51 protein-coding genes (2 of these 51 only partly in view) are annotated in these 56,606 nt (G+C 70.3%); 32 read left to right on the top strand and 19 right to left on the bottom strand.

Annotated elements, in window-relative coordinates:
- On the top strand, positions 1-20 hold the 3' end of the coding sequence (locus HNQ70_RS03940; RefSeq protein WP_183964495.1) for a 3-hydroxyacyl-CoA dehydrogenase. The gene continues 745 nt to the left of window position 1, outside the view; 20 of the gene's 765 nt are visible here — the last part of the coding sequence; the start codon falls outside the window, past its left edge; it ends in the stop codon at positions 18-20.
- Positions 21-77: 57 nt separating this feature from the next.
- Here HNQ70_RS03940 and HNQ70_RS03935 read toward each other — a convergent pair whose 3' ends face one another.
- Positions 78-1,403, bottom strand: coding sequence for an amidase (locus tag HNQ70_RS03935; protein WP_183964493.1), 1,326 nt, complete (start codon positions 1,401-1,403; stop codon positions 78-80).
- A 76-nt stretch (positions 1,404-1,479) separates the two neighbouring features.
- Between HNQ70_RS03935 and HNQ70_RS03930 the strand changes: the two genes are divergently transcribed.
- Positions 1,480-1,758: a KTSC domain-containing protein gene (locus HNQ70_RS03930; protein WP_183964491.1), complete on the top strand. Its 279-nt coding sequence runs from the start codon at positions 1,480-1,482 to the stop codon at positions 1,756-1,758.
- 60 nt (positions 1,759-1,818) lie between these two features.
- Here HNQ70_RS03930 and HNQ70_RS03925 read toward each other — a convergent pair whose 3' ends face one another.
- Positions 1,819-2,772, bottom strand: a complete 954-nt coding sequence (locus HNQ70_RS03925; protein WP_183964489.1) for a Bug family tripartite tricarboxylate transporter substrate binding protein — start codon at positions 2,770-2,772, stop codon at positions 1,819-1,821.
- Positions 2,773-2,813: 41 nt separating this feature from the next.
- Positions 2,814-3,860 carry a zinc-binding alcohol dehydrogenase family protein gene (locus HNQ70_RS03920; protein ID WP_183964487.1) on the bottom strand — a complete coding sequence of 349 codons (1,047 nt, stop codon included), beginning with the start codon at positions 3,858-3,860 and terminating at the stop codon, positions 2,814-2,816.
- A 220-nt stretch (positions 3,861-4,080) separates the two neighbouring features.
- Between HNQ70_RS03920 and earP the strand changes: the two genes are divergently transcribed.
- Positions 4,081-5,367: an elongation factor P maturation arginine rhamnosyltransferase EarP gene (gene earP, locus HNQ70_RS03915; protein ID WP_221302638.1), complete on the top strand. Its 1,287-nt coding sequence runs from the start codon at positions 4,081-4,083 to the stop codon at positions 5,365-5,367.
- A gap of 113 nt (positions 5,368-5,480) precedes the next feature.
- Positions 5,481-6,044 (top strand): elongation factor P, encoded by a 564-nt coding sequence (gene efp, locus HNQ70_RS03910; RefSeq protein ID WP_183964483.1) that lies wholly within the window; start codon positions 5,481-5,483, stop codon positions 6,042-6,044.
- Between the two features lie 176 nt (positions 6,045-6,220).
- Here the strand turns inward: efp and HNQ70_RS03905 are convergent, their stop codons facing one another.
- The gene (locus tag HNQ70_RS03905; protein WP_183964481.1) at positions 6,221-7,087 is read right to left on the bottom strand and encodes a response regulator; all 867 of its coding nucleotides are present in this window, start codon (positions 7,085-7,087) and stop codon (positions 6,221-6,223) included.
- Between the two features lie 362 nt (positions 7,088-7,449).
- Between HNQ70_RS03905 and HNQ70_RS03900 the strand changes: the two genes are divergently transcribed.
- The 5 genes from HNQ70_RS03900 to HNQ70_RS03880 are packed head-to-tail and all read left to right on the top strand — an operon-like array spanning position 7,450 to position 12,051.
- Positions 7,450-8,646 (top strand): aspartate aminotransferase family protein, encoded by a 1,197-nt coding sequence (locus HNQ70_RS03900; RefSeq protein WP_183964479.1) that lies wholly within the window; start codon positions 7,450-7,452, stop codon positions 8,644-8,646.
- 20 nt (positions 8,647-8,666) lie between these two features.
- Complete coding sequence (gene argF, locus HNQ70_RS03895; RefSeq protein WP_183964477.1) at positions 8,667-9,587, top strand: ornithine carbamoyltransferase; 921 nt, start codon at positions 8,667-8,669, stop codon at positions 9,585-9,587.
- A 28-nt stretch (positions 9,588-9,615) separates the two neighbouring features.
- Entirely contained in the window at positions 9,616-10,587 is a 972-nt protein-coding gene (locus tag HNQ70_RS03890) for a CBASS cGAMP-activated phospholipase (protein ID WP_183964475.1), read from the top strand.
- A 16-nt stretch (positions 10,588-10,603) separates the two neighbouring features.
- Positions 10,604-11,251: an HAD-IA family hydrolase gene (locus tag HNQ70_RS03885; protein WP_183964473.1), complete on the top strand. Its 648-nt coding sequence runs from the start codon at positions 10,604-10,606 to the stop codon at positions 11,249-11,251.
- 20 nt (positions 11,252-11,271) lie between these two features.
- The gene (locus HNQ70_RS03880) at positions 11,272-12,051 is read left to right on the top strand and encodes an HPP family protein (RefSeq protein WP_183964471.1); all 780 of its coding nucleotides are present in this window, start codon (positions 11,272-11,274) and stop codon (positions 12,049-12,051) included.
- Here HNQ70_RS03880 and HNQ70_RS03875 read toward each other — a convergent pair.
- From HNQ70_RS03875 to HNQ70_RS03860, 4 genes are all read right to left on the bottom strand, one after another.
- Complete coding sequence (locus tag HNQ70_RS03875) at positions 12,048-12,728, bottom strand: ATP-binding cassette domain-containing protein (RefSeq protein WP_183964469.1); 681 nt, start codon at positions 12,726-12,728, stop codon at positions 12,048-12,050. The two genes, HNQ70_RS03880 and HNQ70_RS03875, sit on opposite strands and share 4 nt — an antisense overlap.
- Before the next feature lie 2 nt (positions 12,729-12,730).
- Positions 12,731-13,951, bottom strand: a complete 1,221-nt coding sequence (locus HNQ70_RS03870; protein ID WP_183964467.1) for an ABC transporter permease — start codon at positions 13,949-13,951, stop codon at positions 12,731-12,733.
- A 22-nt stretch (positions 13,952-13,973) separates the two neighbouring features.
- Positions 13,974-15,215 (bottom strand): efflux RND transporter periplasmic adaptor subunit, encoded by a 1,242-nt coding sequence (locus HNQ70_RS03865; protein WP_221302637.1) that lies wholly within the window; start codon positions 15,213-15,215, stop codon positions 13,974-13,976.
- 132 nt (positions 15,216-15,347) lie between these two features.
- Positions 15,348-15,941 carry a sigma-70 family RNA polymerase sigma factor gene (locus HNQ70_RS03860; RefSeq protein WP_183964465.1) on the bottom strand — a complete coding sequence of 198 codons (594 nt, stop codon included), beginning with the start codon at positions 15,939-15,941 and terminating at the stop codon, positions 15,348-15,350.
- A gap of 183 nt (positions 15,942-16,124) precedes the next feature.
- Between HNQ70_RS03860 and HNQ70_RS03855 the strand changes: the two genes are divergently transcribed.
- The 8 genes from HNQ70_RS03855 to HNQ70_RS03820 all read left to right on the top strand — a co-directional run bounded on the left by HNQ70_RS03855 (position 16,125) and on the right by HNQ70_RS03820 (position 25,596).
- Entirely contained in the window at positions 16,125-16,841 is a 717-nt protein-coding gene (locus HNQ70_RS03855) for a response regulator transcription factor (protein WP_183964463.1), read from the top strand.
- Positions 16,838-18,301, top strand: a complete 1,464-nt coding sequence (locus HNQ70_RS03850; protein WP_183964461.1) for a sensor histidine kinase — start codon at positions 16,838-16,840, stop codon at positions 18,299-18,301. The genes HNQ70_RS03855 and HNQ70_RS03850 overlap by 4 nt, the downstream gene beginning before the upstream one ends.
- The gene (gene dinB / locus HNQ70_RS03845; protein ID WP_343060627.1) at positions 18,298-19,467 is read left to right on the top strand and encodes a DNA polymerase IV; all 1,170 of its coding nucleotides are present in this window, start codon (positions 18,298-18,300) and stop codon (positions 19,465-19,467) included. The genes HNQ70_RS03850 and dinB overlap by 4 nt, the downstream gene beginning before the upstream one ends.
- A 771-nt stretch (positions 19,468-20,238) precedes the next feature.
- Positions 20,239-21,537 (top strand): argininosuccinate synthase, encoded by a 1,299-nt coding sequence (locus tag HNQ70_RS03840; RefSeq protein ID WP_183964459.1) that lies wholly within the window; start codon positions 20,239-20,241, stop codon positions 21,535-21,537.
- Between the two features lie 22 nt (positions 21,538-21,559).
- Complete coding sequence (locus HNQ70_RS03835; protein ID WP_183964458.1) at positions 21,560-23,509, top strand: ATP-binding cassette domain-containing protein; 1,950 nt, start codon at positions 21,560-21,562, stop codon at positions 23,507-23,509.
- Between the two features lie 128 nt (positions 23,510-23,637).
- Positions 23,638-24,030 (top strand): PA2779 family protein, encoded by a 393-nt coding sequence (locus HNQ70_RS03830; RefSeq protein WP_183964457.1) that lies wholly within the window; start codon positions 23,638-23,640, stop codon positions 24,028-24,030.
- Between the two features lie 80 nt (positions 24,031-24,110).
- Positions 24,111-25,049, top strand: coding sequence for a PA2778 family cysteine peptidase (locus tag HNQ70_RS03825; protein WP_183964456.1), 939 nt, complete (start codon positions 24,111-24,113; stop codon positions 25,047-25,049).
- Between the two features lie 61 nt (positions 25,050-25,110).
- On the top strand, positions 25,111-25,596 hold the full coding sequence (locus HNQ70_RS03820; RefSeq protein WP_183964455.1) for a YajQ family cyclic di-GMP-binding protein: 486 nt from the start codon (positions 25,111-25,113) through the stop codon (positions 25,594-25,596).
- Between the two features lie 739 nt (positions 25,597-26,335).
- Here HNQ70_RS03820 and HNQ70_RS03815 read toward each other — a convergent pair.
- The 4 genes from HNQ70_RS03815 to HNQ70_RS03800 all read right to left on the bottom strand — a co-directional run bounded on the left by HNQ70_RS03815 (position 26,336) and on the right by HNQ70_RS03800 (position 30,083).
- Positions 26,336-26,806: a MaoC family dehydratase gene (locus HNQ70_RS03815; protein WP_183964454.1), complete on the bottom strand. Its 471-nt coding sequence runs from the start codon at positions 26,804-26,806 to the stop codon at positions 26,336-26,338.
- A gap of 131 nt (positions 26,807-26,937) precedes the next feature.
- Positions 26,938-28,869 (bottom strand): 1-deoxy-D-xylulose-5-phosphate synthase, encoded by a 1,932-nt coding sequence (gene dxs, locus HNQ70_RS03810; protein ID WP_183964453.1) that lies wholly within the window; start codon positions 28,867-28,869, stop codon positions 26,938-26,940.
- 1 nt (position 28,870) lies between these two features.
- Positions 28,871-29,815 carry a polyprenyl synthetase family protein gene (locus HNQ70_RS03805; RefSeq protein WP_183965442.1) on the bottom strand — a complete coding sequence of 315 codons (945 nt, stop codon included), beginning with the start codon at positions 29,813-29,815 and terminating at the stop codon, positions 28,871-28,873.
- Positions 29,805-30,083, bottom strand: coding sequence for an exodeoxyribonuclease VII small subunit (locus tag HNQ70_RS03800; RefSeq protein WP_183964452.1), 279 nt, complete (start codon positions 30,081-30,083; stop codon positions 29,805-29,807). The genes HNQ70_RS03805 and HNQ70_RS03800 overlap by 11 nt, the downstream gene beginning before the upstream one ends.
- A 252-nt stretch (positions 30,084-30,335) precedes the next feature.
- On the opposite strand from HNQ70_RS03800, the gene HNQ70_RS03795 reads away from it, so the two are divergent.
- Genes HNQ70_RS03795 through HNQ70_RS03785 form a run of 3 tightly spaced genes read left to right on the top strand, consistent with a single transcriptional unit; the run spans position 30,336 to position 33,263 of the window.
- Positions 30,336-31,463 (top strand): aromatic ring-hydroxylating oxygenase subunit alpha, encoded by a 1,128-nt coding sequence (locus HNQ70_RS03795; RefSeq protein ID WP_183964450.1) that lies wholly within the window; start codon positions 30,336-30,338, stop codon positions 31,461-31,463.
- 23 nt (positions 31,464-31,486) lie between these two features.
- Positions 31,487-32,383 carry a DMT family transporter gene (locus HNQ70_RS03790; protein WP_183964449.1) on the top strand — a complete coding sequence of 299 codons (897 nt, stop codon included), beginning with the start codon at positions 31,487-31,489 and terminating at the stop codon, positions 32,381-32,383.
- 31 nt (positions 32,384-32,414) lie between these two features.
- Entirely contained in the window at positions 32,415-33,263 is an 849-nt protein-coding gene (locus HNQ70_RS03785; RefSeq protein ID WP_183964448.1) for a sulfurtransferase, read from the top strand.
- A gap of 109 nt (positions 33,264-33,372) precedes the next feature.
- On the opposite strand, the gene HNQ70_RS03780 is transcribed toward HNQ70_RS03785, so the two are convergent.
- Entirely contained in the window at positions 33,373-35,583 is a 2,211-nt protein-coding gene (locus tag HNQ70_RS03780) for a copper-transporting P-type ATPase (protein WP_183964447.1), read from the bottom strand.
- 246 nt (positions 35,584-35,829) lie between these two features.
- Between HNQ70_RS03780 and HNQ70_RS03775 the strand changes: the two genes are divergently transcribed.
- The 9 genes from HNQ70_RS03775 (at position 35,830) to HNQ70_RS03735 (ending at position 45,432) form a co-directional block, all read left to right on the top strand.
- Entirely contained in the window at positions 35,830-36,510 is a 681-nt protein-coding gene (locus HNQ70_RS03775) for a heavy metal response regulator transcription factor (protein ID WP_183964446.1), read from the top strand.
- Positions 36,507-37,886, top strand: coding sequence for a heavy metal sensor histidine kinase (locus tag HNQ70_RS03770; protein WP_183964445.1), 1,380 nt, complete (start codon positions 36,507-36,509; stop codon positions 37,884-37,886). The genes HNQ70_RS03775 and HNQ70_RS03770 overlap by 4 nt, the downstream gene beginning before the upstream one ends.
- Before the next feature lie 156 nt (positions 37,887-38,042).
- Positions 38,043-38,291, top strand: a complete 249-nt coding sequence (locus HNQ70_RS03765) for an SHOCT domain-containing protein (RefSeq protein ID WP_183964444.1) — start codon at positions 38,043-38,045, stop codon at positions 38,289-38,291.
- Between the two features lie 109 nt (positions 38,292-38,400).
- On the top strand, positions 38,401-38,910 hold the full coding sequence (locus tag HNQ70_RS03760; protein ID WP_183964442.1) for a cupredoxin domain-containing protein: 510 nt from the start codon (positions 38,401-38,403) through the stop codon (positions 38,908-38,910).
- Between the two features lie 35 nt (positions 38,911-38,945).
- Entirely contained in the window at positions 38,946-40,130 is a 1,185-nt protein-coding gene (locus tag HNQ70_RS03755) for a TolC family protein (protein WP_246434687.1), read from the top strand.
- Positions 40,127-40,705 carry a hypothetical protein gene (locus HNQ70_RS03750; protein ID WP_183964440.1) on the top strand — a complete coding sequence of 193 codons (579 nt, stop codon included), beginning with the start codon at positions 40,127-40,129 and terminating at the stop codon, positions 40,703-40,705. The genes HNQ70_RS03755 and HNQ70_RS03750 overlap by 4 nt, the downstream gene beginning before the upstream one ends.
- The gene (locus HNQ70_RS03745) at positions 40,702-41,808 is read left to right on the top strand and encodes an efflux RND transporter periplasmic adaptor subunit (protein ID WP_183964438.1); all 1,107 of its coding nucleotides are present in this window, start codon (positions 40,702-40,704) and stop codon (positions 41,806-41,808) included. Before HNQ70_RS03750 ends, HNQ70_RS03745 begins: the two co-directional genes overlap by 4 nt.
- Before the next feature lie 19 nt (positions 41,809-41,827).
- A complete protein-coding gene (locus tag HNQ70_RS03740; RefSeq protein ID WP_183964436.1) occupies positions 41,828-44,962 on the top strand; it encodes an efflux RND transporter permease subunit in 3,135 nt (1,044 codons plus the stop codon).
- Positions 44,963-45,060: 98 nt separating this feature from the next.
- Entirely contained in the window at positions 45,061-45,432 is a 372-nt protein-coding gene (locus HNQ70_RS03735) for a hypothetical protein (protein ID WP_183964434.1), read from the top strand.
- Positions 45,433-45,437: 5 nt separating this feature from the next.
- Here HNQ70_RS03735 and HNQ70_RS03730 read toward each other — a convergent pair whose 3' ends face one another.
- Positions 45,438-46,220 (bottom strand): ZIP family metal transporter, encoded by a 783-nt coding sequence (locus tag HNQ70_RS03730; RefSeq protein WP_343060625.1) that lies wholly within the window; start codon positions 46,218-46,220, stop codon positions 45,438-45,440.
- Positions 46,221-46,281: 61 nt separating this feature from the next.
- Complete coding sequence (polA, locus tag HNQ70_RS03725) at positions 46,282-49,104, bottom strand: DNA polymerase I (protein WP_183964432.1); 2,823 nt, start codon at positions 49,102-49,104, stop codon at positions 46,282-46,284.
- Between polA and HNQ70_RS20075 the strand changes: the two genes are divergently transcribed.
- The 3 genes from HNQ70_RS20075 to HNQ70_RS03710 all read left to right on the top strand — a co-directional run bounded on the left by HNQ70_RS20075 (position 49,103) and on the right by HNQ70_RS03710 (position 51,800).
- A complete protein-coding gene (locus HNQ70_RS20075) occupies positions 49,103-49,837 on the top strand; it encodes an LOG family protein (protein WP_183964430.1) in 735 nt (244 codons plus the stop codon). The genes polA and HNQ70_RS20075 overlap by 2 nt on opposite strands.
- Positions 49,838-49,952: 115 nt before the next feature.
- Positions 49,953-50,906: a homoserine kinase gene (locus tag HNQ70_RS03715; protein WP_183964428.1), complete on the top strand. Its 954-nt coding sequence runs from the start codon at positions 49,953-49,955 to the stop codon at positions 50,904-50,906.
- Positions 50,907-50,918: 12 nt separating this feature from the next.
- Positions 50,919-51,800: a BPSS1780 family membrane protein gene (locus HNQ70_RS03710; protein ID WP_183964426.1), complete on the top strand. Its 882-nt coding sequence runs from the start codon at positions 50,919-50,921 to the stop codon at positions 51,798-51,800.
- Between the two features lie 24 nt (positions 51,801-51,824).
- On the opposite strand, the gene HNQ70_RS03705 is transcribed toward HNQ70_RS03710, so the two are convergent.
- The 4 genes from HNQ70_RS03705 to HNQ70_RS03690 all read right to left on the bottom strand — a co-directional run.
- Complete coding sequence (locus HNQ70_RS03705; protein ID WP_183964424.1) at positions 51,825-54,281, bottom strand: UvrD-helicase domain-containing protein; 2,457 nt, start codon at positions 54,279-54,281, stop codon at positions 51,825-51,827.
- 46 nt (positions 54,282-54,327) lie between these two features.
- Positions 54,328-55,170 (bottom strand): sulfite exporter TauE/SafE family protein, encoded by an 843-nt coding sequence (locus tag HNQ70_RS03700; protein ID WP_183964422.1) that lies wholly within the window; start codon positions 55,168-55,170, stop codon positions 54,328-54,330.
- Positions 55,171-55,322: 152 nt separating this feature from the next.
- Positions 55,323-56,126 (bottom strand): IclR family transcriptional regulator, encoded by an 804-nt coding sequence (locus HNQ70_RS03695; RefSeq protein WP_183964420.1) that lies wholly within the window; start codon positions 56,124-56,126, stop codon positions 55,323-55,325.
- Positions 56,127-56,269: 143 nt separating this feature from the next.
- Positions 56,270-56,606 carry the 3' portion of an NAD(P)H-dependent flavin oxidoreductase gene (locus tag HNQ70_RS03690; protein WP_183964418.1) on the bottom strand. Its footprint extends 611 nt past the window's final position, so the window shows 337 of its 948 coding nt (coding positions 612-948); the start codon falls outside the window, past its right edge — the gene reads right to left on this strand; the stop codon is at positions 56,270-56,272.

Raw genomic sequence — 56,606 nt, 5'->3', positions numbered from 1 at the left:
TCCGCATGGCGCCGAAGTGATGCGCGACCGGCACTGAGCGAGGCAGCACCCGAAGGGCCGCGATGCGGCCCTTCTCGTCACCCGAGCAGCCGCTCCACCCAGCGTCCCAGCGCCAGCAGCCGCGCATCCGCGTCGCGCGCGCCCACCAGCTGCAACGACGCCGGCAGGCCCTCGGCCTCGCCCATCGGCAGGCTCAGCGCCGGCAGGCCCACCAGGCTGAACGGCAGCGTCTGCCCGAGCACCGCCTCGCGCGCGCTCATCGTCGCGCCGGCGGCCACTTCCACCTCGAGCTGGCCGCGCAGCGGCGGGGGCACCGGCGAGGTTGGCAGCACCAGCGCGTCGAAGCCCGCCAGGGCCCGGTCCAGGCCAGTGCGCACCTGCTCGCGCACCCGCATCGCCTCGAAGTAGTCGACCGCGGCGATGCCCGCGCCGTCCCGCAGCGGCGCCAGCACCATCTCCGAGAAGCCCTCACCGCCTGCCGCCAGCGCAGCGCGATGCACATAGGCCGCCTCCGCGCGCACGATCGGCGTGTAGCAGGTCCAGGCGAGCGGCAGCGGCGGAATCGTCACGGTCTCGATCTGCGCGCCGCTGGCCCGCAGCCGCGCCAGCATCTCCTCGAAGCGCGCCGCCACCGACGGCGCCATCCGCGGCGCCAGCCAGCCGGCCGGAACGGCCAGCCGCGGCGTGCGCGGCACCATGCCGTGGTCGGTGCGCCGCGCAGCCATCGCCTCGAAAAGCAGCGCGCAGTCGTCGACGCTGCGCGCCAGCGGGCCGGCGTGGTCGCAGGTCCACGACAGCGGCAGCGCGCCTGTCAGGGGGATCGCGCCGAAGCTGGGCTTGAACCCTGCGACGCCGCAGAACGCCGCCGGGATGCGCACCGAGCCGCCGGTGTCGCTGCCCACCGCGCCCATGCCGATGCCGGTGGCCACTGCCACTGCGGCGCCGCTGGAGGAGCCGCCGGCCTGCCGGGCCGGGTCGCGCGGATTGCGCACGTCGCCAGTCCAGCGGTTCTCGCCGGTGGCCCCGAGCGCAATCTCATGCATGTTGGTCTTGGCGAACACCAGCGCCCCGGCCGCGCGCAGGCGCGCGACGAGTTCCGCTTCGGCCGCGCCGAGGCCGGGCAGCGCGGCGCGCGTTCCGGCCCGCATGGGCATCCCGCGCACGCTGAACAGATCCTTCACCGACACCGGGATGCCGTGCAGCGGGCCGCGCAGCCGCCCCGCGCGCGCCTCGACGTCGAGCGCGTGCGCGGCCTGCGCGCTGGCGTCCCAGTCCACCCAGGCCAGCGCGTTGAGCGACGCGTGCGCTTCGGCGGCCAGCCGCGCCGATTCCAGCAGCTGCCCGCATGAAACCGAGCCGGCGGCGACTGCCGCCACGGTGTCACGGATGGATGCGCTGGTCATTTCGCGTTCCTCGCTCGAAGCCCTCGTCGCTACGCTACCATGCCTCGCAGGCCGCATTGGGGGAGACGCCATGGGCATGGAACACAGGGCACTGCGGGGCGGCCGGCTGAAGGCCGGCGCGTATGACGAGCACAGCCAGCGGCTGGAGCTGTGCTTCGTCGATGGCAGCGTCCGCGTCTACAAGTCGGTGCCGGCGGAGGTGTGGCGCAGGCTGCTGGCGGCGCCGAATCCGGCCAGTTATCTCGAGGACCGGATCGCCGAGGAGTACCCGCTGGAGCGCGGCAGCGCCGCCGCCGACCCGGAGGCGAAGGCGCGCCTCGACGCGCTGTTCGGGACGCCGCCGGCGAAGGACTGATCGCCGCCGGCGAAGGACTGATTGCCGGCGACGAAGAACCGGTGGTTGCCGGCGCGTGCGTCAGTCGGGCTCCATCCCGGTGGCGCGCATCATCGCGCGGTACTCGTCGTTCTGCTCCTTCGTGAAGACGGCGAGCCGCTCGGGCGTCGAGCCCACGAAGACGAACGCCTGCTTCTCGAGCGTGGCCTGCACTTCCGGGCGCTGCGCCGCAGCGAGGAACTCCTGGTTGATCCGATCGACGATCGCGCGCGGCATCTTCGCCGGTCCGTAGAGCGCGGCCCAAGAGGTGATCGAGAAGGCAGGCATGCCGGCCTCGGCGAGCGTCGGCACCTCCGGCAGCACCGGGCTGCGCTTCGTCGTGATCACCGCGAGCGCGCGCAGCTTCCCGTCGCGGATATGCGGCACCGAGGTTCCGGCGGACACCACCATGACCTGCACGCGTCCGGCGATCAGGTCGACCAGCGCCTGCGGCTCGCCCTTGTACGGGACGTGGACCATCCGGATGCCGCCCAGATGCATGAACTGCGCGGTGGACATGATGCCGGTGGTGTTGCCGGTCGCGTAGTTCAGGGTGCCGGGGTTGGCCTTGGCGTACTGGAGCAGTTCGGCGACGGTCTTCACCGGCACGCTCGGATGGACGACGACGAAGAAGGTGTAGCGGCCGATGTCGGCGATCGGCGTGAAATCGCGGATGGGATCGTACGGCGGGTTCTTGCGCATCGCCGGCGCGACTGCCATCGGGCTGTTGGTCGCGAAGAACAGCGTGTAACCGTCGGAGGGAGCGCGCATCACCTCGGTGCCGGAGATCGCGCCGTCGGCCCCTGCCTTGTTCTCGACCACCACCGGCTGGCCGAGCGACTGCGAGACCGCGCCGCCGAACGCGCGCGCGATCGTGTCGGTGGCAGAACCGGGCGGGAATGGCACCACCAGCCTGATCGGCTTGGTTGGCCAGGACTGGGCGGAAGCCGCCATCGCGGCGACCCCCAGCAAGAGCGCGGTCAGCAGTTTCTTCATTTCCCTCGTCCCCTCTCGATGTGGCCCGCCTGCGCGACGCGTCAGAAGCCCGCGAGCGTGAACTTGCCTGTTGTATGACCCGATTCGACCATCCGGTGCGCCTCCCGCAGGGTCGCTGCGTCGATGCGCCCGAGCGTGCGCGCGTGCGTGCCGACGACCAGCCCGGCGTCGACCAGCCCCGCCACCTCGTTCAGCAGGCGGCCCTGCTCGGCCATGTCCGGCGTCTCGAAGCTGGAGCGGGTGAACATCGCCTCCCAGTGCAGCGATGCGCAGCGTCCCTTGAGCAGGCGCGCGTCGAGCGGCGCCTCGGGATCGTCGATCACGCAGATCCGGCCCTGCGGAGCGACTGCCTTTGCAAGCTCCGGGAAGTGCAGGTGCGTGTGCGAGATGCTGAAGATCCGCTCGGCCCAGCGGATTCCGGCTGCCCGCAGCCCCTCCGAGAGCGGCTCCCGGTGGTCGATCACCAGATGCGCCCCGAGCCGCAGCGCCTGCTCGCGCGACTCCGGCCGCGAGGCGGTGGCGACGACGCGCGCGCCGCTCAGGCGCCGCGCCAGCTGGATCGCGATCGAGCCCACGCCGCCGCCGCCGGCAGTGATCAGCAGCGTGCCCTGGTCGTGCGGCTTGCCCAGCCGCAGCTGCAGCCGGTCGAAGAGCGCCTCCCAGGCGGTGATCGCGGTCAGGGGCATCGCTGCCGCCTGTGCGAAATCGAGCGAGCGCGGCTTGCGGCCGACGATGCGCTCGTCGACCAGGTGGAGCTCGGCGTTCGTCCCGGGGCGCATGCGCGAGCCGGCGTACCAGACTTCGTCGCCGGGCGCGAACAGCGTGACCTCCGGACCGACCGCCTCGACGACGCCAGCCGCGTCGTAGCCGAGCACGCGCTGGCCGCCCGCGCCCTGCCCGACGCCGCGCTCCGGGCCGTCGCCCGGCGGCACGTTGCGGCGCACTTTCGTGTCGACCGGATTGACCGACACCGCGAGCACCCGCACCAGCAGGTCGCGTCCGGTGGCGACCGGGTCGGGCAGCTCGACATCGACGAGGCAGCCCGGATCGGTAACGGGAAGGCAGGCGCGCTGCACGACGGCTTTCAAGGCGACCCTCTCATTGGCTTCGAGACCGGTCACGACTGACCGCGGGCGGGCTCGTCCGCAGGTCCGGAACCCCGGCGCGCAGGACGCCATCGGCAGCCTGCGTCCCATGCAATCTACCAGAGCGGGCTGGCGCGTCATCCCGGGGAAACCCCCCGTGCGACGGCGCGCGCGCTTGCCGCGGGACGCCCGGCGTGCGCACAATCGCGGCCTCACGATGGGCATGCCGTCGTCCCTCCACAACCGCGGCTTCGAGATGAGCATGCCATCCACCCTTCCCGATCGCCGACCCGACTCGGTGCCGCTGCGCCTGGCGATCTTCTGCCGTGTCGTCGACAACTACGGCGATGCGGGCGTGTGCTGGCGGCTCGCCCGCCAGCTCGCCATGGAGCACCGGATGCCGGTCGACCTCTGGATCGACCGGCCGCAGATCCTGGCGGCGATCGCCCCGGTCCGCGGGCCCGGCCCGGCCGAAGGCGTGACCGTTCGCGCCTGGCACGACGCGGCAGGCCTCGACGGCGGCGAGCAGGTCGTGGTGTCGGCCTTCGGCTGCGAGCTGCCCCCGCCAGTACGGCGCCGGCTCGCCGCGCCCGGCGCGCCGCTGTGGGTGAACCTCGAGTACCTGAGCGCTGAAGACTGGGTCGACGGCTGCCACGGCCTTGCGTCGACCCGGCCGGCCGACGGCGCCATCGAGCACTTCTTCTACCCGGGCTTCGGCGAGGCCACCGGCGGGCTGCTGCGCGAAGCTGGCCTGCTCGCTGACCGCGACCGTTTCCTGGCGCAGGGCGGCCCGCAGCGCTGGCTCGAAGATCGCGGCCTCGCGCCGACGCCCGGCCCGCGCACCGCCTCGCTGTTCTGCTACCCGGACGCACCGGTCGAGGCGTGGCTCGGACTGCTCGCTGCGGGATCGGCGCCCTGGCAGGTGCTCGTGCCGGAAGGCACCGCCGACGCCGCGGTGAGCGCCTTCCTCGGCGGCCCGCTCGCAGCCGGCGGCACCGCGCGGCGCGGCGCGCTCACGCTGCACCGGTTCGAGCTGCTCCCCCAGGAGGAGTACGACCGCCTGCTCTGGAGCTGCGACCTGAATTTCGTGCGCGGCGAAGACTCCTGGGTGCGCGCGCACTGGGCCGGACGGCCCTTCGTCTGGCAGCCCTATCCGCAGGATGCGCAGACCCGGCGCACCAAGCTCGACGCCTTCCTGGCGCGCTTCGCACAGCAGGCCGGAACGATCGACGAGGCCGCGGAGCTGATGCGCGCATGGGGACCCGTCAGCACTGATGACCTGGAGGCCCCGCAGGAGAGGGCACCGTCGGAGGGGGCTCCGTCGAGGGAGGCTCCGTGTCGGAAGGCCCAGCCGGCGCCGGCGCCCGGCCTGCCAGTCGCCCGTGCCTGGCCGCGCTTCGAGGCCGCGCTGCCGCGCATGGAGGGCGCCTACCGGCGCTGGACAGGCCATCTCGCCGCGCAGGACGATCTCGCAACGCGGCTACTCGCCTTCTGCCGGGACAGGCTATAATTTACGGTTTAGCCAGCGCGGCCGCATCTGGGCGAACCCCTCGCCCTCCCCACCAAATCACCAAATGGCGGGTGAACGGCGGGTCCGCCAGCCAGGCAACGAGGAAATCCCAGATGAAGATCGCCCAGGAACTGCGCACCGGCAACGTCGTGATGATCGGCAAGGATCCGATGGTCGTGCAGAAGGCAGAGTTCAACAAGTCCGGCCGCAACTCTGCGGTCGTGAAGATGAAACTGAAGAACCTGCTGAACGGCTCGGCCACCGAGTCTGTCTACAAGGCCGACGAGAAGTTCGACGTGCTGATGCTGGACAAGCGGGAAGTCACCTACTCGTACTTCGCAGACCCGATGTACGTGTTCATGGATGCCGAGTACAACCAGTTCGAGATCGAGGGCGAGAGCATGGGGGACGTGCTCAATTACCTCGACGAGGGCATGCCCTGCGAGGTCACCTTCTATGAAGGCCGCGCCATCTCGGTCGAGATGGCCAACAGCGTGGTCCGCGAGGTCGAGTACACCGAGCCCGCCGTCAAGGGCGACACCTCCGGCAAGGTGCTCAAGCCGGCCCGCATCAAGCCCACCGGCTTCAGCATCCAGGTGCCCGCTTTCGTCAACATCGGCGACAAGATCGAGATCGACACCCGCACCGCCGAGTACAAGAACCGCGTGAAGGGCTGAGGCTTCGCCGGGGCGTCCGCGGACGCCCGCTCGCTCGACGGGGCGCCTTCGGGCGCCCCGCTGCATTTCGGGACCGCGCAGTCAGCGCCCTGCACGGCGCCGGCCCTGGGCTTCGGCTCCTGCACGCCGCCGGCGACGCCTCACCTGACCCCCGAACCGGCCCCTGACCTGTCCCGTCAGGCCGGACGCAACCCTGCCCGATCCAGCGCGATCCGCGCGTTCAGCCGCAGATGCCGCGCAACCGTGTCGCGCAGCGACTGCAGCGTGACGGGCTTGACCAGATAGGTATTGGCGCCCGCGAGCGCGCCGCGGGCGAGGTCCAGCGGCGAGGATCTGCTGGTGAGGATGATCACCGGCATGGCCCGCAGCGTGGGATGGCGCTTGAGTTCGCGGGTGAAACGGAAGCCGTCGAGGTCCGGCATCACGACATCGACGAAAGCGAGGTCGAAGCGGCGGGTCTCGAGTGCGGCGCGCGCCTCGGCCGCACTGGCCGCGCCTTCGCTCTCGACACCCATCCGCTGCAGGGCCATCGAGAGCTGGCGGCGCACCGTGGGGCTGTCGTCGACGATCAGGGCACGAGGCCGGCGCGAGCCCTCGCCGTCGCGGACCAGCGCAGCGGACGGGATCTCGTCCTGAGCGGCGGGCCGGCCCAGCAGCACCTCCTCGACGACGCGGTTCAGCGTCCCGAGCAGCTCCAGCGTGAAGCCCGACTGGAGCAGGTCGTCCTGGCCGCGGACCGCGTCGCAGCGCCGGCCCACGCGCACCACCGGACGCGCCTGCCGCAGGTCGCGCGCGACCTCGGGGCCGCCGCTGACGGTCATGTCGACCATGGCAATGTCGAACTCGTTCGGTCCGGCCGCTGGCGCAAGCACGTACCGATAGCGATTGTGGCGGGCATGCCTGAGGATGATCTCCGCGAGGCGCTGGAACTTGCGGCCGAGCCCGAAGGCGGCAACCCTGAAGGTCGGACGCTCGTCCGCGGCCGGGCGGAAAGGCGCATCGGCGGGCGGACGCTCGGGTTCCATCGGACTGGTGTGGGACATCGTTTCCTCTCCTGCGGCCAGGGGCGCAGTCTCCCGCGGGGTGGCCGCCGCAGCCGCATTGTGCGCGGGTTCCTGTTCCGGATGCGTGGACTTTTGCCCGATTCTAGCCTCGGGACTGCGGCTCATGGCAAGTATTCGTTTGGATATTTCTTTACGGCACAGAGACTTAGCTTCGACATCTAACCGAAGTTCGCAGACTCCGGAGCGCCCTGCCCCTGCGAACCTGCACCCGCTCCGGCAGCAGCCCCCGAGGGGGTACACGGAATTCCCGTACCGTCGCCTTTCAACTACAATCCCTCGCTTGCGACGGCGGCCCGGGCCGCCGTTGTCGTTTGCCGGACCCTCTCACCGGAGTCAATCGGATGGCCGCCACTTCCCACCTGATGCCCACCTACGGCCCGCAACCGCTGACGGTCAGCCACGGCGACGGCGTATGGCTGTTCGACGATGCGGGCCGCCGCTACCTGGACGGCCTCTCGGGCATCGCAGTCAACACGCTCGGCCACAATCACCCGAAGCTGGTCGAAGCGCTGCGCGAGCAGGTGGCCCGCGTCATCCATTGCTCCAACCTGCACGCCCACCCGCTGCGCGAGCAGCTGGCGCAGATGCTGGTCGAGCGCAGCGGGATGACCAACGTCTTCTTCTGCAACTCCGGCCTCGAGGCCAACGAGGCGGCGATCAAGATCGCCCGCAAGTACGGCCACGAGCGCGGCATCGACCGCCCCGAGATCATCGTCTACGAGAAGGCCTTCCACGGCCGCTCACTGGCCACGCTGTCGGCCACCGGAAACGCCAAGGTCCAGAAGGGCTTCGAGCCGCTGGTGGAGGGCTTCGTCAGGGTCGGCCTGAACGACATCGAAGAGATGCGCCGCATTGCCGCCGAACGGCCGAAGGTCAGCGCGGTCTTCCTCGAGGCGATCCAGGGCGAGGGCGGCATCCGCCCGGCGCACCTCGAGTACCTGCGCCAGGTCCGGCAGCTCTGCGACGAGCGCGGCTGGCTGCTGATGATCGACGAAGTCCAGTGCGGCACCGGACGCACCGGCAAGTGGTTCGCCCACCAGTGGGCCGGCATCGTCCCCGACGTGATGCCGCTGGCCAAGGGCCTGGGCTCCGGCGTGCCGATCGGCGCGGTGGTCGCGCACGGCGCGGCGGCGCAGGTCTTCCAGGCCGGCAACCACGGCACCACCTTCGGCGGCAACCCGCTGGCGATGCGCGCCGGCGTCACCACCATCGAGGTGATGGAGGCCGACGGCCTGATGGCGAACGCCGCCGAGGTCGGCGATCACCTGATGGAATCGCTGCGCCGCGAACTCGCCGGCCCCGGGCTGGTCGAGGTGCGCGGCCGCGGTCTGATGATCGGCGTGGAGCTCGACCGCCCCTGCGGCGAGCTGGTCGGCCAGTGCCTGGAGAAGGGGCTGGTCCTCAACGTCACCGCCGACTCTGTGATCCGGCTGCTGCCGGCCCTGGTCTTCTCGCGCGAGCACGCCGACCGGCTCGTCGAGACGCTGGTGCCGCTGGTGCGCACGCTGCTGTCGCGCGAGCGGCCGGCCTCCGCCTGAACCCCATCCCGGGCATCGACATGGACCTCCGGCACTACCTTCAGTTCAAGGACCTCGACCGTTCCGACATCGAGTACGTCTTCGAGCGCGCGCGCATCATCAAGGACCGCTTCAAGCGCTACGAGGCCTACCACCCGCTCGCGGACCGCACGCTGGTGATGATCTTCGAGAAGGCCAGCACGCGCACCCGGCTGTCCTTCGAAGCGGGAATGCACCAGCTGGGCGGCGCAGCCATCTACCTGAACACCCGCGACTCCCAGCTGGGCCGCGGCGAGCCGGTCGAGGACGCCGCCCAGGTCATCTCCCGGATGTGCGACATCGTGATGATCCGCACCTACGAGCAGGAGATCATCGAGCGCTTCGCCGCGCACTCGCGGGTTCCGGTGATCAACGGTCTCACCAACGAGTACCACCCCTGCCAGATCCTGGCGGACATCTTCACCTACATCGAGCAGCGCGGCTGCATCCAGGGCCGCACCGTGAGCTGGGTCGGCGACAGCAACAACATGTGCCACACCTGGCTGCAGGCGGCCGAGGTGCTCGACTTCAACGTCCACGTCTCGACGCCCCCGGGCTACGAGGTGGAGCCGGAACGGGCGGGCCTGTACGGGACCGACCACTTCGAGTCCTTCGCCGATCCGCTCGAGGCCTGCCGCGGCGCGGACCTGGTCACCACCGACGTCTGGACCTCGATGGGCTTCGAGGCCGAGAACGAGGAGCGCAAGAAGGCGTTCGCCGACTGGTGCGTGGACGCCGAGATGATGGCCGTCGCCGACCCGAAGGCGGTCTTCATGCACTGCCTGCCGGCGCACCGCGGCGAAGAGGTCACCGCCGAAGTGATCGACGGCCCCCAGTCGGTGGTCTGGGACGAGGCAGAGAACCGCCTGCACGTTCAGAAGGCGCTGATGGAATTCCTGCTGCTCGGCCGCGTCGCCGGCTGACGCACGCGACGCAGGACGCATTCCGCAGGTGGTCTCCCAGGAATCCAGGCCCGCCCCGGGCCGGCGCCGCTTCCGCATCCTGTCGCTGTCGGGCGGCGGCTTCCTGGGCCTGTACACCGCCCGCGTGCTTGCCGAACTCGAGCAGCGGGCGGGCGAGCCGCTGGGTCGGCGCTTCGACCTGATCGCCGGCACTTCGATCGGCGGCATCCTCGCGCTCGCGCTCGCCTTCGAAGTGCCGATGCGCGAGGTGCTCGACGTCTTCACCAGACGCGGCACCGACATCTTCTCGCCGCGCGCGCTTCCGGGCGGCGCGGTGACCCGCCTGCTGGACCTGTCGCGCTCGGTGCTGGGCCCCAAGTACACCGGGGTCGCGCTGCGCGATGCGATCGGCGAGCACCTCGGACAGCGGCGGATGCGCGACGCCAGGCATGCGGTCGTGGTGCCCGCAGTGAACGTCACGCAGAGCACCACCAAGATCTTCAAGACGCCGCACGCCCCACTGTCGCGGGGCGACGAAGCGGTACGCGCGATCGACGTTGCGATGGCGACCAGCGCGGCGCCCGCCTACTTTCCCTCGGTGCAGATCGGCAGGGCGCTGTACGCCGACGGCGGACTGTTCGCGGTGGCGCCCGACCAGGTGGCGCTGCACGAGGCGCGCCACTTCATGGGCGTCGACCCCGCCGGCGTGCAGATGCTCTCGGTGGGCACGGGCATCGCCGGCTACCAGCCCAGCGGCGGGGTGCATGCCGAAGAGGGCGCGGTGGGCTGGCTGTCGGACGGCCGTCTCATCCTGACGCTGCTTTCGGTGCAGCAGCAGCACGTGCAGGCGATGATGGAAGACCTGCTCGGCGAGCGCTACCTGCGCATCGACGCCCCATGGCCTGCCGAGGCCGGCCTGGGCCTCGACGTGGCCACCGAGGCCGCGGTGCGCACCCTCACCGAGCTGGCGGAGTGGACGATCAGCGAGCTCGAGCCCGAACGGCTCGAGCGCTTCCTGTAAACAGAATGGAGAACAGATGAACCCTATCGAAGCAGTGCTCTGGGATTTCGGCGGCGTGGTGACCACCAGCCCCTTCGAGGCCTTCCGCCGCTATGAACAGGCCCGCGGCCTCCCGCAGGACTTCATTCGCAGCGTCAACGCCACCAACATCCACTCCAACGCCTGGGCGCGGATGGAGCGCGGCGAAATCGGCCCGGCCGAGTTCGACACGCTGTTCCGCGACGAATCCACCGCGCTGGGCCACACGGTCGACGGCCGCGACGTGCTGCCGCTGCTCTCCGGCGACGTCCGCCCGAAGGTCGTCGCCGCGATCCGCCAGATCCGCACCCGCTACCGGGTCGCCTGCCTGACCAACAACATGTCGGCCGGCCACGGCCCCGCGATGGCGCAGACGCCGGAGCGCGCCGGCGCCATCGCCGAGGTGATGGAGCTGTTCGAGGTGGTCGTCGAGAGCAGCAAGACCGGCCTGCGCAAGCCGGAACCCGCCTTCTACCTGAAGGCCTGCGAACTGCTGGGCATCGAGCCGGCCAACGCGGTGTTCCTGGACGACCTCGGCGTGAACCTCAAGCCCGCCGCCGCGCTTGGAATGCGCACGATCAAGGTGGTCGACGCCGAGACCGCGCTCGCGGAGCTGGGCGAGATCATCGGCATGCAGCTCCAGTGACCGGGCGGGACCTGGCGCGCATGGCACGCCTGCCGCGCCGGCTGCCCGCCTGGTTCGCGGCACGGCTGCCGGGGCGCGCCCCTGCCTGGCTCCTGCCGCCGCCGCTGGCGATGGACCGGCGCGAGCGTGCGCGCGCGGCGGCCGGGGCGTTCGTGGGCATCGCCATGACCGCCTGGCTGGCCTCGCTGTGGTCGCCTGGCGACGGCGCCGTACCGATGCTGATCGCGCCGATGGGCGCCAGCGCCGTGCTGCTGTTCGCGGTACCCGCCAGCCCGCTGGCGCAGCCCTGGCCTGTGCTTTGTGGCAACCTGGTCGCCGCCCTGGTCGGCATTTCGGCGGCGAAGCTGCTCGGCCCGACCATGCTCGGCGCAGCGGCGGCGGTTGGCGTGACGGTGGCGCTGACCTCGCTGCTGCGCAGTCTCCACCCGCCGGCTGGCGCGGTCGCGCTGACTGCAGTGCTCGGCGGGCCGGAAGTGGCAGAGGCGGGCTACCGCTTCGTCGCGACTCCAGTGATGCTGGACTCGATCCTGATCGTCGTCGCTGCGATCCTCTACAACCACCTGACCGGCCGGTCGTATCCGCACGTCGCCCATGCGACGGCCCATCCGCATGCGCCGCCTGCCCAGTTCCAGCTGAGCCGCGAGGAACTCGACGAGGTGCTGGCCGACTACGGCGAGGCGCTCGACATCGACCGCGACGACCTGGAAGCGCTGGTGCGCGAGCTCGCCGGTCGTGCGTCACAGGCGCAGCGGATGCCGCCCACGCCGGTCACTGCGCCTGCCCCCGGCCGCGCACCCTAGTTCGCGACCCGCCCGTCCACGATCTCGATGCGCCGCTGGCAACGCGCGGCGAGCGACGGGTCATGGGTGACAACCAGGCAGGCGGCGCCGGTGTCGCGGTTGAATTCGAGCAGCAGCTCGAAGATCTCGTTGGCGCTGCGGGTGTCCAGGTTGCCGGTCGGCTCGTCAGCCAGGATCAGGCGCGGCGAAAGCGCCAGCGCGCGGGCAACGGCCACGCGCTGCTGCATGCCGCCCGACAGCTGCGACGGGCGCTTGTGTTCCGCCTCGGCCAGGCCGACGCGCGCCAGCAGCTCGCGGGCGCGGCGCAGGTCGTCCGGGCCGGCCACGCCGCGTTCGATGATGGCCGGCATCAGCACGTTCTCGAGCGCGCTGAAGCCGGGCAGCAGGTGATGGAACTGGAAGACGAAACCGATCGAGCGGCCGCGCAGTCCGGTCAACTCGGCCTCGTCCAGGGTGGTGGTGTCGCGGCCGCCGATATGCAGAGTTCCGGAGGTCGGACGCTCCAGCAGGCCGATCAGGTTCAGCAGCGTGCTCTTGCCGGAGCCGGACGGCCCCACCAGCGCCACGAATTCGCCCGGTTCCAGGCGCAGGTCGATGCCGTGCAGCACCTCCGCCTCCACCGCCGTGCCCACTCCGTAGGACTTGCGCACTCCCGACAGCTCGACGATCGCTTCCACGCTCACATCCTGATCGCCTGCACCGGGTCCATCTTCGCGGCCCTGCGCGCAGGCAGCGCGGCTGCCATCAGGCCCACCAGCACCGCCAGTCCACAGACCTGGGCCACCATCGCGGGCGCCACGTCCGCAGCGAACAGCGAGCTGCCGTCGGCGTTCCTGAACACGGTCGAGAAAAACTCCAGCAGCCCGATTCCCAGCGCGACGCCGAGCAGCGATCCGACCAGCCCGTGGATCGCGCCCTGCAGCAGGAAGACCAGCATGATCCTGCCGGGGCTGGTGCCCATCGCGCGCAGGATGCCGATCTCGCGCTGCTTCTGCACCACGGAGACCACCAGCACGCTGGCGATGCCCACCGCGACGATCGCCACCACGAAGCCGCGGATCAGCGAGTTCGACATGCTCTGGTTGCGCAGCGCCGCCAGCAATTGCGCATTGGTCTGCATCCAGCTCTCGGCGTTGAGCCCGGTCTGCGCGCGCAGCCGCGCAGCGACCGCCTCGGCGGCGAAGATGTCGTCGACCGTCAGGTCGACGCTGGAGACCCCGCCGGCCAGGTCGAGCAGCGACTGCGCCAGCCTGAGCGGCACGAACACCCAGCGCCGGTTGAGGTCGCGATTGCCGATGTCGAACAGGCCCACCACCGTCAGCAGATCGTCGCGATCCTCCGCGCTCACCACGCGGATTTTGTCGCCGACGCTCACCCCGAGGTCGCGTGCGAGCTCGGTGCCGATCACCGCTTCGGCCCCGCCCACGTCGAAGCGGCCGCGGACCAGGTAGCGGTCGATGCGCACGATGCGCCGGTAGCTGTCGGGCTCCACGCCCATCAGCGCGATGGCCCGGCTGGCGTTGCCGCGCAGCGCGAAGCCGGCGCCGGACACCAGCGGCGAGACCGCCACCACGCCCTGGGTGCCCGCGGCCAGCCGCATCACCGACTCCCACTGGTCGACCGAGCGCAGGCGCTGCGCGCGCGGCTGGACGATCGCCGCGGTTTCCTGCGCGGGCAGCGAGCGCAGGTTGACCTCCTCGGGCGGCCGGATCACCACGTGCGGTTGGCTGCCCAGCGTGCGCTCGATGATCGAGACCTGCAGCTGGTCGATCAGCGTCGACAGGAAAATGATCACCGCAACGCCGGCGGTCACTCCGGTGAGGATCAGCGCGGTCTGCAGCCGACCCTCGCGCAGGTAGCGCAGGGCGACCAGCCACTCGAAGGGAAGTCTGGGCGTCATCCGCGGAGCACGCTGCGGCGGCTCATCCGGTCATCCCGGCCGGCACCTGCGCACCGCCCCGGGGCGCCGCGGGCGCGCGCACTCGCACCCGATCGCCCCCCACCGCCGGCGAAGACGGCAGGATCACCGGCTCCCCCGCCTGCAGACCGTCGAGCACTTCGACGACCCCGACGCCGCGCAGCCCCAGCGTGACCGGCTGGTGCACCGCCCGCCCGTCACGCGCGACGAGCACATGCGGCTGCGCGTCGTCGATGTTGCGCACCGCGTCCGTGACAAGCCTGAGGGTGTCCTCGCGGCGCCCGACCACCAGTTCCACCGAGACGGTCATGTCGGGCCTGAGGAAGGACGGCGGCTGCGGCACGAGCAGCCTCACCTCGACCGTGCCGCGCTGCGCGTCGATCGAGGGCGCGACATAGGAGACGCGGGCGCCGAAGGGCTGGCCCGGAAAGGCGTCGGCAACCGCGCTGGCGTCCAGCCCGGTGCGCACGTGCTTCAGGTTCTTCTCGTCGACGCTGGCGACGATGCGGGTTTCGCCGGTCTCGGACAGCGTGAGCAGCATCCGGCCGGCCTGCGCCGTGTCGCCGGGCTCGGCGCTTCGGGTCAGAACGGTGGCCGCGGCGGGCGCGCGCAGCACGAGCAGTTCGAGCCTGGCCCTGGCCGCGTCGAGATTGGCCTCGGCCTGCCGCAGCCGGGTCGCAGCCAGCTCCACCTCGACGCCGCCGTCCCGGCTTGCCACCGCCTGGGCCTGTGCCGCGCCCTCGGCGGCGCGCGCAGCGGCAAGGGCACGCGCGGCTTCGTCGACCCGGGCCTGCGAGACATAGCCGCGTTCGACGAGTTCGCGCGCGCGGCGATCCTCGGCCTCGGCGAGCCGGCGCGCGGCCTGCGCCTGCAGGAGCTGCTGGTCCGCGACCGGGCGCTGCACCTGCGAGAGCTGCCGCACGCGCGCCCGCGCCTCGGCCAGCGCAGCAGTGGCGGCGGCCAGGCCCGCCTGCGCCTCCTCGCTGCGCAGTTCGACCAGCAGGTCGCCGGCGGCGACCGCGTCGCCCTCACGGACGGCGATCCGTTCGATCCGCGCTGCAAGCTGGCTGGAGATGCCGATGCGGCCCGGGGAATCGACCCGGCCGGTGGCGACCACGGACTGCAAGAGCGGGCCGCGGGTCGCTGCGACCGCCTCCACCGCGCGGCTGCGCGGGAACAGATAGATGGCGAGGCCAACTGCGACCAACAGGGCCAGGAAGACCCATGGCCAGCGACGCTTGAGCACCGAACCCCTCCGGGGAGCCACGAAAGAGCGCCACCTTAACAGAGCGCCGCCGCGGGAATGAGCTCCCGCGGCGGCGCGTCTGCTGCGTTTCGAACGGCGTCCACCGCGAGGCGGACGCAGGGGTCCGGGGGGTCAGTCCAGGTGCTCGCGCATCCGCTCCGAAAGCCGCTTGCGCGCCCGGTGCAGCCGCACCCAGCAGTTGGCCTCGGTGATGCCGAGCCGCTCGCACACTTCCGAGGTGGGCAGCCCTTCGATGACCTGCAGCACGAACACCTCGCGCAGCGTCGGCGGCAGCGCGTCGATCTCGCGGGCGAGCTCCTCGCGCATCCGCCGCTGGCCAACCTCATGCATCGGATCCGGAGACTCCAGCGCGAGCGTCGCCGCCCGCGCAGCCGGAGTGGGGTCGTCCGCGGCGAGCACGTCCGGGTCCATCCCATCCCCGGACGGGCGCACGTAGCGCGACTCGCGCCGGAACACGTCCTGGATCTTGTGGTTCAGGATGCCGATCAGCCAGGTGCGCAGCGCGGAGCGCCCCTCGAAGCTCTGCCTGCTCGTGAGCGCAGCCACCAGGGCGTCCTGCACGGCGTCCTCGGCGAGCGCCTCGTCGCGGATGCGCCGCCGCGCGAAGCGCAGCATGGCGCCCCGGTGAGAGGCGAAGTCGATGGCGCTGGCCGTGACCAGCGCAGTGGCTGCCATTGCAGCGGGGGCGAAGTCCGCAGGGGTCATCCTTGATCCTCCGAAGGGCGGTGGGTACGAGGTGCAGTCTGACCACCCCGTCTCGCAGGGCCATCACGGCAAGATCACGAATTGATAACAAATGTATCCGGCGCCCCGCGCAGCGCTGCCGCCATCGACAGCCCTTTGCTATGCTCGGCGCGCCCTCCCCCGCAGCCCTCCGGATCCCCCGCCTTGGAACGCCGCATCCTCGTCGTCGAAGACCAGAAGGACATCGCTGACCTGATCGCGATGCACCTGCGCGACCTGGGCCATGGCGTCGACGTGGTGCACGACGGCGGCAAGGGTTACCAGGCGGCGCGCACCGGTCGCTACGACCTGATCGTGCTCGATCTGATGCTGCCGGTGCTCGACGGGCTCGACGTGCTGCGCTCCCTGCGCACCGAGCGGGTCGACACGCCGGTGCTGATGCTCACCGCCCGCTCCACCGAGATCGACCGGGTGCTGGGCCTGGAACTGGGCGCCGACGACTACCTGACCAAGCCCTTCTCCATCCTTGAACTGCAGGCGCGCGTCAAGGCGATCCTGCGGCGCATCGACCGGCAGGCCGCCGCCGCGAGCGCCGCCGACCCGGACCGGATCGTGATCGGCGAAATCGAGATCGACGCAGCCTCGCGCGAGGCGCGGGTCTGTGGGCACGCGGTGTCGCTGACCGCCAAGGAATTCGACCTGCTGCTGCACTTCGCGCGCAACCCCGGACGGGCGTTCACCCGGATGCAGCTGCTCGACGCAGTCTGGGGCACCAGCTTCGAGGGCTACGAGCACAACGTCAACACCCACATCAACCGGCTCCGCTCGAAGATCGAGATCGATCCGGCCAATCCGAGCTACGTGCTGACGGTGCGCGGCGTGGGCTACCGCTTCGCGGATCCGCGCACCGACCTGCGATGAAGTCGCTGCGCTTCCGGGTGCTGGCGGTGGTGGCGGGGTTCAGCATCGTCACCGCAGTGCTGCTGGCAGCGATCATGTTCTCGTCGGTGCGCGGCTACTACGCGGACATGACCCACGAGAAGGCCAACAGCTTCGTCGACCGGGTGCTCGAGATGCACCCCGACCTGTGGGCGGCCTACCAGGCGAGCCCCGAGAGCTTCGGCGCGCGCCTGCGCGAGCTGATCCTCTACTCGCCCAACACCGGCCTGTACCTGCTGGACAACCGGGGCACCGTGCTCGCGTCGGCCAGCGAGGGCAGTCCGGCGAGCATCGACATGGCGCCGCTGATGCAGTCGCTCGCCGAGGATCCCGACGCGCCGATCCTCGCCGAGGACCCGGAGCGCGAAGGCCGCACGACGCTGGTCTCGGCGCGCCCGGTGCTCTCCGAGGGCGAGCCGGTCGGCTGGCTGTACGTGATCTCGCGCGCCTCCGAGCTCACCGGCAACACGCCGGAGCTGCTGCGCAGCTACGCGGTGCGCACCGCGGTCACCGTCGGCCTGATGACCCTGACCATCGGCGTGCTGCTGACCATCACGATGATCGCGGTGCTGACGCGGCCGCTGATCGAACTCACCCGAGCCGTGGAGCGCGTCCGCAACGCGGGCTTCTCGGAGGATGTGGCCGGCGCGATGATGCCCGGCTGGGCGCGCGACGACGAGATCGGCCGGCTCAGCCGCACCTTCCACGAGACGCTGGAGCGGCTGCGCACCGAGATGCAGCGGGTGCGGCTCACCGACGCCCACCGCCGCGAGATGGTGGCCAGCGTGTCGCACGACCTGCGCACGCCGCTGACCGCGCTGATCGGCCAGCTCGAAACCATCCGCATGAAGCGCGCCGTGCTGCCGCCCGAGGAGGTGTCCGAGCTGTTCACGCGCGCGCAGCAGAACGCACAGCACCTGCAGCGGCTCACCGACGCGCTCGCAGAACTCGCCAGGCTGGACAGCCCGGAGTTCCGCATCCACCCCGAGCCGATCGCGATCGGCGAGCTCGCCGACGACGTCGTCCAGCGCTTTGCGGCGCGCGCCGGCGACGCCGGACTCTCGCTCACGCTCGACTACCCGGACGGCCTGCCGCTGGCGCGGGTGGACGCCGCGCTGGTCGAGCGCGCGCTGGCCAACCTGATCGACAACGCGCTGCGCATCACGCCGCGCGGCGGACGGGTGGAGGTGCGCGTGGTTCCGGAAGCGGGCAAGGCGCGCATCGAGGTCTCGGACACCGGGCCAGGCGTGGCCCCCGAGGACCAGCCGCGGGTGTTCGAGCGCTTCTACCAGGCCGCCCGCCACCGCGACCTGCGCGGCAGCGCGGGGCTGGGCCTGGCCATCGTGCGCCGCGTCGCCGACCTGCACGGCGGCCAGGCGGGGTTGCGCAGCCGTCCCGGCGCCGGCGCCACCTTCTTCATCGAGCTGCCGCTAGGGCTGTGAACGCTCCGGACCGGCGCATCGCGCACCTCGACATGGACGCCTTCTACGCGTCCGTGGAACTGCTGCGCCACCCGGAGCTGCGCGGCCTGCCGGTTGCGATCGGCGGCACCGGCGACGGCTCGCGCCGCGGCGTGGTGACCACCGCCAACTACGAGGCGCGCGCGTTCGGCGTGCGCTCGGCAATGCCGATGCGGCGCGCCGCCGAGCTCTGCCCGAAGTGCGTGTTCCTGCCGGTGGACTTCGACGAGTACAAGCGACTGTCGCGGATGTTCAAGCGCGCGATCGCCACGGTGGCGGACTGCATCGAGGACCGCGGCATCGACGAGGTCTACATCGACCTGGCCGGGGTGCCAGGCGTCGAGCGCGAGCGCGGCCTCGCGCTGGCCCGCGAGATCAAGCGCCGCGTGCTCGATGCCACCGGCCTGACCTGCTCGATCGGCCTGGCGCCCAACAAGCTGCTGGCCAAGATCGCATCCGATCTCGACAAGCCCGACGGCCTCACGCTGATCGAAGACGCCGACATCCCGGCCCGGATCTGGCCGCTGCCGGCGCGCCGCATCAACGGCATCGGGCCGAAGTCGGATGCCAGGCTCGAAGCGCTCGGCATCCGGACCATCGGCGAGCTCGCGGCTGCGGACCCCGCACTGCTGGTGGCGCACTTCGGCGCGCACACCGGAGGCTGGATGCACGAGGCCGCGCACGGCCGAGACGCGCGCCCGGTGGTCACCCACAGCGAGCCGGTGTCGCGCAGCCGGGAGACCACCTTCGAGCGCGACCTGCATCCGCAGCGCGACTGGCACGAGCTCGCCGGAACCCTGGCACGGCTCTGCCGGCAAGTGGCGGCCGACCTGAAAGCGCGCGGCTACGCGGGACGCACGATCGGCGTGAAGCTGCGCTTCGACGACTTCCGGATCGTCACGCGGGACATTTCGCTCGACCGGCCCACCAACGACGAAGGTGCGATCCGCAGGGCAGCCTTCGAGTGCCTGGCCCGGCAGCAGGCGACCCGGCGCATCCGGCTGGTGGGGGTGCGGGTCGGCAACCTGGCGATGCCAGGGTCCCCGGCGCAGGATGGCGTCCCCTTGCCCCGTGACCCCGCCCGCACCGCGGATTCCGCCGAGCCGCCGGCGGGTGAAACCCTGCCGCTGTTCGGACCATCGTCCTGAGTTCCGGGCGGTGCGCCGGCGCGGCGCGGCAGGCGCCCCTTCGGCGAAGGATGGCTGTGGCGGTCGGCCCTGCGTGCCGACTTCCCTGCGCTGCTCGCCTTGGGCTGGCGCGGCGGAACTTCCTGCGCGCCCTGCGGGCGCTCCGGTCGGACAACCGCCGCGAGTCAGATGAACGAGGCGCGCTGAAGCGCGCCCAGCCCAAGGCTGCGCTGCTCGGCGCCGCAGACATCCTTCGCCGAAGGGACGCCTGCCGCGCCTCGGTACGGGGTGCCGGTCGGGGCGATGACGGGCGGGTCGCCCTGGCGGTGATCGGCGCAGACCGGTGCCCTGCGTGTCGGCGTGTCGGCGTGCCGCCGACTGAGCGACTCAGGGAGCCAGCGCGTCAGCGATCTGGCGATCTGGCGACCGCAGGCCTGCCCTCCTCCGCAGTCCATCACCGTCCCAGCGAAGGCGCGCGGGGCGGCCGGTTGGCGCGTGCGTGTGCGCAGCCGAGGAGCGCAGGGTTGCCGGCCTGCGCGCGAAGCGCGCCTCGTTTTTCTGACTCGCGGCGCCTGTCCGACCGGAGCGCTCGAAAGGGCGCGCAGGGAGTTGCGCCGCGCAGGCCGGCAACCCGAGCACCACAGGGAACCCCTGCGCAGCAGGGGCCAGCACCTGCACGCGCCAACCGGCCGCCCCGCACGCCTTCGCCCGCAGCAAGATCGCAGGACCCACCGACGAAGCCTATAATTAAGGGTTTAACCTCCTTCCAACCGCGCCCGCGCGGGCATCCCGATGAGCCAGATCAAGAAAGTGGTCCTCGCCTATTCCGGCGGACTCGACACCTCGGTCATCCTGAAGTGGCTTCAGGATGAGTACAAGTGCGAGGTCGTCACCTTCACCGCCGACATCGGCCAAGGCGAAGAGCTCGAACCGGCCCGCGCCAAGGCCAAGGCGGCAGGCGTCAAGAGCATCTACATCGACGACCTGCGCGAAGAATTCGTGCGCGACTTCGTCTTTCCGATGTTCCGCGCGAACACCGTCTACGAGGGCGAGTACCTGCTTGGCACCTCGATCGCGCGGCCGCTGATCGCCAAGCGCCTGGTCGAGATCGCCCGGGCCGAGAAGGCCGACGCCATCTCGCACGGCGCCACCGGCAAGGGCAACGACCAGGTGCGCTTCGAGCTCGGCGCCTACGCGCTGATGCCCAACGTGAAGATCATCGCGCCCTGGCGCGAGTGGGACCTCACCTCGCGCGAGAAGCTGCTCGCGTATGCGGACACGCACGGCATCCCGGTCGACTTCAAGAAGCGCAAGGGCGAGTCGCCCTTCTCGATGGACGCCAACCTGCTGCACATCTCCTACGAGGGCGGCATTCTCGAGGATCCGGCCGCCGCGCCGCCCGAGAAGGGCATGTGGCGCCTGACGGTGTCGCCCGAGAAGGCCCCGAGCAAGCCCGAGCTGGTCGAGCTGCAGTTCGAACGCGGCGACCTGGTCGCGATCAACGGCCAGCGCATGAAGGCGCACGAGCTGCTGGCCGAGCTCAACCGCCTGGGCGGCAAGCATGGCGTGGGCCGGCTGGACCTGGTCGAGAACCGCTACGTTGGAATGAAGAGTCGCGGCTGCTACGAAACCCCCGGCGGCACCATCCTGCTGCGCGCGCACCGCGCGATCGAGTCGCTGACCCTCGACCGCGAAGTGGCGCACCTGAAGGACGAGCTGATGCCCCGCTACGCCAGCCTGGTCTACAACGGCTACTGGTGGTCGCCGGAGCGCACTGCGCTGCAGGTGCTGATCGACCACACGCAGGAGCGGGTCAACGGCACGGTCACGCTCAAGCTGTTCAAGGGCAACGTGATCATCACCGGCCGCAGCTCGGCGGATTCGCTGTTCGACGCCAAGATCGTCACCTTCGAGGAGGACGAGGGCGCCTACGACCAGGCGGATGCGGGCGGCTTCATCAAGCTCAACGCGCTGCGCATGCGCATCGCCGCGAGCAAGGCGCAGGCCGAGCGTCCGCGCCGGGCCGCAGCGAAGAAGGCCGCCCCCGCGAAGCCGGCAGCCAAACCGGCCGCCCGCAAACCGACGGCCTGAGCCCCCAGGAGATCGCCACCCGATGCCCATCCTCACCGTCAGCGGCGCGCAGCTGGCCTACGGCCACGTCGCGCTGCTCGACGGCGTCGACCTCTCGATCGAGCCAGGCGAGCGCGTCGCGCTGATCGGCCGCAACGGCACTGGCAAGTCCTCGCTGATCAAGGGGATCGCCGGCGAAATTTCCTTCGACGACGGCCTGGTGGTACTGCAGTCCGGCGCCACGCTGGCCTGGGTTCCGCAGGAGCCGCAGTTCGACGCCGAGCACGACGTCTTCGACGCGGTGGCTGGCGGGCTGGCGGCCGATGCGGGACGCATCGCCGAGTATCACCACGTCACGGCCCGGCTGGCGCACGCCGAGGGCGACCATGAAGCGCTGCTGCACCGGCTTTCCGAGCTGCAGTCCGAGCTCGACGCCAGCGGCGCCTGGGCGCTGACGCACCGGATCGAGCGCGTCCTGTCCCAGCTCGGGCTCGACGGCGAGCGCAAGGTTTCCGAGCTCTCCGGCGGCAACCGCAAGCGGGTCGCGCTGGCCCGCGCGCTGGTACGCGAGCCCGACCTGCTGCTGCTCGACGAACCGACCAACCATCTCGACATCGAATCGATCGCCTGGCTGGAGAACCTGCTGCTGGGCTTCAACGGAGCGGTGCTGCTGATCACCCACGACCGGCGCTTCCTCGATCGGGTCGCCACCCGCATCGTCGAACTGGATCGCGGCCGGCTGCGCTCCTACCCCGGTTCCTTCTCCGCCTACCGGCAGCGCAAGGTCGAAGAGCTGGCCGCCGAGCAGACCGCCGAGGCACGCTTCGACAAGCTGCTCGCGCAGGAGGAGGTCTGGATCCGCAAGGGCGTCGAGGCCCGCCGCACTCGCGACGAGGGACGCGTGCGCCGGCTTGAGGCGCTGCGCCGCGAGCGCGCCGCACGCCGCGACCGTCTCGGCCGCGTCGAGCTGAACGTGGACGCGGGCGAGCGATCCGGCAAGCTGGTCGCCGAACTGGTCGAAGTCTCCAAGTCCTTCGACGGCCGGCCGGTGGTGCGCGAGCTCAACGCGATCATCCAGCGCGGCGACCGCGTCGGCCTGATCGGCCCCAACGGCGCCGGCAAGACGACGCTGCTCAAGCTGATCCTGGGCGAGCTCGCCCCGGACAGCGGGCAGGTGCGGCTGGGCACCAACCGCAACCTCGCCTACTTCGACCAGATGCGCGAGCAGCTCGACGAAGAGGCCTCGCTGGCCGAAACCATCAGCCCCGGCTCGGAATGGGTCGAGATCGGCGGACAGCGGGTGCATGCGATGAGCTACCTCGGGCGCTTCCTGTTCGCGCCGGAGCGGGCGCGATCGCCGGTGAAGTCGCTGTCGGGCGGCGAGCGCAACCGGCTGCTGCTGGCGCGGCTGTTCGCACGGCCGGCCAACCTGCTGGTGCTCGACGAGCCCACCAACGACCTGGACATCGAGACCCTGGAGCTCCTCGAGGAGCTGCTGGCCGAGTATCCGGGCACGGTGCTGGTGGTCAGCCACGACCGCGAATTCCTGGACAACGTGGTGACCCAGTCCATCGTCTCCCTGGGAGAGGGGCGCTGGCAGGAGTGTGCCGGCGGCTACTCCGAGGTGGAGGCAGTGCGCGCACGGATCGCGCAGGCGGCCCAGGCAGCGAAGCCGGCGACGACGCGCGAGCGTGCCCCGGATGCCGCCGGCGCGCAGGCTGCCGGCGCGGCCTCCGGGACGACCAGGCCCGCGCGCGCCAAACTCTCCTACAAGGATCAGCGCGAGCTCGACGCGCTGCCGGCCAGGATCGCCGCGCTCGAAGCCGAGCAGACCGATCTCGCAGCGCGGCTGGCGGACCCCGCCACCTACCAGGCCCAGGCCGGCGAGGATTCGGCCGCGCTCAAGGCGCTGAACGAGCGCGCCGAGGCCATCGAAACCGAGTTGTTGGAGTGCCTGGAGCGCTGGGAGACGCTGGAGGCCCGCGCCTCCTGAACCGGCGCATGCGCGCGTTGGCGCCAGGTCTCGAAGTCCAAGCCCGCCAGGACTTCCTCCGTTGGCCCAACAGGCCGCTACAATCGATCAAGGCGGCCGCCCGGCCGCCGGGAACGGAGGAGAACGACATGAAAATTCTCAAACGGAGCGTCGCCAGCCTGCTGGTGGCATCGGTTGCATACACCGGGTTCGTGCAGACGGCCCAGGCAACGCTGATCGGCACCGAGCAGGTCGCCCAGGCCTCCGCAGGCCGCATCGACGATCGCGCGCGGATCGACGCCGCGCTCGCTCGTGCCGACATCCGCGAGCAACTGCAGAAATTCGGGGTCGACCCGCAACAGGCCGCCGAGCGCGTTGGTTCGCTCACCGACGAGGAGGCAGCACGCCTGGCCAGTTCCCTCGACAGCGCCCCCGCGGGCGGCAACATCGTCGGCGTGATCGTGTTCATCTTCGTGCTGCTGCTGGTCACCGACATCCTCGGCCTGACCAAGGTGTATCCGTTCACCCGTTCGGTACGCTGAACTTCGTGCGAGCAGCAAGCGGGGCCGGTCTTCGCGCCCGGCCCCGCGCTTCGGCGCGGCGCTCCGGCGCTGGCGCACTCATGCTGGCGATGTTCCTGGTCGCCACGCTCCTGTCCGGGTGCGCCACCCAGACCCGCGCACTGCTCGAGGCGCCGCCGCCGGACCTGGCGCAGCGCGTCGAGCTGGCGCAGACGCCCTTCTTCGAGCAGGCCGACTACCAGTGCGGACCCGCGTCGCTGTCGATGGCGCTCGGCGCAGCCGGCATCGAGACCCGTCCCGAGGACCTGATCGGCCGGGTCTTCGTCCCGGGCCGAAAGGGAAGCCTGCAGATCGAGATGATTGCCGCGGCGCGCGGCCGCGGCGCAGTGGCGGTGCGGATCCCCGGGCGCATGGACGCATTGCTGAGGGAGCTTGCCGCCGGGAATCCGGTGATCGTGCTGCAGAACCTGTCGCTGCCGATCGATCCGATCTGGCACTACGCGGTGGCGATCGGCTACGACCTGGAGCGCGAGGAACTGCTGCTGCGCTCCGGTCCGATGCGCCGCCAGCGGCTGGCGCTGTCCACCTTCGAGCACACCTGGGCGCGCAGCGGCCATTGGGCCTTCGTCGCGCTGGCGCCGGGCGCGCTGCCTGCCACCGCCACCGAGGCCGAGCTCATCGCGGCGCTGGTGGCCTTCGAGCGCGGCGCGCCGGCCGGCGAGGCCCGCCGGGCCTACGCTGCCGCCGCGGCCCGCTGGCCAGACAGCCGCGTGCTGGCGATCGGGCTGGGCAATGCTGCCTACGCGGCCGGAGATCGCGTCGCCGCTGCCGACGCCTTCCGTGCCGCAGCGCTGCGGCACGGCGACGGAGCGGCATGGCACAACCTCGCCGTCGTTTTGCGCGAGCTGGGCCGGCTCGACGAGGCCGAGCAGGCCGCCCGCCAGGCAATCGACGCTGATGGGCCCTGGAGCGCGCAGGCACGCACCGAGCTCGACCGGATCCGAGCGCAGCGCAGCGGGCAGCCAGCCGCGCCTCGGTAGAATCGAGGATTCATTCCCGGGACGGCCAGCCTGGCCGCCCGCGCATTCTCCGGAGAACCTCATGCCGACATTCGACGTCGTTTCCGAAGCCGACCTCGTCGAGGTGCGCAACGCGCTCGACCAGGCCAACAAGGAAATCGCCACCCGCTTCGACTTCAAGGGCTCCGACGCCCGGATCGAGCAGAAGGAGCGCGAGCTCACCGCCTACGCGGACGACGACTTCAAGCTCGCTCAGGTCCGTGACGTGCTGATCAACAAGTTCGCCAAGCGCGGGGTCGACGTGCGCTTCCTGGACTATGGCGATCCGCAGAAGATCGGCGGCGACAAGATGAAACAGGTGATCACCATCCGCCACGGCGTTTCGGGCGACCTCGCCAAGAAGATCGTGCGGCTGGTGAAGGACAGCAAGATCAAGGTACAGGCGAGCATCCAGGGCGACACGGTGCGGGTGCAGGGCGCCAAGCGCGACGACCTGCAGTCGGTGATCACGCTGCTGAAGAAGGACATCACGGACGTGCCGCTGGCGTTCCAGAACTTCCGGGACTGAAGCGGGTCGGGCGGCCTGCCTTCGTCGGGGCGGGCGAAGGCGCGGCGTGCGGGGCCGGGGCGCGTGCGGGTGCTTGCCCCTGCTGCGCAGGGGTTCCCTGCGGTGCTCGGGTTTCCGGCCTGCGCGGCGAACTCACTACGCGCGCGTTGCGCGCTCCGTTCAGACAGGCGCCGCGAGTCAGAGGAACGAAGCGCGCTGCGCGCGCAGGCCGGCAACCCTGCGCTCCTTGGCTGCGCACACGCACGCGCCCCGGCCCCGCACGCCGCGCCTCCGCCGAAGCTGAGGTGTACTGCGACGCGAAGCGTTCCACCCCGGCCGCCTTACCGGCATGCTGAGATGTCGTTCATTGCGGCAGTTCAGGCCCGCGCGGCTCGAGCCGGCACAACCAGTTCGCACGCGGGCTCATCGCATGAGCCCAGATCGGTCCGGAGCGTCGGGCGATCGCGCCGGGCAACCGTTCGATCCGGGCAAAATCTCCCCTTCAGGAGCTTGCACGAGTCCATCGAACCTCGGGTTGCCGGCCTGCGCTTCTCGGCTGCACACAAGCACGAGCCAACACGATACGACCCTCGCCATCCCGAACGCGCCACTGCAACGAGGAGCGGCAGGCGCCCCTTCAGGGGTGGATGTCTGCGGCGCCGAGCAGCGCAGGGAAGTCGGCCCGCAGGGCCGACCGCCGCAGCCATCCGCCGCTGAAGGGGCACCTGCCGCGCCGCGCCGCGACGGGGCCGAACACACCTCACATCAGCCCGGCCCCCAGCCACTCCGCCACCAGCGCCGGCTTCTCCGCCCCCTCGATCTCCACCGTCACCTCGTAGGTGCTGGTCCAGCGCCCCGGCGTGTCCGTGTTCAGGTCCTTCAGGCGGAAGCGCCCGCGCACCCGCTTGCCGGCGAGCACCGGCGAGATGAAGCGCACCTTGTTGAAGCCGTAGTTGACGCCGGTCTTCGTCTCCTGGATCGACGGGCAGGCCTGGTAGGCCATCTGCGCGAGCATCGACAGCGTGAGGAAGCCGTGCGAGATCGAGCCGCCGAAGGGGGTCTCGGCCGCGGCGCGCGCCGGGTTCACGTGGATGAAGTAGTGATCGCCGGTGAGGTCGGCGAAGGTGTCGATCATCTGCTGGGTGATCGGCATCCATTCGGAGCTACCGACCTCGTTGCCGATCTGCTTCTTGAGCTCGACCAGCGGAACCTTGCGGACGGGACCTTCCATGACACTCCTTTATGCGCTCTGGCGCTTCGATGGATCGATGCCGCCAAGTGTGCCTGTCCGGAGAGATGCAACGGCGCAGCAGCACGCCGTGGCCGTATCGAATTCCGGCCGCGGCGCGCCGCTGCAGCGGGTCAGGCGGCGCGGTCCCCTGCCCCGCCGGCCACCAGCCTCGGTCCCGGCGCGGCAGCGAGCGCACCGAAGCGCTCGCGGATGCTCCGCTCGATCCCATCCGCATCCAGGCCCTCGAGCCGCAGCAGCTGCGACTGCTCGCCGTGGTCGATGAAGCGGTCGGACAGGCCCAGCTGCAGCAGCGGAAGCACGATGCCGTCGCCGGCCATCGCCTCGGCGACCGCGCTGCCCGCCCCGCCCATCACGACGTGTTCCTCGACGGTGACGAAGGCCTCGTGGTCCGCGGCCAGTTCCGCGATCAGCGCCCGATCAATCGGCTTGACCCAGCGCATGTTGACCACGGTGGCGTCGAGCGCTTCGCCCGCGACAAGCGCTGGCGCCAGCATGGTGCCGAACGCGAGGATCGCGATCTTCCGGCCCCTGCGCCGGAACTCGGCCTTGCCCAGCGGGATGGCGGTGAACTCGCGCTGCACCTCGGCGCCGACGCCGGCGCCGCGCGGATAGCGCACCGCGCTGGGCCCTTCATGCATGAAGGCGGTGTAGAGCATCTGCCGGCACTCGTTCTCGTCCGAGGGGGCCAGCACCACCATGTTGGGAATGCAGCGCAGGAATGCGTAGTCGAACATCCCTGCATGGGTGGCGCCGTCGGCGCCGACCAGCCCGGCGCGATCGAGCGCGAACATCACCGGCAGGTTCTGCAGGGCGACGTCGTGGATCAGCTGGTCGTAGCCGCGCTGCAGGAAGGTGGAGTAGATGGCCACCACCGGCTTGAGCCCCTCGCAGGCGATCCCGGCGGCGAAGGTGACCGCATGCTGCTCGGCGATGCCCACGTCGAAATACCGCTGCGGAAAGCGCCGCTCGAACTCGACCAGACCCGAGCCCTCGCGCATTGCCGGCGTGATTCCGACCAGGCGGTCGTCGAGCGCTGCCATGTCGCAGATCCAGTCGCCGAACACCTGGGTGAAGGTGGGCCGGGACGGAGCCGCGGGCTTGCGGATGCCTTCGGCGGGGTCGAAGCGTCCCGGGCCGTGGTAGAGCACGGGATCGGCCTCGGCCAGCTTGTAGCCCCGGCCCTTGCGGGTGACGATGTGCAGGAACTGTGGACCGCGCAGCTCGCGCATGTTCTGCAGCGTGGGGATCAGCGCCTCGAAGTCGTGCCCGTCGATCGGGCCGACGTAATTGAAGCCGAACTCTTCAAAGAGCGTGCCTGCCGGCACCACCATGCCCTTGGCGTGCTCCTCCAGCCGTCGCGCCAGCTCGAACACCGGCGGAACCCGCGAGAGCATCGCCCGGCCCACGTCGCGCGCCTTGGCGTAGAACTGGCCGGACATCAGCCGCGCCAGGTGGCGGTTGAGCGCGCCGACCGGCGGAGAAATCGACATGTCGTTGTCGTTGAGGACCACCAGCAAGTCGATGTCGGGCGTGACGCCGGCGCTGTTCATCGCCTCGAAGGCCATTCCCGCGGTGAGCGCGCCGTCGCCGATCACCGCCACGTGCCTGCGCCGCCCCGGCCCCTGGTTCTCGCCCTTGTTGCGGGAGGCGACCGCCATGCCGAGCGCAGCCGAGATCGAGGTGGAGGAATGCGCGGTGCCGAACGAGTCGTACTCGGACTCGCCGCGCTTCGGGAAACCGGAGATGCCGCCGAACTGGCGCAGGCTGGACATCCGCTCGCGCCGGCCGGTGAGGATCTTGTGCGGATAGCTCTGGTGGCCCACGTCCCAGACGAGACGGTCGCGCGGCGTGTCGAAGACGAAATGCAGCGCGATGGCGAGCTCGACCGTGCCCAGATTGGATGACAGGTGGCCGCCGGTGCGGGAGACCGAATCGAGCACGAAGGCGCGCAGCTCGGCGGCAACCTGGCCGAGCTGGGAGCGGTCGAGCGCGCGCAGCGCGGAGGGGTCGTCGATGCGATCGAGCAGGTTGCCGGCCGGCATGTCAGGAACTCCGCAGGACGATGAGCTCGGCGAGCTCGCGCAGCCGGCGCGCGCCCGGCCCCAGGGGTGCGAGGGCCGCGCGGGCCTGCTCGAGCAGCGCGTCCGCCATCCGCCGCGACTCGGCGACGCCGAGCAGCGAGACGTAGGTGGGCTTGTCGTTGGCGCTGTCCTTACCGGCGGTCTTGCCCAGCGTGACCGCGTCGCCCTCGACGTCCAGGATGTCGTCGACCACCTGGAAGGCCAGGCCGACCGCCTCGCCGTAGCGGGTCAGCGCTTCGATGCGCTCGGGCGCGGCCGGCGGGCCGCAGAGCGCCCCCAGCCGGACCGAGACGCGCAGCATTGCGCCGGTCTTGCGGCGGTGCATGTCCTCGAGCGCCGCCAGGTCCAGGCGGCGCCCCACGGAGTCGAGGTCGATCGCCTGGCCACCGGCCATGCCCAGCGAGCCGGCGGCGCGCGCCAGCTCGGCGCTCATCCGCGCCACGCCGTCCGCGGGCGCGCCGGCCTCGAGCGCAGCGCAGACCGCCTCGAAGGCCAGCGCCTGCAGCGCATCGCCCACCAGCATCGCGGTCGCCTCGCCATAGGCAACGTGCACCGTGGGCTTGCCCCTGCGCAGCGCGTCGTCGTCCATGCAGGGCATGTCGTCATGTACCAGCGAATAGGCATGGATCAGCTCGACGGCCGCGCCCGCAGCATCCAGGGCCTCGACGGGCGCCCCCGCGGCCTCGCCGGCCGCATAAACGAGCAGCGGACGCACCCGCTTGCCGCCGCCCAGGACCGCGTAGCGCATCGCCTCGTGCAGGCGCGCGGGCGGCGCGTCGGCGGGCGGCAGCACGCGCCCCAGCGCTGCCTCGGCGCGCTGCGCCTGCTGCGCGCACCAGCGCTCGAAGGAAAGCCCGGAATCCGCGGGGACCGGCGCAACGGCGCGCGCCGCAGCCTCAGGCTTCATCGGCATCAGCGGCCGCGCCGCCCTCGAAGGGGCGCAGCAGCTCGCCCTCCAGCACTTTCACCTGCTGCTGGACGCCGGCGAGCGACTTCCTGCAGAAGGCGGCCAGTTCAGCGCCGCGCCGATAGGCGGCCAGCGAATCCTCGAGCGACAGCGAACCGCTCTCCATGCGCTCGACCAGCCGCTCCAGCTCGCCGATGGCGTCCTCGAAGGAGGGCGCGGGCGACGGCTGCGCCTCTTCGACCGGCGCGCCGCCTGCTTTCCTGACCATGTAGGGCTTCCGTGCCAAGCCGCGACCAAGCGCGGCAACATTCTGATTTTACAGCCGAAAAGCCCTGCCCACCGGCCGGGGCGCGATGCGCTGCCGCCCCCGCCGCCGGGGTGCCGTCGATCAATGCCCCGGGGAGCGGTTTGGGGTATCCTTCGCCCCTTTGTCGATCGGCCGGCCGATCCTGCCCGCAGCGGGAATGGCCGCCAGCAGACTTGGTTCGGCTTTTCGGCTTGCTTGCCCGGGAGGTTTGGGATGTCGGATCTGGGTCGGCGTGAACTTCTGGCGCGTTCGCGCGCGCAGCTTCCCGTCTCCGTCTACTTCGACGACGCGCTGTTCAGGCGCGAGCTCGAGGTGCTGTTCAGGAATGGCCCCGGCTATGTCGGCCACCAGGTGATGGTGCCCGAGGCCGGCGACTACTACGCCCTGCCCGCCGAGCGGGAGGGGCGCGTCCTCGTGCGCGCCGCCGACGAAGGGCTGGAGCTGCTCTCCAACGTCTGCCGGCACCGCCAGGCGATCATGCTCAACGGCCGCGGCAATGCGCAGAACATCGTCTGCCCGGTGCACCGCTGGACCTACGACCTGAAGGGCGAGCTGCTCGGCGCGCCGCACTTCGACGAGCAGCCCTGCGTGAAGCTGGACAGCACTCCGCTGCAGAACTGGCGCGGGCTGCTGTTCGAGGGCCGCCGCGACGTGGCCGCCGACCTGGCCGGCGTCGGCCTGGAGCGCGAGCTCGACTTCAGCGGCTATCTGCTCGACCACGTCGAAGTCCATGAATGCCAGTACAACTGGAAGACCTTCATCGAGGTCTACCTGGAGGACTATCACGTCGAGCCCTTCCATCCGGGGCTGGGCCACTTCGTGTCCTGCAGCGATCTGCGCTGGAACTTCGGCGACTGGTACTCGGTGCAGACAGTGGGCATCCACCAGGGACTGCGCCGCCCCGGCTCGCCCGCCTACCGGCGCTGGCAGGAGCAGGTGCTGCGCTACGGCGAAGGCAAGGTGCCGGACCACGGCGCCATCTGGCTCACCTACTTCCCCAACGTCATGGTTGAGTGGTATCCGCACGTGCTGGTGATCTCCACGCTGGTGCCGCGCGGCCCGCAGCACACCACCAACATCGTCGAGTTCTACTACCCCGAGGACATCGCGCTGTTCGAGCGCGAGTTCGTCGAGGCCGAGCGGGCCGCCTACATGGAGACCTGCATCGAGGACGACGAGATCGCGCTGCGCATGGACGCCGGGCGCCGGGCGCTGCTCGAGCGCGGGGTGTCGGAAGTGGGTCCCTACCAGAGCCCGATGGAAGACGGCATGCAGCACTTCCACGAGTTCTACCGTCGCCGGATGGACTTCGACGCGCCGGGCGACAGGCTCACCGGATGAGCCGCGCCGGCGGGAGACCCTGATTGCAGTCGCTGTGGATGGTGGGCGCCGCGCTGGCGTTCTCGGTGATGGGTGCGGTGATCAAGCATGTCTCGGCCTGGCATTCGGCCTTCGAGATCGTGTTCTTCCGCGGCCTGGTCTCGGCGCTGCTGATGGGCGCATGGATCTTCGCCAGCGGGCGCAGCGTGCGCACCTCCCGCCCGGGCCTGCATGCCACCCGCTCGCTGGTCGGCACCACTGCGATGACCTGCTGGTTCAGCACCTTCTCGGTGCTGCCGCTGGCCACCTCGGTGACGCTGAACTACACCTCGCCGCTGTTCATCGCGATCGCGGTGGCGGCGGCGGGCTGGTGGCACGGACGCACGGCGCCGCTGCGCGGCTGGCTCTACCTGGCGATCGCGGCCAGTTTCGTCGGCGTGCTGATGATCCTGCGGCCTGCGATCGAGCATGACCAGGCGGGCGTGCTGATGGTCGGTCTGTTCTCCGGAATGCTGGCCGCGGTGGTCTACCTGCAGGTGCGCACCCTGAGCCGCCTAGGCGAGCCCGACTGGGTCGTGGTCTTCTGGTTCGCGGTGACCAACATCGTGTTCGGCGGGATCGCGGCCACGGTCACCACGGGCTGGCATCCGCTCGAGTGGCGCAACGTCGGGCCGCTGCTGCTGATCGGCACGCTCGCCTCTGCCGGCCAGATGATGATGACCCGCGCCTTCGGCAGGGGCCGCACGCTGCTCACCGCCAACCTGCAATACCTGGGGGTGATCTTCGCCACCGTGATCGGCTGGGTCGTCTTCGACGACCGCTTCGAGTGGATCGAGTTCGCCGGCATCCTGCTGATCGTGGTCAGCGGGGCGGTCGCCACCCGGATCTCGTCGGCGGGCTCGGCGGCCGCCGCGACGCGCGAGCGCCCGGCGCCGGCCTGAATAGCCCTTCGACCTCCTTCGTGGGACCCCGATGACCTGGACCACCCTGATCTCCGCCGACGAACTCGCCGAAGCGATCGACCACTGCACTGTGATCGACGCCCGTCACGATCTGCTCGACCCCGCGGTCGGCCCCGCCGCCTATGCCGCAGGACACATTCCCGGCGCGAGCTTCCTGCACCAGGACCTCGACCTGGCCGGCCCGAAGACCGGCAGCAACGGCCGCCATCCGCTGCCCGACCGCGAGACCCTGGCAGCGAAGCTGCGCGCCGCCGGGCTGGACGCCGGCCGGCAGCTGGTCGCCTACGACGGCCAGGGCGGGATGTTCGCGGTGCGCGTCTGGTGGCTGGCGCGCTGGCTGGGCCACCGAAAGGTGGCGGTGCTCGACGGCGGAATCGAAGCCTGGACGCGTGCCGGCTTCCCGTTGAGCACAGAGCCCGCACCGCAGCGCCAGGGCAGCTTCGCCGCTGGTGCCTCGCTGGTGGCCGAGGTCGATGCGGCCACGGTGCTGGGCAACCTGGCTGGCGGGGACCGGTTGGTCGTCGATGCGCGCGCACCCGAGCGCTACCGCGGCGAGGTGGAGCCGCTGGACCCGGTCGCCGGTCACATCCCCGGTGCGGTCAACCGCCCCTTCCAGCTGAACCTGCGCCCGGACGGCCGCTTCAAGCCGGCGCCGGTGCTGCGGCAGGAATTCGAGTCGCTGCTGGCGGGCCGGCCGCCGACGTCGCTGGTCCATCATTGCGGCTCGGGCGTGACCGCCTGCCACAACCTGCTGGCGATGGAACTCGCGGGGCTCCCCGGCGGCGCGCTGTACCCCGGTTCGTGGAGCGAGTGGTGCGCCGACCCGGCGCGTCCGGTGGCGCGCGGCGCGACGCCCTGATCCGCCCGACGCGGGTGGAGCCTGGTGAGCGCTGGTGAATGATGCTGAGCTCCTGTGGACGCTGCCGAGTTCCGGTGGGCGCTGCTGAGCGCCGGTGGACGTCTGCACCTCAGCGAAAGCTGCGCCCCAGGCGCAATGCGTTGCCCACGACCGAGACGGAACTGAAGCTCATCGCCAGCGCCGCGATCAGCGGTGACAGCAGCCAGCCGAACACCGGATAGAGCACCCCGGCGGCGATCGGCACCCCGAGCGCGTTGTAGACGAGCGCGAAGAGCAGGTTCTGCCGCATGTTGCGCACCGTCTGCTCCGAGACGATGCGCGCCTGCGCGATCGACCGGAGATCGCCCTTGACCAGCGTGACGTGGCCCGCATTCATGGCCACGTCAGTGCCGGTTCCCATCGCGATGCCGACGTCCGCGCGCGCCAGTGCCGGCGCATCGTTGATTCCGTCGCCGGCCATCGCGACGCGCCTTCCCTCGGCCTGGAGCCGCTCGACCAGCGCCACCTTGTCGGCTGGCCGAACTTCGCCGTGAACCTCGTCGATGCCGAGCCGGGCGGCAACCGCACGCGCCGTCGTCCAGCCATCGCCGGTTGCCATGACGATTCGCAGACCGGCATCGTGCAGAAGCCGCAGCGCTTCGGCAGTGGTGTCCTTGACCGGATCGGCGACCGACAGCAGCCCGGCGAGTTCGCCATCGACCGCCAGATACATCACGCTCGCGCCCTGCTCCCGCAGGGCCTCGGCATCCGAGGACATCGGCTGCCACGCCAGACGCTCGTCATCCATCAGCGCGGTATTGCCCAACGCCACGTGCCGCCCCTCCACCGTGCCACGCACGCCGATCCCGCTGGCCGACTCGAAGGTCTCAGGCGCAGACAGCGAAATCCCGCGCCGGCGGGCCTCGGCAACGATTGCCTGCGCGAGCGGATGCTCGGACCCCTGATCGAGGCTCGCGGCAATGCGCAAAACCTCCTCCTCGGTTCTGCCGGGCGCGGGAATCGCCCTGTCGAAGGCGGGCCGCCCTTCGGTCAGCGTTCCGGTCTTGTCGACGACCAGAGTGTCGATCTTCCGGAACGATTCGATCGCTGCGGCGTCCCGGAACAGGATTCCCCGTGTAGCGGCGCTGCCGGTCGCCACCATGATGGACATCGGCGTAGCGAGTCCGAGCGCGCACGGGCAGGCGATGATCAGCACGGCGAGCGCGTTGAGCGTCGCGTACACCCAGGCAGGCTCGGGCCCCAGCAAGCCCCAGACGAGAAAGGTGAGCACGGCGATCGCGATGACCGCCAGCACGAACCAGCCCGCGACCTGGTCTGCCATGCGCTGCATCGGCGCTCGCGAGCGCTGCGCCTGGGCGACCATGCCGACGATCTGCGACAGCATGGTTTCCGCACCGACCCGCTCCGCCCTCATCGTCAGCGCGCCGCTGGTGTTCAGCGTGGCGCCGATCAGCTTGTCACCGCTGCGCTTGCCGACCGGGATCGGTTCGCCGGTGAGCATCGCTTCATCCACCGAGCTCTCGCCATCGAGCACCACGCCGTCGGCCGGCACCTTCTCTCCGGGCCGGACCCGCAGGACGTCGCCGACATGGACGTGGGCGAGCGGAACGTCCTCCTCGCTCCCGTCGGGATTGATCCGCCTCGCGGTCTTGGGCGCGAGCCCCAGCAGCGCCTTGATCGCGGCCGAGGTCTGGCCGCGCGCCTTCAGTTCGAGGATCTGGCCCAGCAGCGTGAGGGACACGATGACGACTGCCGCTTCGAAGTAGACCGCAACCCTGCCATGGGCCTGGAAGGACTCGGGGAACCATCCCGGTGCGAGGGTCGCAGCCACGCTGTAGACGAACGCTGCCGCAACCCCGAGCCCGATCAGCGTCCACATGTTCGGACTGCGATTCCCGATCGACTGCACGCACCGCTTGAAGAACGGCCAGGCGGCCCACAGCACCACCGGCGCCGAAAGGAGGAGTTCGGTCCATGAGCGCGCTTGCGCCGAAAAATCGCCGTACCGGTGCCCGACCATGGCCAGCACGGTGACGAGCACCGTCAGCGGCAGCGTCCACCAGAACCGCCTGGAAAAATCGCGCAGCTCCGGATTGTCGTCATCCTCCAGGCCAGGCAGGAGCGGTTCGAGCGCCATGCCGCAGATCGGACAGTTGCCGGGCCGGTCCTGACGGATCTGCGGATGCATCGGGCAGGTGTAGATCGTCGCGCCGCCTGACCTCGCCTGGAGCGGCCCGGGCGCCTGCGCGGCAGCCGGCGCAACTGCGGCTGGCGGATGAGGCGCATGGCCTGCGCCATGATGATGCGAGTGGTTTTCCATCGGTCTCTCCGCTGGTGCGCCGACGCGGGGCCGACACGAACCCCGCCCGGTCGGGCATCGCCGACGGGCGCCCCTGGATCATTCAAGCATTTTCCGCGCAGAAGGCAACACGATCCTGACCGCAGCATTACGCTTCGGTCATCTGGACGGCACCTGGACGGCATCAGGCCGCGCATCGGACTGCCGCACTCGCCCGCCCGGGAAGCTCCGGTGTATAACGCTCCCGCCTGTCCCATCGGAGCAGCCGTGCGAATTCTGATCATCGAAGACGAGCGCCGCCTGGCGGCCTACCTGCAGAAGGGCCTGGCCGAGAACGGCTACGTGGTCGACGTTTCGCCGGACGGAATCGACGGCCGCCACATGGCCCTCGAGGGCGAGTACGACCTGATCCTGCTGGACGTGATGATTCCGGGAATCGACGGTTTCTCGGTCCTCGAGCAGTTGCGCCGGCACAAGAACACACCGGTGCTGATGCTGACTGCGCGCGACAAGGTCGAAGACCGGGTGCGCGGCCTGCGGGCGGGCGCGGACGACTACCTGGTCAAGCCGTTTGCATTCTCGGAACTTCTCGCGCGAATCCAGGCCGTCCTGCGCCGCGGCGGCGCGGCCGGCGCAGGCGATCCGCTGCACCTGCACCTGGCCGACCTGGAACTCGACCTGGCGAGCCGCAAGGCGCATCGCGGTGGCCAGCGGCTGGACCTGACGGCCAAGGAGTTCACGTTGCTGAGCCTGCTGCTGCGCCGGCAGGGGCAGATCCTGTCCCGGACCACGCTCGCAGAGCAGGTATGGGACATGAACTTCGACAGCGACACCAACGTCATCGAGGTCGCGATTCGCAGGTTGCGCGCCAAGCTTGACGATCCCTTCCCGATCAAGCTCCTGCACACCGTGCGCGGCATGGGCTACGTGCTGGAGCTGCGCCAGTGAGCCGCTGGCGGACCGGCAAGGTCGTCGCACGCTCGATCCGCGCGCGGCTGACCCTTGCGCTTGGGGCCATCGGCGCCGTGGTTCTGGCCATCGCTGGCGGCACCCTCTACCTGTCGCTGGCCGAGGAGCTCGCCCGCGCGGACCGCGACGAGCTGCACGGCAAGGAGATGCTGGTCAGCCATTACATCGAGGAAGCGGCGCGAAGCGGTGACCTCGTCGCGCTCAGGCATCACATCAGTGACGCGCTGATCGCCCACGACACCCTGCGCGTCTGGCTGTTGTCCAGTGAAGGCGAGATCGTGCTGGGCCCGGGCAGCCTGCCCGCGGAACTGGAGAGCGACGGGGAATTCCTCAGGCTGATCACGGACGAGGGCGTGCTGCTCGAGGGCGTGCGGCGAACGGTGCTGCACCCCGGCAAGCTTCCGCTCGACCGGATGCTCGTCACGATCGAGATCCATCCGCGCCTGCGCCTGCTCGAGAACTACCGCCTGCTGGTCTGGCTCGTCTGCGCGGGCGGTGTGCTGCTCATCGTGACGCTGGCATTCTGGGCCACCGGCCGCGGCCTTGCTCCGGCGCGCAGGCTCTCCGAGCAGGCCGCCCGGATCGCCCCCGCGTCGCTGTCGCTGCGCCTGGACACGCAGGACGTCGACGCTGAACTCGAGGATCTCGCGCGCGGCTTCAACGAAACCCTGGACCGCGTCGAGACGGCCTATCGGAAGATGGAGTCGTTCAACGCGGACGTGGCGCACGAGCTTCGAACGCCTCTCGCCACGCTGATCAACGCCGCGGAGGTCACCCTCGGCGACGCACGATCACCGGAGACGATGCGCGAGACGCTGACCGACCAGCTCGAGGAACTCGGACAGCTCAAGACCATGGTCAACGACATGCTGTTCCTCGCGCGCGCGGACCAGGGCGATGAGGCCCCCGACGCAGCGCAGGTAGAACTGTCGGCGCAGGCGCGCAAGACCGTCGAGTACTACGACGCGCTCCTGTCCGACAGCGGCCTGAACGTGTCGATCGAGGGTGAGGCCCGGGTTCGGTGCAATGCCGGCCTGATCCGGCGCGCGCTCTCCAACCTGGTGTCGAACGCAATCAAGCAGACCAGCGCCGGCAACTTGATCGTCATTCGCCTGCGGCTCGAGAACGGCCTCGGGATCGTCGAGGTGATCAACCCTGGCGCTCCGATCCCGGAAGTGGTGCGCGCCCGGATCTTCGACCGCTTCTACCGCGCCGACACCGCGCGCAGTCGCCTGGGAATGAGCCATGGCCTCGGGCTGGCGATCGTGAAGGCGATCGTGGAAATGCACCGCGGCGAGGTCTTCGCACGATCCGGGCCAGAGGGCAACACGATCGGCTTCAGGCTGCCCGCCTGACCGGACTCACGCTGCCCGCCCGACCCTCCGGGCCGACTGCTCCGACGCCGCGCCCTTCGCCCTTCCCTTCCATTACGCATCGGTAATCTGGACGTCAGGGGACCGACAGCAGCAGCCCCGTAGCATCTGCTTCGACACGACCCTCGAGGGAGCGAAATGATGTGGGGCGGCATGTACGAAGGCGGCTGGGGCATGGGCTACGGAATCATGGGCATGGCGCACGGCCTGCTTTGGCTGGTCCTGATCGGGCTCGGCATCGCGGTCCTGGCACGATCGCTCAGGAACGACGGCAGATCGACGCCGCCGCAGGAGGAGTCCGCACTCGACGTCCTCAAGAAGCGGTACGCGCGCGGCGAGATCGACAAGGACGAGTTCGAACAGAAGAAGCGCGACCTCCTCTCCTGAGCCGGCACCCGGCGACCCGTCCTGGACCCGGACCTGCGTTTCCGCTCGCGCCCATCGGCGCAACCCCTCATGCGGGCGAGCGCCCGCCCTCACGCTGCATCGGAAAGACATGAAGCCGCTGACACACGGACTCGCGCTGCTCGCCCTCGCCCTCACCGCGACGCTGGCCGCACCCGCCGTCCTTGCCCACGGTGGATCGGATCACGCCACGACCTCCCCTCGCCATGACGCGTCAAGGGTCGTCGACACCCCCTTCGGCCGCGCCGGAGACCCGGCAAGCGCGGCACGGACCATCGAGATCGACATGACCGACGACATGCGCTTCACGCCTGCCACTTTCAGGGCAAAGAGCGGCGAGACGGTGCGCCTGAAGGTGGCGAACAAGGGCAAGGTGCTGCACGAACTTGTGCTGGGCACTCCCGACCTGCTGCGGCGTCATGCCGATGCGATGAGGAAGTTCCCCGGCATGGAGCATGACGAGCCCCAGATGACGCACGTGCAGCCCGGTGCGCAGGGCGAAGTGGTCTGGCAGTTCACCAGGGCGGGCGAGTTCCAGTTCGCGTGCCTGCTTCCCGGCCACTTCGAGGCCGGGATGTCCGGCAAGGTGGTCGTCGAGTGAGTTCTGGCGGCTTCCTCGCGGCGCTGCTCCTTTCGATGATCGTGACGGCGATGCCTGCGCCGGCAGGGGCGCAGCAGGCGACGCCGACGCTCGCGCAGGCAGTCGACGCGGCATGGGCTCGCAGCGCGCGTTCGGCCGAAGCGGCCGGCCAGGCGCGCCGAGCGGTCGCCGAACGCTCGGCCGCATCGGCCCTGCTGGCGGCGCCGCCTGCGCTGGAGATCGGCGTGCTGGGCAACCGGCAGCAAAGCCACGAGAGCAGCCGCGAGACCGAGCTGGGCATCGCCCTTCCCCTCTGGCTGCCCGGCCAGCGCTCCGCCAGGATCGGCGCCGCGGAAGCCGGCAACGCGGTGGCTGCCGAGGCGTCCGCGGCAGGCCGGCTGCGGCTCGCCGGCCTGGTGCGCGAGGCGGCCTGGGAAATCGACCTGCGCCGGGCCGAGCTGGCTGCCGCCGAGGCTCGCAATGCAGGTCTCGACGCGCTGACCCGCGACGTGTCACGACGGGTCGACGCCGGGGATCTGGCGCCCGCAGACCTCCTGGCGGTCGATGCCGAACGGCTCGCCGCGACCGCAGCCCTGACTCAGGCCCAGTTGGACCTGCACGCCGCGCGGGTCCGGTGGACAGCGTTGACGGGCCTGACTGAAGCCCCCCTGCCCCAGGTACCTGATGCGGCTGCACCGGCAGTCACGAACGACGAACACCCCGAACTTCGCCTGGCGGCCCTGGCCATCGAGCTCGCCCGAAAGCGCCTGGAATTCGTCAGGGCATCGAATCGGGACGCGCCGGTGCTCAGCACCCGGGTCCGCCAGGAAGTCTCGCGCGGCCCCGAACCCAACACCCATGGAATCGGCCTGGCCCTGCGCATTCCGCTGGGCACGGCGGCACGCAACGAGCCGATGCTCGCAGCGGCGCTGGCCGACCTGGAGCTTGCGCAAGCCCGGGAGCAGGAACTCCGTCGCCAGCTCGAGGCAGACCAGCTCGCCGCCCATGCGGCCGTCGATGCGGCGCGCCGGCAGCTGGCTGACCAGGACAGGCGCGCCAGGCTGCTTCGCGAGCGCTTGCGGCTGATCGAGAAATCGTTCCAGGCGGGAGAGACTTCGCTGCCGGAAACGCTGCGTGCGCTGACGGCCGCTGCCGAGGCCGACGCATCCCTGCTGCGCCAGCACGCCGCGCTCGGCCGGGCGGCAGCGCGGCTTGAACAGACTCTTGGAATTGCCCCTTGACCCTCGACCGATCCTCTCTCCATCGGGCGCTCGTCGCGATTGCGCTGTCCAGCCTGTCCGTGCCGTCCTTCGCGCACGGCGACGAACCCCATGACGACGCGTCCCGTGGCGCGCTTGCCGTCGAACCGGCCGGAGGTGCGCCCAGGATCGAGGCTGTGACGGAAAGCTTCGAGCTGGTGGCCCGCCGCCAGGGGGACGCCCTCGTCCTCTACATCAACCGGTTCGCGACCGGCGAACCCGTCCTCGACGCAAGCGTCGAGGTCGAGACCGGCTCGCTCAAGACCGTGGCCCGGTACCAGGCCGACCAGGGCAGCTACGCGGTGCGCGACGAGGCGTTCCTCGAGGCGCTGTCGCAACCCGGCACCCACACCGTCGTCGCCACGGTGGCATCGGGAAGCGAGGCCGACCTGCTCACCGCAAGTCTCACCGTCGCGGCCGGGGAACACGGCCCAGGCCCGAAGGACAGTTCGGTCCCGTCGGCGGTCCTCGCGCTGTCGGGCCTCCTTGCCGTCGGCGCTGCGGGCGCGGGCGCGCTCTACCTGCGCCGTCGCAGACCCTTGGAGAGTCGCCGATGAAGAAGCTCCTTGCCCTAGCCTGCATTGCGCTGGCCTCGATCGCCCAAGCCGCGCCCGGCGCCCACGGGCCCGACGGCGAGCACCTGGACGCACCTGTCTCCTCCCTGCCTGACCGCCCGGCTCGCCTGCCGGACGGCAGCGTCCATGTCCCGATGCCGGCGCAGCGCAGGCTGGGGCTGCGGACCATTCTTGCCAGGGAAGGCGAAGCGGCCGCGACCGTCGAACTTCCTGGCCAGGTCGTTCTCGATCCGAACGCAGGCGGGCGCGTGCAGACGCTCAACGGCGGAAGGATCCAGCCGGGCCCCAATGGGCTGCCCATCGCAGGACAACGGGTTCGCAAGGGTGAGCTGCTGGCAGTCGTCGTCCACAACGCCGATCCGCTGGAGATCGCAACCCGGCAAGCCACGCTGGCCGAGCTGCGCAGCAGCCATCGCCTGGCGCTCGGCCGCGTGGACCGGCTGGAGTCGCTCTCAGGCACCGTCCCGCGCAAGGAGGTCCAGGCCGCGCGGGCGGAAGTCGAGAGCCTGGCAGCACGTTCGAAGGCAATCAAGGCAGGCCTCGCCACCACCGAGCGGCTGCTCGCGCCCCTCTCCGGCGTCGTCTCCCGGGCCGATGCGCTGGCCGGCCAGGTGGCCGAGCCCAGGGACGTTCTGTTCGAGGTGTTGGACCCGGCCCGCGCGCTCGTCGTGGCCACGACCACGGACGTGTCGCTCGGCTCCAGGCTGGGCGGAGCGACCCTGGGCGGCCTTCCCGACACCCAGCTGCGGCTGGTCGGAACCGCCCCGGCGCTGCGCGAAGGCGTGCTGCCGCTTACCTTTCGGGTTTCGACGCGCGAAGCGCTGCCGCTGGCCATCGGCCAGCCGGTGACGGTGGTGGCATCCCTGAAGGAGAAGGTCAGGGGCATCGTTCTCCCTGCCCAGGCGCTCACGCGCAGCCCGGCCAACGAGCCGGTGGTCTGGGTGAAGGCGGGCGCCGAGCGCTACGTCGCGCAGCCGGTGCGCTTCCACGTGCTGGATGCCCGCACCATCGTCGTCACGCAGGGACTGGGCGCGGACAATCGCGTGGTGGTCCAGGCCGCCCCCCTGCTCGCGCAGATCCGCTGAGGCCGCGCCGGAAAACCTCATGTTCGACTGGATCGTTCGCTTCAGCCTGCACCATCGCCTTTTCGTCCTCGCGCTGGCCGCGATCCTGATGGCCTTCGGAGCGATCACCGCCTGGCGCACGCCGGTGGACGTCTTCCCGGACCTCAACAAACCCATGGTCACGGTGATGACCGAGGCCGGCGGCATGGCCCCGGAGGAGGTGGAGCTGCTGGTCAGTTATCCGCTGGAGACCGCGCTCAACGGCATGCCAGGCGTGACGCGGGTTCGATCGGTCTCCGGAGTGGGCCTGTCCATCGTCTACGCAGAGTTCGACTGGGGCACGGACGTCTACCGCAACCGCCAGCTGGTCGCGGAGCGCATGGCGATGGTCCGCGGGCAGCTGCCCGACGGGGTGATCCCCTCAATGGGCCCGGTCTCGTCGATCATGGGCGAGATCATGCTGCTGGCGCTGCCCCTCGAGGCGGGCGCCCAGGCGGCCACCCCGATGCAGGCGCGCGATTATGCGGACTTCGTGCTCCGGCCTCGGCTGCTGGCCATCCCGGGCGTGTCCCAGGTCATCCCGATCGGCGGCGAGGTGCGGCAGTTGCGGGTCGAGCCCGACACAGCCCGGATGGCGCAGTTCGGTGTGTCGCTGGCCCAGGTCCAGGAGGCGCTGCGCGGCTTCGCCTCGAATGCCGGCGGCGGCTTCATCGATCTCAACAGCCGCGAATACCTGATCCGCCATCTCGCCCGAACCCACCGGATCGAGGACCTCCAGGGTCTTGCAGTGGCCTGGCGCGATGGCCGGCCCATCCTGCTCGAGCAGGTGGCGCGCGTTGAATTCGCTGCCGGACTGAAGCGGGGTGACGCGGGCTACAACGGCGTGCCGGCGGTCGTGCTCAGCATCCAGAAGCAGCCCGCCGCGGATACGGCCAGGGTGTCCAGGGACGTCGAGGCGGCGCTTGCGGATCTCGGCCGCGCACGTCCGGCCGGCCTGAGCGAGCCCAGGGTGCTGTTCCGGCAGGCGGATTTCATCCAGGCCTCGGTGCGCAACGTCAGCGAGGCCCTCCGGGATGGCGCCGTCATGGTGGCCATCGTGCTGTTCGCCTTCCTGCTGTCGGCGCGCACCACGCTGATCTCGCTGCTGGCGATCCCGCTGTCGCTCGCCGCCACTGCACTCGTCTTCAAGCTGCTCGGACAGTCGATCAACGTGATGACGCTGGGCGGACTGGCCATCGCAGTCGGAGAACTGGTCGATGACGCGGTGGTGGACGTCGAGAACATCCTGCGCCGCCTGCGCCAGAACCGATCCCTGCCCCACCCCCTGCCGGTGCTCGAGGTGGTGCGGCGCGCGAGCGTCGAGGTGCGCTCGGGCATCGTCTACGCAACCGTCATCGTCGTGCTGGTGTTCGTCCCGCTGTTCGCTCTGCCAGGCATCGAGGGCCGGCTGTTCACGCCTCTGGGGATCGCCTACATCGTGTCGGTCCTGGCCTCGATGCTCGTCTCGATGACGGTGACCCCCGCCCTGTCCTCCTGGCTGCTGCCCCGGATGAAACGTCTTGGCCACGGCGACAGCCCGCTGGTTGCCTTGCTCAAGCGCTGGGACCGCCGGCTGCTCGTCTGGTCGTTTCGCAGGGGCACGATGCTGATCGTGGCGGCGCTGATCGCGGTGGCGGCCGCAGCGGCCACGGTGCCGCTGTTGCCGCGCGCTTTCCTGCCCGCGTTCAACGAGGGATCGATGGTGGTGGGGGTGCTGTTCAATCCCGGCACCTCGCTCGCCGACGCAAATCGGATGGGCGCACTCGCCGAGCAGCTCATCGGGGAGGTGCCCGAAGTGACCCAGGTCGGCCGACGCACCGGACGGGCGGAACTGGACGAACACGCCGAAGGCGTGCACGCATCGGAAATCGAGATCGACCTGAAGCGCAGCGACCGTGGCCGCGAACGGATCATGGCGGACATCCGCGAGAAGCTTTCGGTGCTGCCGGCCCAGGTTGCGGTGGGCCAGCCGATCTCGCATCGTCTCGACCACCTGCTCTCGGGGGTTCGCGCCCAGGTCGCGGTGAAGATCTTCGGCGACGACACCGACACGCTGCGCAGCCTGGCAGAGCAGATGCGACAGGGACTGTCCACGGTTCCGGGCCTCGTGGATGTCACGGTCGAGAAGCAGGTCCTGATTCCGCAGATCACCGTTCGCCTGGATCATCGCAAGCTCGCGCAGGCGGGGCTGTCGCCCGGCGAGGCGACCCGGGCCCTGCAGGCCTTGACCGACGGGTTCCGGGCCGCCCAGATCGTCGAGGGCCAGCGCCGCTACGACCTGGTGCTGCGTCTTCCGGACGCCGCGCGAAGCCCGCAGGACCTGGCGCGCACGCTGATCGACACGCCTGCGGGACGCCTGCCGGTGTCGGCGATCGGGACGATCGAGGAAGCGGACGGACCAAACCAGATCGGCAGGGAGAACGGACGCCGCCGCCTGGTGGTCTACGCCAACACCGACGGCTCCGACATGGGCCGGATCATCACCGACATCCGCGCGGTCATCGGCCGCGCGCCGATGCCGCCGGGCAACTTCGTCAGCCTCGAAGGCCAGTTCCAGGCGCAGGAAGAGGCAATGAAGCTCATCGCGCTGCTGTCGCTCATGTCGCTGAGCCTGGTCTTCCTGGTGCTCTACTCGCGCTACCGGTCCGCCACCCTGGCCGCCATCATCATGGCGAACATTCCGCTGGCACTGATCGGCAGCGTGGCGGCGATGTGGCTCGCGGGGCTGACGCTGTCGGTCGCATCGATGGTGGGCTTCATCACGCTGGCCGGCATCGCCTCGCGCAACGGCATCCTGAAGGTCAGCCACTACATCAATCTCTGCCGACTCGAGGACGAGCGCTTCGGCGAGGCCATGGTGATCCGCGGCTCGCTCGAGCGACTCACGCCGGTGCTCATGACGGCCCTGGTCGCAGCCCTCGCACTGACCCCGCTGCTGCTGTCGGCCGACGCCCCCGGCAAGGAAATCCTCCATCCCGTGGCGGTCGTCATCTTCGGCGGCCTGGTCAGCTCGACGCTGCTGGACACCCTGCTCACGCCGGTGATGTACCTGAAGTTCGGCCGCAAGGCGACCGATCGCCTGCTGCAGACGCCGCAGGCGGGCCAGCCGGCCGACGCCCGACCCGAGGCGCTCTGACTGAACCGACGCACGCGGGCAGCGGCGCACCCCCTGCCATGACTGAACCGACGCGCGCCGGCAGCGGCGCAGCGCCCCCTGCAACGCTGGAGATCACCATGAAAAAGCTGCTCGTCGCCCTGTCCGCCTCGCTGGCCTTGTTCACTGCCGGCGCCTCGGCCCACGGTCCCGCAACGGCAGTGCACGGCGGAGTGGTGCAGACCGCAGCGGACCTTCAGTTCGAGCTGGTCGCGGGGCAGGACGGCGTCGCGATGTACGTCGTCGACCATGGCAAGCCTGCCGATTCCAGCAGGCTGAGCGGAAAGCTGACCGTGCTCAACGGAACCGAGAAGACCGAATCCGAACTGAAACCGGCGGGCGCCAACAGGCTCCAGGCGACGAATGTCCGGGTGGGCAAGGGCGCCAAGGTGGTGGCGATGATCAGGGGCACTGGCGACACACCGGTGACGCTGCGCTTCGCCATGCCCTGACGCCTTCAGTGCTGGTGCAGCATCCCCGTCAGCACCGCGATCACCGCCACCCCCGTCAGCATCAGCGCGAACTGGCTGGCCCAGCCGTTGAGCCGCTGGCGGGTCTGCCGGTGCAGGTCGGGCACCAGGTCGGCCAGCGCGATGTAGACGAAGCTTGCGCTGGCCAGCATCAGCACGTAGGGGACCGCTCCCTGCGCGCTGTCGAGCGCGAAATAACCGATCAGACCGCCCAGCACCCCGGAGAGGCTGGACAGCGCATTGAAGAAGAGCGCGCGCTGCCGGGTGTAGCCCGCGTTCAGCAGCACGATGAAGTCGCCGATCTCCTGGGGCAGCTCGTGGGCGGCGATCGCAATCGTGGTCACGATGCCCAGGCGCGGGTCCGCCAGGAAGGCCGCGGCGATCAGCACGCCGTCGGTGAAATTGTGGATGGTGTCGCCCACCAGAATCAGCGTGCCCCCCGGCCCGGCCTCGTCGCGGTCATGCCCGTGGTGATGCGCATGCCCATCGCCCTCGTAGTGGTGGCTGTGCCGCAGCACCGCGAGCTTCTCCAGCGCAAAGAAACCGATCAGGCCGGCCAGCAGCGTGGCGGTCAGCCTGTGCAGGTCGGCGCCGGACTCGATCGCCTCGGGGATCATGTGCAAGGTGGCAGTGGCCAGCAGCAGGCCGGCCGACAGGCTGACCAGCCGCTGGATCGCGCCCGCGAGCAGGCGCATCGAGATCCAGGCGGCCGCGAGGATGCTCGCCAGCCCGGTCAGCAGGGTGGCGGCGACGATCAGGGCGAGGGTCACGAAAGGCTCCGGTGCGGAACTGCAGTGCGGGCCGCCAGGCGGCCGCGGGAAATCTGGGACATCAGTGCGCGCGCTCCCAGTTGGGCCCGACGCCCACCTCGACTTCGAGCGGCACCCTGAGGCTGGCGACGCCGGTCATCAGTTCCGGCAGCTCGGCCTTCACGCGATCGAGCTCGGCATCCGGCACCTCGAGCACCAGCTCGTCGTGCACCTGCATCACCAGCCGCGACTCCATGCGCTCGCGCTCGAGCCAGTCCTGCACGCGGATCATCGCCAGCTTGATCAGGTCGGCCGCAGTGCCCTGCATCGGGGCGTTGATCGCAGCGCGCTCGGCCGCCTGCCGGCGCGGCCCGCTGGGGCTGGCGATCTCGGCGAGCCAGAGGCGGCGGCCGAACACGGTCTCCACCCAGCCCTGGGCGCGGGCCAGTTCGCGCGTCTCGTCCATGTAGCGCTTGACGCCGGGATAGCGGGCGAAATAGCGGTCGATGTAGTTCTTCGCCGCGTCGCGCTCGATGCCGAGGTTGCCAGCCAGGCCGAAGGCGCTCATCCCGTAGATCAGCCCGAAGTTGATCACCTTCGCGTAGCGGCGCTGCTCGGAACTGACTTCGGCGGGGGTGACGCCGAAGATCTCGCCGGCAGTGGCGCGGTGCACATCGAGCCCCTCGGCGAAGGCGCGCAGCAGGCTCTCGTCGCCCGACAGGTGGGCCATGATGCGCAGCTCGATCTGCGAGTAGTCGGCCGACACGATGCTCGAGCCTTCTGGCGCGATGAAGGCTTCGCGGATGCGCCGGCCCTCGGGCGTGCGCACCGGGATGTTCTGCAGGTTGGGGTCGCTCGAGGCCAGCCGCCCGGTCACCGCCACCGCCTGCGAGTAGCTGGTGTGCACCCGGCCGGTGCGCGGGTTGACCATCTTCGGCAGCTTGTCGGTATACGTGGACTTCAGCTTCGCCAGGGCGCGGTAGTCGAGCACCACGCGCGGCAGCGGATAGTCCTCGGCCAGCTTCGCCAGCACCTCCTCGTCGGTGGAGGGTGCGCCGCTCGCGGTCTTCTTGACCACTGGCAGGCCGAGCCGCTGGAACAGGATCTCGCCGAGCTGCTTGGGGGAATTCAGGTTGAAGGGCTGGCCCGCCACTTCGTAGGCCCGGGCCTCGATCTCGAGCATGCGATGACCGAGCTCCTCGGACTGCCGGGCCAGCAGCGCGCCGTCGACCAGCACCCCGTGACGCTCCATGCGCTGCAGCACCCTGCAGGCGGGGATCTCGATGGTCGCGTACACGTAGTCGAGCTTGGGGTCGGCCGCCACCTGCGGGTAGAGCACCCGGTGCAGGTGCATGGTCACGTCTGCGTCCTCGGCCGCATAGCGCGACGCCTGCTCGATTCCCACCTGGTCGAAGGGGATGCGGCTCGCGCCCTTGCCGGTCACCTCGTCGTAGGTGATGGTGGTGCGCTCGAGGTGGCGGCGCGCAAGCGAATCCATGTCGTGGCTGCGGTGCGCCTCGAGCACGTAGGACTCGAGCAGGGTGTCGTGCTCGATTCCCTTCAGCCGCACGCCGTGGTTCTCGAAGACGTGCGCGTCGTACTTCAGGTTCTGGCCGACCTTGTGCCTGGCCGGATCCTCCAGCCAGGCGCGCATCCGCTCGAGCACCCGTTCGCGCGGCAGCTGGTCCGGCGCGCCTGCATAGCGGTGGGCCAGCGGGATGTAGCAGGCGCTGCCCGGCTCGAGCGACAGCGAGATGCCGACCAGTTCCGCGGCCATGGGATCGAGCGACGTGGTCTCGGTGTCGACCGAAACGAGCTCGGCGTCGGCGAGCAGCGCGAGCCAGCGCTCCAGCTGCGCCTCGGTGAGCACCGTCTCGTACTCGGGCGGCACGACGGCAGCGGGCGCTGCGGCGGCGTCCGCCTGCGCTGACGCTGCGGAATCTCCAGACGCTGCGGCAGCGGCTTGCGGCGCCTGCGCCGGCGCGGCGCCGCCTGCGCCGCGCGAAGCATCCGCGCCCTTGCCGCCCAGCTCGGCCAGCCAGCTGCGAAAGCCGCAGCGCTCGAACAGCTCGCGCAGCCGCTCGCGGTCCTCCGGGAGCAGGTCGAGCTCATCGAGCGAGCCCAGGTGCGACGAGAGGTCGCAGTCGGTCTTTACGGTGACCAGTCGCCGGGCCAGCGGCAGCCAGTCCAGCGCGCGGCGCAGGTTCTCGCCCACCGCGCCGCCGATGCTGCCGGCAGCCTCGATCACGCCGTCGAGCGAGCCGTACTGCTCAAGCCACTTCACTGCGGTCTTGGGGCCGACCTTGTCGACTCCGGGAACGTTGTCCACGGTGTCGCCAACCAGCGAGAGGTAGTCGACGATGCGCTCGGGCGGCACGCCGAACTTGGCGATCACGCCCTCGCGGTCCAGCCGCTCGGGCGTGCCGCCGCGCGTGGTCATCGTGTTGATGAGAATGACGTGGTCGCCGACCAGCTGCGCCAGGTCCTTGTCCCCGGTGGAGACGACGGTGTCCATCTGCCGGCGGTGCGCCTGCCCGGCCAGCGTGCCGATGACGTCGTCGGCCTCGATGCCCTCGATCATCACCAGCGGCCAGCCCATCGCGCGCACGATCTCGTGGATCAGGGGGATCTGCCGGGCGAGATCCTCCGGCATGGCCTTGCGATTGGCCTTGTACTCCGGATACCACTCGTCGCGGAAGGTCGGGCCGGGCGCGTCGAAGACCACCGCACCATGGCTCGCGCCGCCGCCCAGTTTGATGTCCGAGCGCAGACGCCGTAGCATCGCCACGATTCCGTAGATCGCACCGGTGGGCTCGCCCTCCCTGTTCCTGAGGTCGGGAAGCGCGTGGAATGCGCGATACAGGAAGCTCGAGCCATCGACCAGCAGGAGCGTTTTGTCAGTCATGTCCAGCACCAAGAACGTGCCGCAATTGCGCGGGATCAGGAGCCCCGAGCGCTCGACCTCGCTGAAGGCGCGTGAGTCGTGGCATATCCTGGGAATTATCTCAGAGTTCGTCGAGGCGACGGAGCGGCTCGCGGAGATCCGGCCGGCGGTCTCGATCTTCGGCAGCGCCCGCATCGGCCCGGGCCACCGCTGGTACGAACTGACCGTGGATCTCGCGCGCCGGCTCTCCGACGCAGGCTTCGCGGTCATCTCGGGCGGCGGCCCCGGCATCATGGAGGCGGCGAACAAGGGCGCCCATGCGGGTGCCTCGCCCTCGGTCGGACTCAACATCCAGCTGCCGCACGAGCAAAGCGGCAACGAATACCAGGACATTGCGCTGAACTTCCGCCACTTCTTCGCGCGCAAGGTGGCGTTCGCGAAGTACGCGTCGGCCTTCGTCGCGGTGCCCGGCGGCTTCGGCACGCTCGATGAGCTTGCCGAGGTGCTCACGCTGTCTCAGACCGGAATGGGCCGGCGCATCCCGGTGATCCTGATCGACTCCGCGCACTGGCGCGGGCTGCTCGACTGGATCCGCAGCGCGATGCTCGACAACGGCCTGATCTCCGCCGGCGATCTCGAGCTGATCCGGCTGGTCGACGATCCCGCCGAGGCGGTCGAGGCGATTTTCGATTTCTACGAAGCGCGCGGCTTCGAGCCCACCCCGACCGAGAACGAGGTGATGCTCTACCTCTGAGGGCCGGCGGCGGCGGCGCGCGGTCTGCTATCCTGCGCGCGCCGCATTGCTGGCGGTTCCGTTTGCGGTTCCGCCCTCCCTTTTCGCCGTCTTTTCGCTGCTGCAGCGCCACTCCATGGCCGTCTTCACGCCGGTAACCCGCGAACAGCTCGAGCAATGGCTCGGGCACTACGAGCTCGGCAGCCTCCTGGCCTTCGAGGGCATCGCCTCGGGCATCGAGAACAGCAATTTCTTCGTCGACACCGAACGCGGCCGCTACGTGCTGACGCTCTTCGAGCGGCTGGACGCGGAGCAGCTGCCCTTCTACCTCGGCCTGATGCACCACCTGGCGGCGGCTGGCATCCCGTGTCCCGACCCGGTGCCCGGCCGCGACGGCGCTGCGCTGCGCAGCCTCAACGGCAAGCCCGCCGCGCTGGTCACCCGGCTGCGCGGGCGCTCCGAGATGCACCCGGGCGCCGAGCAGTGCGCCCAGATCGGCGCCACCCTCGCCAGGATGCACCTTGCGGCCGCCGACTACGACGGTCGCCAGCCGAACCTGCGCGGCCTGGCCTGGTGGCAGGAGGCGACGCCGCGCGTGCTGCCCTTCCTGGCAGCAGCGCAGGCACGGCTGCTGCGCGACGAGCTGACTGCGCAGGAGGCCTTCGCCGGATCGACAGCTTGCGCAGCCCTGCCCGGCAGCGCGGTGCATGCCGACCTGTTCCGCGACAACGCGCTGTTCGAGGACGGACGGCTCGGCGGCATCATCGACTTCTACTTCGCCGGCCGCGACACCTGGCTGTTCGATCTCGCGGTGACCTGCAACGACTGGTGCATCGACGACGCAAGCGGCGGCTTCGACCCCGCCCGGCTCGCCGCGCTGCTGCAGGCCTACGCGGGCGTGCGCCGGCCGGCCCCCGAGGAACGCGCGGCCTGGCCGATGATGCTGAGGGCCGCGGCGCTGCGCTTCTGGCTGTCGCGGCTGTACGACCTGCACCTGCCGCGTCCGGCCGAAATGGTGACGCCCAAGGATCCCGCCCACTTCGAGCGCATCCTACGCGCCCGCCGCGCCGGCGTCCCGGCGCTCGACTGAAAAGGGCACGCGATGCAGGTTTCCCTCCTCCCCGCCTCCGCCGGCCGCCGCTGGGTGGTCGAAGGCTTCCGACTGCTGCGCCGGCAACCGGTGCCGCTGCTGCTGCTCGTGGTGATCTGCATGTTCCTGCTGGGCGTGAGTTCAGCGATCCCGCTCGGGCCCTTCGTCTGGGCGCTGGGCACCCCGCTGCTGCTGGTCGGCCTGATGCGCGCGGTGCGCGCGGTCGACCGCGGCGATCGGCCATCGCCGAAAATGCTGCTGGCCGCGATCCAGGAGGACGGCGGGCGGGCGGTCAAGCCGCTGCTGCTGCTCGGCCTGACCAACGTGCTGGCATCGATGGCGGCGCTTGCCATCGTCTCGATGCTGGTCGGCGGGCTCCCGGACCCGGGCATGCTGTCGACGCCGGCGCCTGAAGGCGCCGGCACGTCCGGCACGTCCGAGGTGCCAGGTGCGCCCGGCGTGCCTGGCGTGCCCGGCACCCCGGGCGTACCCGAAGTGCCGGTGCCCGATGCATCGATGCTGCTCGCCCCCGCGCTGTTCCTGGTGCTCTACATCCCGGTGCAGATGGCGCTCTGGTATGCGCCGCTGTTCGTGGCCTGGCACAGCGTGCCGCCGCGCAAGGCGATGTTCTTCAGCTTCGTCGCCACCTGGCGCAACCGCTGGGCCTTCGTGCAGTTCGGCCTGACGTGGTTCGCGGTGGCGCTCGCGGTGTCGCTGATTTTCCGAATGCTCGAGTCGGTGTTCGGCGAGGACTCGAGCATGCTCGCGTTCTTCGTGCTGTCGCCGGTGTCGCTGGTGATGACCGGAGCGCTGCTGTGCTCGCTGTGGCCCACCTACCGCGACGCGGTGCTGCCCGACAACGAGCCGGCTGCGGCGGAGCGCGGGCCGCACTGACGGCCGCGCCCGGCCCGGGCCGTTTCAGCCCAGCGTCTCGAGCTTCGCCACCGACAGGGCCAGCCACTTCACCCCGACCCGGCCGAAGTCCACCTGCACCCGGGCGTCGTCGCCGCTGCCTTCGATCCCGACGATCACGCCCTCGCCGAAGCGGGCATGCATCACCCCCTGCCCCACCCGGTAGGCAATGCCGCGGTCGAAACGCTGTGCAGCGCGCTGCTCGTGCGGGCCGAGCCTGCCGGTGTCGCCATTGTCCGCGCGGCCCCGCGCTGCGCCGCCGCGAGTGGACGAGCTCCAGGCCGATGCGCCCGCTCCGCCTTGCGCGGGCCTGGCGCCGCCCCGCGCTGGCGCATCGAATCCCTCCCACGCGCCCCGGTAGCCCTCGCTCCAGGCCGGCTCGGCGCGCGCCTGCGTGCGCGGCGTCAGCCACTTCAGCGACCCTTCCGGCAGCTCGTCGAGGAAGCGCGAGCGCATGCTGTAGCGGGTCTGCCCGTGCAGCATGCGCATCTGCGCAAACGACAGGTAGAGCCGCTGGCGGGCCCGCGTGATCGCCACGTACATCAGGCGGCGCTCCTCCTCGAGACCGGACTCGTCGGTCGCGCCGGGGCGGACGCCACCGCGCGGCGTTCCGGTCACCGCGTTCTCGTGGGGAAAGAGCCCCTCTTCCAGCCCGGTGACGAAGACCCCGTCGAACTCCAGGCCCTTGGCGGCATGGATGGTCATCAGCTGCACGGCGTCGGCGCCCTCGCCCGCCTGGTTGTCGCCCGCCTCCAGCGATGCATGGGACAGGAAGGCGGCCAGCGGCGTCATCGCCGGCAGGGCCGCGCCGCCTGCCTCCGGTGCGGCATCGCCAAGCACCTCGGGCACATCCGCGAGCAGGTTCGCGGGCAGCGGCGCCGCGGCGGCCGCCACCCCAACGGCCGCCGGCACGTCCTGGCCGATGCCCTCCTCGGCGAGGTAGGCAGCGGCGGCGTTGACCAGCTCGCGCAGGTTCTCCAGACGCTCCTGGCCTTCCTTCTCGGCCAGGTAGTGCGCTGCCAGGCCGCTGCGCTCGACGACCTGCTCGACGAGCTCGGGCAGCGGCAGCCTGCGGGTCTCGGCGGCGAGCCCGTCGATCAGCCGCGTGAAGGCGGTGAGCTTGGCCGCGGCCGCGCCGGACAGTCCGGCGACGGCAGCGAACAGGCTGGATGCGCCGCCGCGCGCGGAATCCTGGAGCGCCTCCAGCGAACGCGCGCCAATGCCGCGCGTGGGGAAGTTCACCACCCGCAGGAAGGCGCCGTCGTCGGCCGGGTTCTCGATCAGGCGCAGGTAGGCGAGCGCATGTTTGACCTCGGCGCGTTCGAAGAAGCGCAGCCCGCCGTAGACCCGGTAGGGCAGCCCCGCGGAGAACAGAGCATGCTCGATGACCCGCGACTGGGCGTTTGAACGGTAGAGCACCGCGACGTCGGAGCGCGCCCAGCCGTCGCGCACCAGCCCGCGCACCTCTTCCACCAGCCACTGCGCCTCCTGCCGGTCGTCGAGGGCTTCGTGGACGCGCACCGGCTCGCCATCGCCGGAATCGGTCCAGAGGTTCTTGCCCAGGCGGCTGCGGTTGTTGAGGATCAGCGTGTTGGCGCAGGCCAGGATGTTGCCCTGCGAGCGGTAGTTCTGCTCGAGCTTGATGAGGTTGCGCACCCGGTACTCGCGCTCGAAGGCCGCCATGTTGGCGACGTTCGCGCCGCGAAAGGCATAGATGCTCTGGTCGTCGTCGCCGACCGCGAACACTGCCGCGCCGCCGCCGGCCAGCAGCCCCAGCCAGCGGTACTGCAGCCGGTTGGTGTCCTGGAACTCGTCGACCAGGATGTGGCGGAAGCGCCGCTGGTAGTGCTCGCGGATGAACTGGTTGCGCTCGAGCAGATCGTGGCTGCGCAGCAGCAGCTCGGCGAAGTCGACCACGCCCTCGCGCTGGCACTGGTCGTCGTAGGCCTGGTACAGCTCGACGCAGCGCCGGCTGTAGTCGTCATGCGCCTCCACCTGCGCGGGACGCAGGCCCTCCTCCTTGGCGCCGTTGATGAAGTGCTGGAGGTTGCGCGGCGGGAAACGCTCGTCGTCGACGTTGAGGGTCTTGAGCAGGCGCTTGATCGCGGCGAGCTGGTCCTGCGAATCCAGGATCTGGAAGGACTGCGGCAGGCCGGCATCGCGGTGATGCGCGCGCAGCATCCGGTTGCACAGGCCGTGGAAGGTGCCGATCCACATGCCGCGGGTGCTGACCGGCAGCATCGCGGACAGCCGTGTGAGCATCTCGCGGGCCGCCTTGTTCGTGAAGGTGACCGCGAGCACCCCCTGCGGGCCGACCTGCCCGGTGGAGATCAGCCAAGCCAGCCGCGTGGTCAGCACGCGGGTCTTGCCGCTGCCGGCGCCTGCCAGGATCAGCGCATGCTCGGCCGGCAGGGTGACCGCGGCGAGCTGGGGTTCGTTCAGGTTGGCGAGGAGGGTCGACATCTGGAATCCGGGGCAACCTGTGATTTTACACAGTGACGGCCTGCAGTCATCGGAGCATCCAGAGGGCCGCTGCCATCAGGTAGACCGCCAGCATGCGGCGGCGCAGCCGGTCCTCGATCCCGCGCAGGCGGCGCGAGAAGAAGGACTGGGCGATCACCACCATCAGGGTGAGCACCGCGAGCAGGATGGCATGCTCGCCGGTCACTCCAGCGGCGGCCAGCCTCGAGGGCGACAGCGCGCCGCTCACCCCGAGCATCGCCAGCGACTGCAGGGTGGCGAACGCCACGAACACCATCGAGACGTTCACCGCGTCGATCGCCGCCATCCGCGCGCGCATCGTCAGCAGCGGCATCAGCAGGGTGGCCCCGCCCAGGCCGAACATCGACGAGGCCAGCCCGGCGGCGGCGCCGATCGCCAGCAGCAGCAGCGGATGCGAGCGGTCCGCAGCCCGGCCCCAGCTTGGCACCGGACCTGGCGCCGGACCTGGCGCCGGCGCGGGCCGCCCGAAGGCGGTCCACAGGCCCACCGCAGCCAGCAGCACCCCGAACAGGAGCCGAAGCGTGTCGCCCGACAGCCTCGTGAGCAGAGCGACGCCCAGCAGCGCCGGCAGCACCGAGCCCGCGGCCAGGACGCCGATCGTGTACATCGACACCATCCGGAACCTGAGCAGTTCCAGCGCCCGCCAGGACGAACCCATCCCGATCGCAACCAGGCTGCACATCACCGAAATCTTCATCGGCACCGGATCGAGCCCCGGCAGGTGGTTGAACAGGGTGTCGATCACCGGGACGACGAAGGCGCCGCCGCCGATGCCGAACAGCGCCATCAGCAGGCCGGTCAGCGTGCCGGCCAGCGCGAAGAGCAGAACGAATTCCAGGAGTTCGGACATCGCGGGATGATAAGCAGCGCGACCGCTGCGCGATCGGGGATGCCGCCGCCCGTTGTGCGCCCGCGCGGCGCCGGGGCGAAAAAAACGCCCGGGCGCGAGGCGGCCGGGCGTCTTCGGCAACGCCGCGCCTGCCGGCGCGACGCAGCGCAGGCTTACCAGTCGATGGTCTGCGCGATCGCGTCCGCGGACTGGCGCATCAGGGGCAGGAACTCCTTGGCCTCATCGAGGCCGAGACGGTCTGCCGGGGCATGCACCGAAAGTGCCGCAACGACGCGGCCGTCGATGTCGCGCACCGGCACTGCCAGGCAGCTGACGCCCGCCAGGTATTCCTCATTCTCGGTGGCGTAGCCGTCGCTGCGGATCTGCTCGAACTCGCGCGACAGGCGGGCGGGATCGGTGAGGGTGTTGCGGGTGTGCGAGATGAGCGGCGTGACGCGCAGGAAGCGGTCGCGGCTGCGCTTGGGCAGGTGGCTCAGGAACAGCTTGCCGCTCGCCGACGCGTAGAGCGGCAGCGTGGAGCCCGAGCTGAGCGCGACGCGCAGGGGCCAGCCCACCTCGACGCGATCCAGCAGCAGCACCGAGTTGTTGTTCGGGATGGAGATGTTGCAGGTTTCGCCCACCTGCTCGACCAGTTCCTCGAGCACGCCGCGGCGGGCCGCACGGTTGGGCGAACGCAGCAGGGTGTCGCCGGCCAGCGTGCTGAGCCGCTCGGCGCAGGTGTAGCGCTTGGTGCCCGGTTCGCGGCCGATCAGGCCCGCATGCTCGAGCGTCGTGAGGATGCGATAAACCGTGGGCTTGGGAAGATCGACCTCGCGGCAGATCTCGGACAGCGGCGGCGGCGAGTCCTGTCCGGCAATCGCCTCCAGAATTCGCACCGCGCGCAGAATGGCCGACCCGGCCGGAACTGCCTCGCTGGCCCGTTGTGTCTCCTCGATCATCGCGTCTCCTTCGATCATGGTTTCAGGCTCAAATGTTGAAGTCTGAAATATATACAAAATGGAATCGCGTGTCTCGGGAAGCTGATGACACCCCGGGAAATCCCTTAGAAACGCCGATCGTGAGGCCAGGCCAGGCGCCTCGATGGCCTTCGTCCGCGCTCTCAGCGCGCGCAACCGTAGCGTGACGCCAGCCCACCCACCGTTTCGTGGAAACCGCGGATCGTGTCCTCGATGATCTCGCGCACCGGCCTGATCGCGTCGATCCGGCCGCAGACCTGGCCGGCGAGCGGGATCGCGGCCTCCATGTCGCCGCCGAAGTAGAGCTCGCGAACGTTCGCGAAATGCGCGCGCATGTCCTCGGGATTGTCAAACTCGAGCGCCTGCGTGCGCGCGGTGCGCAGCGCACGCAGCGCCGGTCCCTTGCCCCCGCGGTTCAGGAACACCGTGTCGGTTTCCTCGGCGCGGACGATCGCGTTCTTCCAGTTGTCGTGCACCGGC

Origin of the sequence: Quisquiliibacterium transsilvanicum, from assembly GCF_014202215.1 — a bacterium.
Lineage (GTDB): Bacteria > Pseudomonadota > Gammaproteobacteria > Burkholderiales > Burkholderiaceae_E > Quisquiliibacterium > Quisquiliibacterium transsilvanicum.
Note: the sequence above shows the minus strand (reverse complement) of the source record. Positions and strands in the feature narration are given on the sequence as shown.

Excerpts from the sequence above, each read along its gene's own strand:
- HNQ70_RS03935 (WP_183964493.1), bottom strand. The coding sequence starts at position 1,403 with ATGACCAGCGCATCCATCCGTGACACCGTGGCGGCAGTCGCCGCCGGC.
- HNQ70_RS03930 (WP_183964491.1), top strand. The coding sequence starts at position 1,480 with ATGGAACACAGGGCACTGCGGGGCGGCCGGCTGAAGGCCGGCGCGTAT.
- HNQ70_RS03925 (WP_183964489.1), bottom strand. The coding sequence starts at position 2,772 with ATGAAGAAACTGCTGACCGCGCTCTTGCTGGGGGTCGCCGCGATGGCG.
- earP (WP_221302638.1), top strand. The coding sequence starts at position 4,081 with ATGCCGTCGTCCCTCCACAACCGCGGCTTCGAGATGAGCATGCCATCC.
- efp (WP_183964483.1), top strand. The coding sequence starts at position 5,481 with ATGAAGATCGCCCAGGAACTGCGCACCGGCAACGTCGTGATGATCGGC.
- HNQ70_RS03905 (WP_183964481.1), bottom strand. The coding sequence starts at position 7,087 with ATGTCCCACACCAGTCCGATGGAACCCGAGCGTCCGCCCGCCGATGCG.
- HNQ70_RS03900 (WP_183964479.1), top strand. The coding sequence starts at position 7,450 with ATGGCCGCCACTTCCCACCTGATGCCCACCTACGGCCCGCAACCGCTG.
- argF (WP_183964477.1), top strand. The coding sequence starts at position 8,667 with ATGGACCTCCGGCACTACCTTCAGTTCAAGGACCTCGACCGTTCCGAC.
- HNQ70_RS03885 (WP_183964473.1), top strand. The coding sequence starts at position 10,604 with ATGAACCCTATCGAAGCAGTGCTCTGGGATTTCGGCGGCGTGGTGACC.
- HNQ70_RS03880 (WP_183964471.1), top strand. The coding sequence starts at position 11,272 with ATGGCACGCCTGCCGCGCCGGCTGCCCGCCTGGTTCGCGGCACGGCTG.
- HNQ70_RS03870 (WP_183964467.1), bottom strand. The coding sequence starts at position 13,951 with ATGACGCCCAGACTTCCCTTCGAGTGGCTGGTCGCCCTGCGCTACCTG.
- HNQ70_RS03860 (WP_183964465.1), bottom strand. The coding sequence starts at position 15,941 with ATGACCCCTGCGGACTTCGCCCCCGCTGCAATGGCAGCCACTGCGCTG.
- HNQ70_RS03850 (WP_183964461.1), top strand. The coding sequence starts at position 16,838 with ATGAAGTCGCTGCGCTTCCGGGTGCTGGCGGTGGTGGCGGGGTTCAGC.
- HNQ70_RS03840 (WP_183964459.1), top strand. The coding sequence starts at position 20,239 with ATGAGCCAGATCAAGAAAGTGGTCCTCGCCTATTCCGGCGGACTCGAC.
- HNQ70_RS03835 (WP_183964458.1), top strand. The coding sequence starts at position 21,560 with ATGCCCATCCTCACCGTCAGCGGCGCGCAGCTGGCCTACGGCCACGTC.
- HNQ70_RS03830 (WP_183964457.1), top strand. The coding sequence starts at position 23,638 with ATGAAAATTCTCAAACGGAGCGTCGCCAGCCTGCTGGTGGCATCGGTT.
- HNQ70_RS03825 (WP_183964456.1), top strand. The coding sequence starts at position 24,111 with ATGCTGGCGATGTTCCTGGTCGCCACGCTCCTGTCCGGGTGCGCCACC.
- HNQ70_RS03820 (WP_183964455.1), top strand. The coding sequence starts at position 25,111 with ATGCCGACATTCGACGTCGTTTCCGAAGCCGACCTCGTCGAGGTGCGC.
- HNQ70_RS03815 (WP_183964454.1), bottom strand. The coding sequence starts at position 26,806 with ATGGAAGGTCCCGTCCGCAAGGTTCCGCTGGTCGAGCTCAAGAAGCAG.
- dxs (WP_183964453.1), bottom strand. The coding sequence starts at position 28,869 with ATGCCGGCCGGCAACCTGCTCGATCGCATCGACGACCCCTCCGCGCTG.
- HNQ70_RS03805 (WP_183965442.1), bottom strand. The coding sequence starts at position 29,815 with ATGAAGCCTGAGGCTGCGGCGCGCGCCGTTGCGCCGGTCCCCGCGGAT.
- HNQ70_RS03800 (WP_183964452.1), bottom strand. The coding sequence starts at position 30,083 with ATGGTCAGGAAAGCAGGCGGCGCGCCGGTCGAAGAGGCGCAGCCGTCG.
- HNQ70_RS03795 (WP_183964450.1), top strand. The coding sequence starts at position 30,336 with ATGTCGGATCTGGGTCGGCGTGAACTTCTGGCGCGTTCGCGCGCGCAG.
- HNQ70_RS03785 (WP_183964448.1), top strand. The coding sequence starts at position 32,415 with ATGACCTGGACCACCCTGATCTCCGCCGACGAACTCGCCGAAGCGATC.
- HNQ70_RS03780 (WP_183964447.1), bottom strand. The coding sequence starts at position 35,583 with ATGGAAAACCACTCGCATCATCATGGCGCAGGCCATGCGCCTCATCCG.
- HNQ70_RS03765 (WP_183964444.1), top strand. The coding sequence starts at position 38,043 with ATGATGTGGGGCGGCATGTACGAAGGCGGCTGGGGCATGGGCTACGGA.
- HNQ70_RS03760 (WP_183964442.1), top strand. The coding sequence starts at position 38,401 with ATGAAGCCGCTGACACACGGACTCGCGCTGCTCGCCCTCGCCCTCACC.
- HNQ70_RS03755 (WP_246434687.1), top strand. The coding sequence starts at position 38,946 with ATGATCGTGACGGCGATGCCTGCGCCGGCAGGGGCGCAGCAGGCGACG.
- HNQ70_RS03745 (WP_183964438.1), top strand. The coding sequence starts at position 40,702 with ATGAAGAAGCTCCTTGCCCTAGCCTGCATTGCGCTGGCCTCGATCGCC.
- HNQ70_RS03740 (WP_183964436.1), top strand. The coding sequence starts at position 41,828 with ATGTTCGACTGGATCGTTCGCTTCAGCCTGCACCATCGCCTTTTCGTC.
- HNQ70_RS03735 (WP_183964434.1), top strand. The coding sequence starts at position 45,061 with ATGAAAAAGCTGCTCGTCGCCCTGTCCGCCTCGCTGGCCTTGTTCACT.
- HNQ70_RS20075 (WP_183964430.1), top strand. The coding sequence starts at position 49,103 with ATGTCCAGCACCAAGAACGTGCCGCAATTGCGCGGGATCAGGAGCCCC.
- polA (WP_183964432.1), bottom strand. The coding sequence starts at position 49,104 with ATGACTGACAAAACGCTCCTGCTGGTCGATGGCTCGAGCTTCCTGTAT.
- HNQ70_RS03715 (WP_183964428.1), top strand. The coding sequence starts at position 49,953 with ATGGCCGTCTTCACGCCGGTAACCCGCGAACAGCTCGAGCAATGGCTC.
- HNQ70_RS03710 (WP_183964426.1), top strand. The coding sequence starts at position 50,919 with ATGCAGGTTTCCCTCCTCCCCGCCTCCGCCGGCCGCCGCTGGGTGGTC.
- HNQ70_RS03705 (WP_183964424.1), bottom strand. The coding sequence starts at position 54,281 with ATGTCGACCCTCCTCGCCAACCTGAACGAACCCCAGCTCGCCGCGGTC.
- HNQ70_RS03700 (WP_183964422.1), bottom strand. The coding sequence starts at position 55,170 with ATGTCCGAACTCCTGGAATTCGTTCTGCTCTTCGCGCTGGCCGGCACG.
- HNQ70_RS03695 (WP_183964420.1), bottom strand. The coding sequence starts at position 56,126 with ATGATCGAAGGAGACGCGATGATCGAGGAGACACAACGGGCCAGCGAG.